51 protein-coding genes and 2 pseudogenes (2 of these 53 cut by a window edge) are annotated in these 56372 nt (G+C 71.5%); 16 read left to right on the top strand and 37 right to left on the bottom strand.

Annotated elements, in window-relative coordinates; genetic code table 11:
• Both fahA and ACFWRT_RS11290 read left to right on the top strand, forming a co-directional pair.
• Positions 1-810, top strand: the 3' portion of a protein-coding gene (gene fahA / locus ACFWRT_RS11295; RefSeq protein ID WP_380953526.1) for a fumarylacetoacetase. The gene continues 420 nt to the left of window position 1, outside the view; only the last 810 of its 1230 coding nucleotides appear in the window; its start codon lies off the left edge, out of view; its stop codon occupies positions 808-810.
• Positions 807-1535: a GOLPH3/VPS74 family protein gene (locus ACFWRT_RS11290; protein WP_380953525.1), complete on the top strand. Its 729-nt coding sequence runs from the start codon at positions 807-809 to the stop codon at positions 1533-1535. Before fahA ends, ACFWRT_RS11290 begins: the two co-directional genes overlap by 4 nt.
• A 75-nt stretch (positions 1536-1610) precedes the next feature.
• Here ACFWRT_RS11290 and ACFWRT_RS11285 read toward each other — a convergent pair whose 3' ends face one another.
• Both ACFWRT_RS11285 and ACFWRT_RS11280 read right to left on the bottom strand, forming a co-directional pair.
• A complete protein-coding gene (locus ACFWRT_RS11285; RefSeq protein ID WP_380953524.1) occupies positions 1611-2315 on the bottom strand; it encodes a response regulator transcription factor in 705 nt (234 codons plus the stop codon).
• Positions 2302-3594, bottom strand: a complete 1293-nt coding sequence (locus ACFWRT_RS11280; RefSeq protein ID WP_380953523.1) for a sensor histidine kinase — start codon at positions 3592-3594, stop codon at positions 2302-2304. The genes ACFWRT_RS11285 and ACFWRT_RS11280 overlap by 14 nt, the downstream gene beginning before the upstream one ends.
• Positions 3595-3938: 344 nt before the next feature.
• Between ACFWRT_RS11280 and ACFWRT_RS11275 the strand changes: the two genes are divergently transcribed.
• Positions 3939-5405: an alpha/beta hydrolase gene (locus ACFWRT_RS11275; protein WP_380953522.1), complete on the top strand. Its 1467-nt coding sequence runs from the start codon at positions 3939-3941 to the stop codon at positions 5403-5405.
• Between the two features lie 85 nt (positions 5406-5490).
• Positions 5491-5712 (top strand): annotated as a pseudogene (locus ACFWRT_RS11270) (Uma2 family endonuclease); the annotation flags it as partial.
• 31 nt (positions 5713-5743) lie between these two features.
• Here ACFWRT_RS11270 and recQ read toward each other — a convergent pair.
• From recQ to ACFWRT_RS11195, 15 genes are all read right to left on the bottom strand, one after another.
• Positions 5744-7795: a DNA helicase RecQ gene (recQ, locus tag ACFWRT_RS11265; RefSeq protein WP_380953569.1), complete on the bottom strand. Its 2052-nt coding sequence runs from the start codon at positions 7793-7795 to the stop codon at positions 5744-5746.
• 193 nt (positions 7796-7988) lie between these two features.
• Positions 7989-9653, bottom strand: a complete 1665-nt coding sequence (gene nuoN, locus ACFWRT_RS11260) for an NADH-quinone oxidoreductase subunit NuoN (RefSeq protein WP_380953521.1) — start codon at positions 9651-9653, stop codon at positions 7989-7991.
• A complete protein-coding gene (locus ACFWRT_RS11255) occupies positions 9650-11221 on the bottom strand; it encodes an NADH-quinone oxidoreductase subunit M (protein WP_380953520.1) in 1572 nt (523 codons plus the stop codon). The genes nuoN and ACFWRT_RS11255 overlap by 4 nt, the downstream gene beginning before the upstream one ends.
• 4 nt (positions 11222-11225) lie before the next feature.
• Entirely contained in the window at positions 11226-13121 is a 1896-nt protein-coding gene (gene nuoL / locus ACFWRT_RS11250) for an NADH-quinone oxidoreductase subunit L (RefSeq protein ID WP_380953519.1), read from the bottom strand.
• A gap of 13 nt (positions 13122-13134) precedes the next feature.
• On the bottom strand, positions 13135-13434 hold the full coding sequence (gene nuoK / locus ACFWRT_RS11245) for an NADH-quinone oxidoreductase subunit NuoK (protein ID WP_018510682.1): 300 nt from the start codon (positions 13432-13434) through the stop codon (positions 13135-13137).
• Entirely contained in the window at positions 13431-14297 is an 867-nt protein-coding gene (locus ACFWRT_RS11240) for an NADH-quinone oxidoreductase subunit J (RefSeq protein ID WP_380953518.1), read from the bottom strand. The genes nuoK and ACFWRT_RS11240 overlap by 4 nt, the downstream gene beginning before the upstream one ends.
• Entirely contained in the window at positions 14294-14974 is a 681-nt protein-coding gene (gene nuoI, locus ACFWRT_RS11235; RefSeq protein ID WP_380953517.1) for an NADH-quinone oxidoreductase subunit NuoI, read from the bottom strand. The genes ACFWRT_RS11240 and nuoI overlap by 4 nt, the downstream gene beginning before the upstream one ends.
• Positions 14967-16367: an NADH-quinone oxidoreductase subunit NuoH gene (gene nuoH, locus ACFWRT_RS11230; RefSeq protein WP_380953516.1), complete on the bottom strand. Its 1401-nt coding sequence runs from the start codon at positions 16365-16367 to the stop codon at positions 14967-14969. The genes nuoI and nuoH overlap by 8 nt, the downstream gene beginning before the upstream one ends.
• Positions 16367-18877, bottom strand: coding sequence for an NADH-quinone oxidoreductase subunit G (locus tag ACFWRT_RS11225; protein WP_380953515.1), 2511 nt, complete (start codon positions 18875-18877; stop codon positions 16367-16369). The genes nuoH and ACFWRT_RS11225 overlap by 1 nt, the downstream gene beginning before the upstream one ends.
• Positions 18874-20256: an NADH-quinone oxidoreductase subunit NuoF gene (gene nuoF / locus ACFWRT_RS11220; protein WP_380953514.1), complete on the bottom strand. Its 1383-nt coding sequence runs from the start codon at positions 20254-20256 to the stop codon at positions 18874-18876. Before nuoF ends, ACFWRT_RS11225 begins: the two co-directional genes overlap by 4 nt.
• Positions 20253-21122, bottom strand: a complete 870-nt coding sequence (gene nuoE, locus ACFWRT_RS11215; RefSeq protein ID WP_380953568.1) for an NADH-quinone oxidoreductase subunit NuoE — start codon at positions 21120-21122, stop codon at positions 20253-20255. The genes nuoF and nuoE overlap by 4 nt, the downstream gene beginning before the upstream one ends.
• A gap of 26 nt (positions 21123-21148) precedes the next feature.
• Positions 21149-22471 carry an NADH-quinone oxidoreductase subunit D gene (locus ACFWRT_RS11210; protein ID WP_380953513.1) on the bottom strand — a complete coding sequence of 441 codons (1323 nt, stop codon included), beginning with the start codon at positions 22469-22471 and terminating at the stop codon, positions 21149-21151.
• The gene (locus ACFWRT_RS11205; protein ID WP_380953512.1) at positions 22471-23196 is read right to left on the bottom strand and encodes an NADH-quinone oxidoreductase subunit C; all 726 of its coding nucleotides are present in this window, start codon (positions 23194-23196) and stop codon (positions 22471-22473) included. The genes ACFWRT_RS11210 and ACFWRT_RS11205 overlap by 1 nt, the downstream gene beginning before the upstream one ends.
• Complete coding sequence (locus ACFWRT_RS11200; RefSeq protein ID WP_018490715.1) at positions 23193-23747, bottom strand: NuoB/complex I 20 kDa subunit family protein; 555 nt, start codon at positions 23745-23747, stop codon at positions 23193-23195. The genes ACFWRT_RS11205 and ACFWRT_RS11200 overlap by 4 nt, the downstream gene beginning before the upstream one ends.
• Before the next feature lie 17 nt (positions 23748-23764).
• Positions 23765-24124 carry an NADH-quinone oxidoreductase subunit A gene (locus ACFWRT_RS11195; protein WP_018490714.1) on the bottom strand — a complete coding sequence of 120 codons (360 nt, stop codon included), beginning with the start codon at positions 24122-24124 and terminating at the stop codon, positions 23765-23767.
• A gap of 772 nt (positions 24125-24896) precedes the next feature.
• Between ACFWRT_RS11195 and ACFWRT_RS11190 the strand changes: the two genes are divergently transcribed.
• Positions 24897-25766, top strand: coding sequence for a C40 family peptidase (locus ACFWRT_RS11190; protein ID WP_380953511.1), 870 nt, complete (start codon positions 24897-24899; stop codon positions 25764-25766).
• Positions 25767-25878: 112 nt separating this feature from the next.
• Here the strand turns inward: ACFWRT_RS11190 and ACFWRT_RS11185 are convergent.
• The 4 genes and pseudogenes from ACFWRT_RS11185 to ACFWRT_RS11170 all read right to left on the bottom strand — a co-directional run.
• Positions 25879-26448: pseudogene (locus tag ACFWRT_RS11185) on the bottom strand (hypothetical protein); the annotation flags it as partial.
• A gap of 11 nt (positions 26449-26459) precedes the next feature.
• Complete coding sequence (locus ACFWRT_RS11180) at positions 26460-27650, bottom strand: Cmx/CmrA family chloramphenicol efflux MFS transporter (protein ID WP_380953510.1); 1191 nt, start codon at positions 27648-27650, stop codon at positions 26460-26462.
• Positions 27651-27995: 345 nt separating this feature from the next.
• Entirely contained in the window at positions 27996-28223 is a 228-nt protein-coding gene (locus ACFWRT_RS11175) for a hypothetical protein (protein WP_356447111.1), read from the bottom strand.
• Between the two features lie 191 nt (positions 28224-28414).
• The gene (locus tag ACFWRT_RS11170) at positions 28415-29200 is read right to left on the bottom strand and encodes a metallophosphoesterase (protein ID WP_380953509.1); all 786 of its coding nucleotides are present in this window, start codon (positions 29198-29200) and stop codon (positions 28415-28417) included.
• A gap of 141 nt (positions 29201-29341) precedes the next feature.
• Between ACFWRT_RS11170 and ACFWRT_RS11165 the strand changes: the two genes are divergently transcribed.
• The gene (locus tag ACFWRT_RS11165; protein WP_380953567.1) at positions 29342-29947 is read left to right on the top strand and encodes a CGNR zinc finger domain-containing protein; all 606 of its coding nucleotides are present in this window, start codon (positions 29342-29344) and stop codon (positions 29945-29947) included.
• Positions 29948-29990: 43 nt separating this feature from the next.
• On the opposite strand, the gene ACFWRT_RS11160 is transcribed toward ACFWRT_RS11165, so the two are convergent.
• Complete coding sequence (locus ACFWRT_RS11160) at positions 29991-30860, bottom strand: GNAT family N-acetyltransferase (protein ID WP_380953508.1); 870 nt, start codon at positions 30858-30860, stop codon at positions 29991-29993.
• Positions 30861-30874: 14 nt separating this feature from the next.
• A complete protein-coding gene (locus tag ACFWRT_RS11155) occupies positions 30875-31600 on the bottom strand; it encodes a helix-turn-helix transcriptional regulator (protein ID WP_380953507.1) in 726 nt (241 codons plus the stop codon).
• Positions 31601-32172: 572 nt separating this feature from the next.
• On the opposite strand from ACFWRT_RS11155, the gene ACFWRT_RS11150 reads away from it, so the two are divergent.
• The 3 genes from ACFWRT_RS11150 (at position 32173) to ACFWRT_RS11140 (ending at position 35513) form a co-directional block, all read left to right on the top strand.
• Positions 32173-32325 (top strand): triculamin-like lasso peptide, encoded by a 153-nt coding sequence (locus ACFWRT_RS11150; protein ID WP_380953506.1) that lies wholly within the window; start codon positions 32173-32175, stop codon positions 32323-32325.
• A gap of 123 nt (positions 32326-32448) precedes the next feature.
• Positions 32449-33618: an asparagine synthase-related protein gene (locus ACFWRT_RS11145; protein WP_380953505.1), complete on the top strand. Its 1170-nt coding sequence runs from the start codon at positions 32449-32451 to the stop codon at positions 33616-33618.
• A gap of 101 nt (positions 33619-33719) precedes the next feature.
• A complete protein-coding gene (locus ACFWRT_RS11140; RefSeq protein ID WP_380953504.1) occupies positions 33720-35513 on the top strand; it encodes an ABC transporter ATP-binding protein in 1794 nt (597 codons plus the stop codon).
• 51 nt (positions 35514-35564) lie between these two features.
• On the opposite strand, the gene ACFWRT_RS11135 is transcribed toward ACFWRT_RS11140, so the two are convergent.
• Positions 35565-36848, bottom strand: coding sequence for a geranylgeranyl reductase family protein (locus ACFWRT_RS11135; RefSeq protein ID WP_380953503.1), 1284 nt, complete (start codon positions 36846-36848; stop codon positions 35565-35567).
• Between the two features lie 97 nt (positions 36849-36945).
• On the opposite strand from ACFWRT_RS11135, the gene ACFWRT_RS11130 reads away from it, so the two are divergent.
• On the top strand, positions 36946-37476 hold the full coding sequence (locus tag ACFWRT_RS11130) for a GNAT family N-acetyltransferase (protein WP_380953502.1): 531 nt from the start codon (positions 36946-36948) through the stop codon (positions 37474-37476).
• Positions 37477-37555: 79 nt separating this feature from the next.
• Here ACFWRT_RS11130 and ACFWRT_RS11125 read toward each other — a convergent pair whose 3' ends face one another.
• From ACFWRT_RS11125 to ACFWRT_RS11105, 5 genes are read right to left on the bottom strand one after another with little or no spacing between them, the layout of a single operon-like run.
• On the bottom strand, positions 37556-38248 hold the full coding sequence (locus ACFWRT_RS11125) for a demethylmenaquinone methyltransferase (RefSeq protein WP_380953501.1): 693 nt from the start codon (positions 38246-38248) through the stop codon (positions 37556-37558).
• A 30-nt stretch (positions 38249-38278) separates the two neighbouring features.
• Positions 38279-39205: a TauD/TfdA dioxygenase family protein gene (locus ACFWRT_RS11120; RefSeq protein WP_380953566.1), complete on the bottom strand. Its 927-nt coding sequence runs from the start codon at positions 39203-39205 to the stop codon at positions 38279-38281.
• A gap of 37 nt (positions 39206-39242) precedes the next feature.
• Positions 39243-40073 (bottom strand): ABC transporter ATP-binding protein, encoded by an 831-nt coding sequence (locus tag ACFWRT_RS11115; RefSeq protein WP_380953500.1) that lies wholly within the window; start codon positions 40071-40073, stop codon positions 39243-39245.
• The gene (locus ACFWRT_RS11110) at positions 40057-41109 is read right to left on the bottom strand and encodes a taurine ABC transporter substrate-binding protein (protein WP_380953499.1); all 1053 of its coding nucleotides are present in this window, start codon (positions 41107-41109) and stop codon (positions 40057-40059) included. The genes ACFWRT_RS11115 and ACFWRT_RS11110 overlap by 17 nt, the downstream gene beginning before the upstream one ends.
• Before the next feature lie 55 nt (positions 41110-41164).
• On the bottom strand, positions 41165-42028 hold the full coding sequence (locus ACFWRT_RS11105) for an ABC transporter permease (RefSeq protein ID WP_381121257.1): 864 nt from the start codon (positions 42026-42028) through the stop codon (positions 41165-41167).
• A gap of 370 nt (positions 42029-42398) precedes the next feature.
• On the opposite strand from ACFWRT_RS11105, the gene ACFWRT_RS11100 reads away from it, so the two are divergent.
• Together ACFWRT_RS11100 and ACFWRT_RS11095 are read left to right on the top strand one after the other, a co-directional pair.
• Entirely contained in the window at positions 42399-42788 is a 390-nt protein-coding gene (locus tag ACFWRT_RS11100; protein ID WP_380950542.1) for a hypothetical protein, read from the top strand.
• Positions 42785-43789 carry a DUF3152 domain-containing protein gene (locus ACFWRT_RS11095; protein WP_380950543.1) on the top strand — a complete coding sequence of 335 codons (1005 nt, stop codon included), beginning with the start codon at positions 42785-42787 and terminating at the stop codon, positions 43787-43789. Before ACFWRT_RS11100 ends, ACFWRT_RS11095 begins: the two co-directional genes overlap by 4 nt.
• A gap of 20 nt (positions 43790-43809) precedes the next feature.
• Here ACFWRT_RS11095 and ACFWRT_RS11090 read toward each other — a convergent pair whose 3' ends face one another.
• From ACFWRT_RS11090 to ACFWRT_RS11075, 4 genes are all read right to left on the bottom strand, one after another.
• A complete protein-coding gene (locus ACFWRT_RS11090) occupies positions 43810-44556 on the bottom strand; it encodes an imidazolonepropionase-like domain-containing protein (protein ID WP_380950544.1) in 747 nt (248 codons plus the stop codon).
• A gap of 8 nt (positions 44557-44564) precedes the next feature.
• Positions 44565-45764, bottom strand: coding sequence for a cyclic dehypoxanthinyl futalosine synthase (gene mqnC, locus ACFWRT_RS11085; protein WP_380950545.1), 1200 nt, complete (start codon positions 45762-45764; stop codon positions 44565-44567).
• Positions 45765-45835: 71 nt separating this feature from the next.
• Positions 45836-47716: a serine/threonine-protein kinase gene (locus ACFWRT_RS11080; RefSeq protein WP_380950546.1), complete on the bottom strand. Its 1881-nt coding sequence runs from the start codon at positions 47714-47716 to the stop codon at positions 45836-45838.
• Between the two features lie 282 nt (positions 47717-47998).
• Positions 47999-48892: a menaquinone biosynthetic enzyme MqnA/MqnD family protein gene (locus ACFWRT_RS11075; RefSeq protein ID WP_380950547.1), complete on the bottom strand. Its 894-nt coding sequence runs from the start codon at positions 48890-48892 to the stop codon at positions 47999-48001.
• 296 nt (positions 48893-49188) lie between these two features.
• Here ACFWRT_RS11075 and ACFWRT_RS11070 point away from each other — a divergent pair, with 296 nt between their 5' ends.
• Both ACFWRT_RS11070 and ACFWRT_RS11065 read left to right on the top strand, forming a co-directional pair.
• The gene (locus ACFWRT_RS11070) at positions 49189-49392 is read left to right on the top strand and encodes a cold-shock protein (protein WP_003967102.1); all 204 of its coding nucleotides are present in this window, start codon (positions 49189-49191) and stop codon (positions 49390-49392) included.
• A gap of 193 nt (positions 49393-49585) precedes the next feature.
• Positions 49586-50425 carry a MerR family transcriptional regulator gene (locus ACFWRT_RS11065; RefSeq protein WP_380950548.1) on the top strand — a complete coding sequence of 280 codons (840 nt, stop codon included), beginning with the start codon at positions 49586-49588 and terminating at the stop codon, positions 50423-50425.
• Positions 50426-50509: 84 nt separating this feature from the next.
• On the opposite strand, the gene ACFWRT_RS11060 is transcribed toward ACFWRT_RS11065, so the two are convergent.
• Positions 50510-51730: an amidohydrolase family protein gene (locus ACFWRT_RS11060; protein WP_380950549.1), complete on the bottom strand. Its 1221-nt coding sequence runs from the start codon at positions 51728-51730 to the stop codon at positions 50510-50512.
• Positions 51731-52033: 303 nt separating this feature from the next.
• On the opposite strand from ACFWRT_RS11060, the gene ACFWRT_RS11055 reads away from it, so the two are divergent.
• Positions 52034-55009 carry an AfsR/SARP family transcriptional regulator gene (locus ACFWRT_RS11055; RefSeq protein ID WP_380950551.1) on the top strand — a complete coding sequence of 992 codons (2976 nt, stop codon included), beginning with the start codon at positions 52034-52036 and terminating at the stop codon, positions 55007-55009.
• 228 nt (positions 55010-55237) lie between these two features.
• Complete coding sequence (locus tag ACFWRT_RS11050; RefSeq protein WP_380950552.1) at positions 55238-55420, top strand: hypothetical protein; 183 nt, start codon at positions 55238-55240, stop codon at positions 55418-55420.
• A 163-nt stretch (positions 55421-55583) separates the two neighbouring features.
• Here ACFWRT_RS11050 and ACFWRT_RS11045 read toward each other — a convergent pair whose 3' ends face one another.
• The 3 genes from ACFWRT_RS11045 to ACFWRT_RS11035 all read right to left on the bottom strand — a co-directional run.
• On the bottom strand, positions 55584-55979 hold the full coding sequence (locus ACFWRT_RS11045; protein ID WP_380950553.1) for a PIN domain-containing protein: 396 nt from the start codon (positions 55977-55979) through the stop codon (positions 55584-55586).
• Complete coding sequence (locus tag ACFWRT_RS11040) at positions 55979-56272, bottom strand: hypothetical protein (RefSeq protein ID WP_380950554.1); 294 nt, start codon at positions 56270-56272, stop codon at positions 55979-55981. The genes ACFWRT_RS11045 and ACFWRT_RS11040 overlap by 1 nt, the downstream gene beginning before the upstream one ends.
• A gap of 76 nt (positions 56273-56348) precedes the next feature.
• A protein-coding gene (locus ACFWRT_RS11035; protein WP_380950712.1) for a FadD3 family acyl-CoA ligase crosses the window boundary here: on the bottom strand, positions 56349-56372 show its final stretch. It continues 1533 nt past the right edge of the window; the window shows 24 of its 1557 coding nt (coding positions 1534-1557); its start codon lies beyond the right edge, outside the window; its stop codon occupies positions 56349-56351.

Genomic DNA, 56372 nt, shown 5'->3' with positions numbered 1-56372 from the left:
GGCGACGCGCTGACGCCCAACTGGAAGCACCTGCCGATCGGTTACCACGGGCGCTCCGGCACCGTCGTGGTCTCCGGCACGGACGTGGTGCGCCCCAGCGGCCAGCGCAAGGCGCCCACCGACCCGGCGCCCGTCTTCGGGCCCTCGGTGAAGCTGGACATCGAGGCCGAGGTCGGCTTCGTCGTCGGCGTCCCCTCCGCCCACGGCACCCCGGTCCCGCTCGCCGACTTCCGCGAGCACGTCTTCGGGCTCTCGCTGCTCAACGACTGGTCGGCGCGCGACCTCCAGGCCTGGGAGTACGTGCCGCTGGGCCCGTTCCTCGGCAAGTCCTTCGCCACCTCCGTATCGGCGTGGGTCACCCCGCTGGAGGCCCTGGACGCGGCCCGCACCGCCCCGCCGACCCGGGACGTGCCCCTGCTGCCCTACCTCGACGACGCGAACGAGGAGGAGCACGGCGGCTTCGACATCCGGATCACCGTCGAGATCAACGGCCGGGTCGTCGCCGAGCCGCCGTTCGCCTCGATGTACTGGACGGCGGCCCAGCAGCTCGCCCACATGACGGTCAACGGCGCGTCGCTGCGGACCGGGGACCTGTACGGCTCCGGCACGGTCAGCGGCCCCGAGACCGCCCAGCGCGGCTCCCTCCTGGAGCTCACCTGGAACGGCCGCGACGCGCTGGAACTCCCCGAGGGCAAGCGGACGTTCCTGGAGGACGGCGACACCGTGACGCTGACGGCCTGGGCCCCCGGCCCGCACGGCACCCGCGTGGGCCTCGGCGATGTGACCGGCAGGATCGTCACGGCACCATGACGACTCCCGCTTCTTCGGTACCTGGCGCTCCTACGCTGACGCTGCCCGAGGAGCTGATCCTGCTCACCCTGGACCCGGGGCGCGGCAAGCCGATGTGCGAGGCCGCGTCTTTGGCGTACGGGGTGGCCGGGGCGGTCCTCGCGGAGCTGGAGCTCCAGGGGCGGATACGGGAGGAGCACGGCCGGGTCCGGGTGGTGAACCCGCTGGACCCGGCCGACCCGCTCCTCGCCGCCCTGCTGCGGACCCTGCCCCAGGCCAAGGGCCGCCGCTCCGGGATGCGCGCCCGGCGCTGGGTGGGCGACTTCGACAAGCACGTACGGGACACCTACCTGGACTCCCTGGTCGAGCGCTCCCTGCTCTCCCGGGAGAACCGCCGCTTCCTCGGCCTGTTCCCGTACCACCGTCACTTCCCGGTACAGCCGGACCTCGTACCGAGCCTCCGCAGGCGGTTCACCCTGGCCGAGACGGCGGGCTACCCGGACCGCCGCGACCGCCTCCTGGCCGCCCTGGTCTCCGCGATCGGCCTCGCCGGCGCACTGACCCGCAACGGCCGCCCCGGCCGCACGGCGATGAAGGTCCTGCGCCGCTCCGAATGGACGGCGATGGCGGTCCATTACAACGTCAAGCAGAACACCTCCGGCGGCGACAGCGGAGGCGGAGGCGACAGCGGCTGGGGCGACGGCGGGAGTAGCTGCGGGGGCGGTTGCGGGGGCGGCGGGGACTAGGGCTTTCCCGTCCGCCTTCCGGATCTCCTGGCTCAGCCGTCCCGATGTCCTGCTCAGTCGTCCCGATGTCCTGGCTCAGCCGTCCGGCTCCGGCCGGGGTCCCGGGTGTTCGGCGTCCCGGACCAGCAGGGCGATCCGCACCCGGTTGTCCACCTCCAGCTTGCTGAACAGGCTGCTCGTGTGGGCCTTGACGGTGGCGACGGTGATGCCCAGCCGCTCGGCGATCTCCCGGTTGCCCAGCCCCTCCGCGATGGCCCGCGCGGTGTCGAGTTCGCGTCGGGTCAGGGCGGACAGCCGCTTCCGGGCGGCTTCCCGGACGGCCGCGCCGACCGCCGGGCCGTCGGCCGCCGTGGCCGCCGCGATGAGCCGCGCCGTGGCTTGCGGCGACAGGGCGGGTTCGCCGCCGGCGACCGTCCGCACCGCGTCGATGATCCGGTCGGGCGGGGTGTGCTTGAGGACGAAACCGAGCGCTCCCGCGCGCAGCGCGTCGAGTACCAGCGCGTCGGAGTCGAAGGCGGTCAGGACGATGACGCGCGGCGGGCGGTCCAGCGCCAGAAGTTCGCGCGTCCAGCTCACGCCGTCCCGCCCGGGCATCCGCACGTCCATGAGCACGACGTCCGGCGTCTTCTCCCGTACGAGGGTGAGGGCCTCCTCCCCGTCGGACGCCTCGCCGACCACACTGAGGTCGCTCTCGCCGTCGAGGACCAGACGGACCGCCATACGGATCAGCTGTTCGTCGTCGACCACGACCACCCGCACCGGCGGCTTACCGGACTCCACGCTCGGTGCCTCCGCTGGGCTCGTCGTCGGGCCGGGGCGACCGGGCGGGGTCGTCCAGCCGCGGTGATCGGGCGGGGTCGTCCGGCCGCGGCGATCGGGCAGGCTCGTCCGGCCGCGGCGACCGGGCGGGCTCGTCCGGCCGCGGCGACCAGGCGGGCTCGTCCGGCCAGGGCAGTCGGGCGGCGAGGGAGAACCCGCCGTCGGGCGCCGGGTGGTGGCCGATCGTCCCGCAGACCGCCCGGACCCGCTCGGCGAGGCCCGGCAGGCCGTACCCGGAGGCCGGCGGCCGGGTCCTCGTACGGGCGGCCGGACCGTTGCGGACGGCGACACCGAGCGCGCCGCCGGGCTCCCCGTCCAGAGTGATCCGGACCGGGGCGCCGGGGGCGTGCTTGGCGGCGTTGGTCAGCGCTTCCCGCACGATGCGGTAGCAGAGGTCGCCCACCGCGTCCGGGGGTTCGCCGGTCGTGTCGACGGTGAGCGTCACGTCCATGCCGGAGGCCCGGGCGTCGTCAACCAGGGCCGGGACCCGGTCGTAGGAGGGGCGGGGCGGCTTCGGGCGGTCCGGCTGCTCGGCCCGGAGCACGCCGAGGACATCGCGTAGATCCTCCAGGGCCCGGTGCGAACCGTCCGCGATCCCCCGTACCAGGACGGCGCGCTCCTCCTCCGCCAGATCGGCCCGGTGGTCCAGCGCCCCGGCCTGCAGGGCGACCAGGGAGATCCGGTGGGCGAGGCTGTCGTGCATCTCGCGGGCGATCCGGTTGCGCTCCAGCACCCGGGCCCGGTCCGCCAGGGCGGCCTGTTCGCGTTCCGCGCTCCGGGCCCGTTCGCGGAGCGACAGGACTTCCGCGCGGCGGGCCCCGACGGCCCATCCCGTGGCGACGGCGAACCCCGCCGTCAGCAGTTGCAGGACGAGTTGGATCCAGGGGGCACCGGGCGGCCGCTCCACCGGGTACAGCCCCGTGGTGAACAGCGGCGCGAAAACGAACGCGGCCACCACCGGCACGATCTCGGCCGGACGCCGCCGGGCCGTCAGGGAGCCGATCGCCAGCAGCGCCGCCCCCGATGCCAGGGCGGAGGCGGCGGACGCGACGGCGACGGCGAGCGCCACGGGGACGGGGAACCGCCGCCGCCAGGCCACCGCGGTCAGGCAGCCGAGGGCGACGAGCGGGTCGCCGGTGACGAACCAGGAGCAGGAGTCCGCCGCGCAGCCACGCGGCAGCAGCGCACCGGTGAGCAGCCAGAGCAGCGCCCCCACAACAGCGGCGGCCCCGAGCCGCACCGCCTGCTGCCCGGGGCCTTGAGAAGGCGCGGGTGCTGGGGAAAGCTCGGGCGTGCGGGATGGCGCGGACGTGCGGGATGGCGCGGGCTCTGGGAAAGGCGTGGGCGTGCGGGGTGGCGCGGGCCCTTGGGGTGGCACGGCGTCCGTCTCCATCGGTTCATTATCTCGACGCGGTGCGGCCGGGTCGTCCGACCTGGGGAGGGGACCGTCTTCGACTCCGGTCGAAGAACCGCGTCCGTCCACCCGTCCCCGGTCCTGGGTGCGACGGCCCGAGCGGACGATGCGCCGACAGCCGCACGGCCGGAAGACTGATGGCTTCTCACGGACGACAAGGAGGACTTCGTATGCGCCGGAAACCCCTGGCCCTGGCTCTTGCCGCCACCGCCGTCGTCGCGACCTGGGTCGCCCCGGCAGCGGGCGCGACACCGGACGCGGCGGCCACCGCACCGGCACCGGCACCGCTGAAGTGGGGGCCCTGTCCGGGGGCGAACCCTCCGAAACAGCTCCAGTGCGGCACGCTGAAGGTGCCGCTGGACTACCGCGATCCCGAGGGCCGCCAGATCGAGATCGCGGTCTCCCGGCTGCCGAGCCAGAAGCCCGCGCAGCGCCGCGGTGTGCTGCTCACCAACCCGGGCGGCCCCGGGGTCTCCGGCCTGGGCTACCCGTTGGGCCTCGCCGGGGCGAAACTGCCCCAGCAGGTGCTGGACGCCTACGACATCATCGGTATGGACCCGCGCGGTGTGGGTCGCAGCACCCCGGTGACCTGCGACCTGACGCCGAGCCAGCTCAAGCGCGGCGCGTACCCCACGTACGCCCACGGCCCGACCGACGTCGTGCGCGAGGCACGGTACGCGCGTGGCCTCGCCCGGCAGTGCGCCGCGTCCGACACCGCGTGGATGCTGCCGCACACCACGACGGCGAACACCGCGCGGGACATGGACCGCATCCGGGCCGCCGTCGGCGAGCCCAAGATCTCCTACCTCGGAGCCTCGTACGGCACCCAGCTCGGTGCCACCTACGCGCACCTGTTCCCCGAGCGCGGCGACCGGATCGTGCTCGACAGCGTCCTCGGCCCGCGCGGCTACGACGTCACCGCGTTCCGGCTGCTGGCACGCGGCATGGAGGACCGGTTCCCCGACTTCGCGGCGTACGCGTCCCAGCACCCCGCGTACGGCCTCGGCACCACCCCCGTCGAGGTGGAGGCCACGTACGCCGCCCTCGCCCGCCGCCTGGACGCCGAGCCGCAGGGGAACATCACTGGAACCCTGTTCCGCGGGCTGACCCTGGAGCTGCTCTACTCCGAAGCGCAGCTTCCGGAGCTGGCGACGATGTGGCAGACCCTGAAGGCGGGGAAGCCCTACCCCTTCGAGCCGACACCGGACCAGGAGAACACCGCGGCCTCCCGCCTCCACGTCCTGTGCGCGGACTCCCGGTGGCCCCGCCACCAGATCGGCTACCAACTGAACGTCCTGGTCGACCGCGCGCGGTATCCGAAGCTCGGCGCTTCGACGGCGAACATCACCCCCTGCGCGTTCTGGCCGTCCGAGCACCGCGAGCCCCCGGTGCGCATCGGCGACCGGGGACCGTCGAACATCCTGCTGGTCCAGAACGAACGCGACCCGGGAACCCCGCTGGCGGGAGCCCTGAAGCTCCGGCAGGCGCTGGGCCAACGGGCCAGGATGGTCACCGCCGACCAGGGCGGCCACGGCGTCTACCCCTTCGGCACCAACACCTGCGCCAACGAGGCTGCCACCAGGTTCCTCACCACGGGCAAGCGCCCGGCGGGCGATCTGCGCTGCGCCGCGGGGTAGCCGACGGGACACCGCCTGGGAACGCCTGGAGCGATGCGACATCGGTCAGCCTCGCGGCAGGCGTTCCCACGGTCGGGTCATCCGGATCCGGTTCCTGGCGGAGGCCTCCGAGCCGCGGTGGGCGGTCCCGCCCGAGGCCGGCTGGACCGCCGATGACCTGGACACACTCCCGAATCTGCCTCCGCACACGGAGCTGATCGACGGGAGCCTCGTTTTCATGAATCCGCAGACCTTGTTCCATTCGTGGGCGATCAGTTTCTTCGGCGAATACGTGCGGGCAGCCGCACCGGCTGCGCTGGAGACGATCAGCCGGTAGGTCCCGCCGCCCTGGCCGCGCCTCACTCGTACTCGGGCGGCTCCTCGTCCCAGCCGAACTCGGGGTCGCCGACCGGCTGGGCTGCGGGGGCCTTCTTACGCGCCGGGGCCGGAGCCGCAGCCGCCGCGCGGGGCGCGGGTGCCGTCGGCGCGGGAGCCTCCGGAGCGGCGGCCGCCGCAGCCGGGGACGTCTCCGCCAGGACCTCCAGGACGCCTTCCCCGTACGTCGCGAGCTTCTTCTCGCCCAGGCCGCTGATGCCGCCCAGCTCCGCGAGCGAGGACGGGTGCAGGGTCGCGATCTCCCGCAGCGTCGCATCGTGGAAGATCACGTACGCCGGGACGCCCTGCTCCTTGGCCGTCGCGCCGCGCCAGGCGCGCAGCGCCTCGAAGACCGGGACGGCGGAGGCGGGGAGGTCGGCCGCGGCCGCCTTGCCCTTGGCGCCCTTGGAGCCGCCGGCCGAGGACGACGAGCGGGTCGTCGGCTTCTTCGGCTCCTTGCGGAGCAGGACCTCCCGCTCGCGGCCGAGCACCGTGGCGCTGTCGTCGGTGAGGACCAGCGTGCCGTACTCCCCCTCGACCGCGAGCAGGCCCTGCGCCAGCAGTTGGCGGACCACGCCGCGCCACTCCGCCTCGGCGAGCTCCTCGCCGATGCCGAAGACGGAGAGCTGGTCGTGGTCGAACTGGATGACCTTGGCGGTCTTGCGGCCGAGCAGGATGTCGATGATCTGGCCCGCGCCGAACTTCTGGTTCCGCTCGCGCTTGAGGCGGACCACCGTGGAGAGCAGCTTCTGCGAGACGACCGTGCCGTCCCAGGTCTCCGGCGGGGTCAGGCAGGTGTCGCAGTTGCCGCAGTTCGCGGCCGTGGGCTCCTGGCCGAAGTAGGTCAGCAGTTGGGACCGGCGGCACTGGACGGTCTCGCAGAGCGCCAGCATCGAGTCCAGGTGGGCGGCGGCCCGGCGGCGGTGGGCCTCGTCGCCCTCGCCGCCCTGGATGAGCTTGCGCTGCTGGACGACGTCCTGGAGCCCGTACGCCATCCAGGCCGTCGACGGCTCCCCGTCCCGGCCCGCGCGGCCGGTCTCCTGGTAGTACCCCTCGACGGACTTCGGGAGGTCCAGGTGGGCGACGAAGCGGACGTCCGGCTTGTCGATGCCCATGCCGAAGGCGATGGTCGCGACGACGACGAGGCCCTCCTCGCGGAGGAAGCGCGCCTGGTGGGTGGCGCGCGTGGAGGCGTCCAGGCCCGCGTGGTACGGGACGGCGTTGATGCCGTTGCGGGTCAGATACTCCGCGATCTTCTCCGTGGAGGCGCGGGAGAGGCAGTAGACGATGCCCGCGTCCCCCTCGTGCTCCTCCTTGAGGAAGGTGAGGAGCTGCTTCTTGGGGTCGGACTTCGGGACGATCCGGTACTGGATGTTGGGCCGGTCGAAGCTGGCGACGAAGTGCTTCGCGTCCGGCATGCCGAGACGGCGGGTGATCTCCTGGTGTGTGGCGTCCGTGGCCGTCGCCGTCAGGGCGATGCGCGGGACGTCGGGCCAGCGCTCGCCGAGCACCGACAGGGCCAGATAGTCCGGGCGGAAGTCGTGGCCCCACTGGGCGACGCAGTGCGCCTCGTCGATCGCGAAGACGGAGATCTCGCCCCGGGCCAGCAGCGAGAGCGTGGAGTCCAGCCGCAGCCGCTCCGGCGCCAGGTAGAGCAGGTCCAGCTCGCCCGCGAGGAACTGGGCCTCCATCGAGCGGCGCTCGTCGAAGTCCTGCGTGGAGTTCATGAAGCCGGCCCGCACACCGAGCGCGCGCAGGGCGTCGACCTGGTCCTGCATGAGGGCGATCAGCGGGGAGACGACGACCCCGGTACCGCGCCTGACCAGGGACGGGATCTGGTAGCAGAGGGACTTTCCGCCACCGGTCGGCATGAGCACGACGGCGTCCCCGCCGGACACCACATGCTCGATGACCGCGCCCTGCTCGCCGCGGAACGCGTCGTATCCGAAGACCCGGTGCAGCGTCCGCTGCGCCTCGGTCTCGGAGCGGTCAGCGGTGTCGGTCCCGTTGCCGGTCACCGTCCCGGTCACATCCATGGTCACGCTTTCCAATGCTCTGTCCCCCGGGGTCCGCGGCCGTCCGGCCCGTGGCCCCTGCCGCCCGCGCCGTCCGCGCCGTCCGGCCCTTGTCCGTCTGCTCTCCGTCCCCGACCACGATAGGCGCCTCCTACGACAACGCCGGACGGTCTGTGGATAAAGACCGTCCGGCACTGTTCGCTGTGCGTTGCGCCTACCGCACGAAGACCCCCGCCTGGCCCGCGAGGTCCAGGAAGAACTGCGGGGCCAGGCCCAGCACCAGCGTGACCGCCACACCGACCGCGATCGTCGTCATGGTCAGCGGGGACGGGACGGCGACCGTGGGGCCGTCCGCCTTCGGCTCGCTGAAGAACATCAGGACGATCACGCGGATGTAGAAGAAGGCGGCGATCGCCGACGAGATCACACCGATCACGACCAGCGCGCCCGCGCCGCTCTCCGCCGCCGCCTTGAAGACGGCGAACTTGCCGGAGAAGCCCGAGGTGAGCGGGATCCCGGCGAAGGCCAGCAGGAACACCGCGAAGACCGCAGCGGTCAGCGGCGAGCGGCGGCCGAGCCCGGCCCACTTCGACAGGTGCGTGGCCTCGCCGCCCGCGTCCCGTACCAGCGTGACGACGGCGAACGCGCCGACCGTCACGAAGGAGTACGCGCCCAGGTAGAAGAGGACCGAGGAGACCCCTTCCGGGCTGGTCGCGATCACACCGGCCAGGATGAAGCCGGCGTGCGCGATCGAGGAGTAGGCCAGCAGCCGCTTGATGTCGGTCTGGGTGATCGCGACGATCGCCCCGCCCAGCATCGTGATGATGGCCACCGCCCACAGCACCGGCCGCAGGTCCCAGGTGAGCCCGGGGAGCACCACGTACAGCAGGCGCAGCAGGGCGCCGAACGCGGCGACCTTGGTGGCGGCGGCCATGAAGCCGGTGACCGGGGTCGGGGCGCCCTGGTAGACGTCCGGGGTCCACATGTGGAACGGGACGGCACCGACCTTGAAGAGCAGGCCGACCAGGATCAGCGCGCCGCCGATGAGCAGCAGCGCGTCGTTGCCCATGGTGCCGGCGAGGGCGGGGTCGATCTCCAGGACCGAGCCGTCGACGACGTTGGCGATGGTGGCGTACGAGAGGGAGCCCGCGTAGCCGTAGAGGAGGGCGATCCCGAAGAGCAGGAACGCCGAGGAGAACGCGCCGAGCAGGAAGTACTTCACGGCCGCCTCCTGCGACATCAGCCGCTTGCGGCGGGCGACGGCGCAGAGGAGGTAGAGCGGGAGCGAGAAGACTTCCAGCGCGATGAAGAGGGTCAGCAGGTCGTTGGCGGCGGGGAAGACGAGCATGCCCGCCACCGAGAACAGGACCAGCGGGAAGACCTCGGTGGTGGCGAAGCCCGCGCGGACGGCGGCCTTCTCGGCGTCGCTGCCGGGGACCGTACCGGCCTGGGCGGCGAAGGAGTCGACCCGGTTGCCGTGGGCGGCGGGGTCGAGCCGGCGTTCGGCGAAGGTGAAGACGGCCACCACGGAGACCAGGAGAATGGTCCCCTGGAGGAACAGAGTGGGGCCGTCGATCGCGATGGCGCCCATGGCCGCGATCTGGGCCTTCGTCGTGGCGTACCCGCCGGCCGCGAGGGACACGACGGCGGCGAACGCGGCGGCCAGCGCCACCACGGTCAGCAGGAGCTGGGCGTGGTAGCGGGCCTTACGCGGGACGAAGGCCTCCACCAGGATGCCCAGGACGGCGCCGATCACGATGATCAGGACGGGCGCGAGCTGGGCGTACTCGATCGTGGGCGCCGTGAAGCGGTCCCCCGGGGCTGCGGATGTCACCCCGCTCGCCGTCGTCCACAGGCTGTGGACAGCTGTTGCGCTCACTTGGCGGCCTCCACCTCGGGCTGGGGGTCCTTCTTCTGTACGTCGGACATGGTGTGCTTGACCGCCGGGTTGACGACCTCGGTGAGCGGCTTCGGGAAGACGCCCAGCAGGAGCAGGAGCGCGATCAGCGGTACGGCGACCACCAGCTCACGCGCCTTGAGGTCGGGCATGGTGCGGACCGACTCGGCGACCGGGCCGGTCATCGTCCGCTGGTAGAGGACGAGGACGTAGATCGCGGCGAGCACGATGCCGGAGGTGGCGATGATCCCGGCCACCGGGTAGGCGCTGAACGTGCCGACGAGGACCAGGAACTCGCTGACGAACGGGGCGAGTCCCGGCAGTGACAGCGTCGCCAGACCGCCGATGAGGAAGGTGCCCGCCAGCACGGGGGCGACCTTCTGCACCCCGCCGTAGTCCGCGATGAGCCGCGAGCCGCGCCGGGTGATGAGGAATCCGGCGACCAGCAGCAGCGCTGCGGTGGAGATGCCGTGGTTGACCATGTAGAGCGTGGCGCCCGACTGGCCCTGGCTGGTCATCGCGAAGATGCCCAGGATGATGAAGCCGAAGTGCGAGATCGAGGCGTAGGCGATGAGCCGCTTGATGTCGCGCTGGCCGACCGCGAGCAGTGCTCCGTAGACGATGGAGACGAGCGCCAGGGCGATGACGACCGGCGTCGCCCACTTGCTGGCCTCCGGGAAGAGCCCGAGGCAGAAGCGGAGCATCGCGAAGGTGCCGACCTTGTCGACGATCGCGGTGATGAGCACGGCCACCGGTGCGGTCGCCTCGCCCATCGCGTTGGGCAGCCAGGTGTGCAGCGGCCAGAGCGGGGCCTTGATCGCGAAGGCGAGGAAGAACCCGAGGAAGAGCCACCGCTCGGTGGAGGTCGCCATCTCCAGGGTGCCGTCGGCGCGGGCCGCCGCGATCTCGGAGAGCGAGAAGCTGCCCGCGACCACGTAGAGCCCGATGACGGCGGCCAGCATGATCAGGCCACCGGCCAGGTTGTAGAGGAGGAACTTGACCGCCGCGTACGAGCGTTGCTTCGAGGCGTTCTCGTCGCTGCCCGCGTGGGCCCGGTCGCCGAAGCCGCCGATGAGGAAGTACATCGGGATGAGCATGGCTTCGAACAGGATGTAGAAGAGGAAGACGTCGGTCGCGAGGAACGACAGGATCACCATGGCCTCGACCATGAGGATCAGCGCGAAGAAGCCCTGGGTGGGGCGCCAGCGCGAGGACTTCGTCTCCAGGGGGTCCGCGTCGTGCCAGCCGGCCACGATGACGAACGGGATGAGCAGCGCGGTGAGCCCGAGGAGGGCCACCCCGATACCGTCCACGCCCAGTTCGTACCGGACGCCGAAGTCGGCGATCCAGGCCTTGGACTCGGTCAGTTGGTAGCGGTCGCCGCCCGGCTCGAAGCGGGCGAAGACGATGCCCGCCAGGACGAGCGTGCCCAGCGAGAAGAACAGCGCGACCCATTTGGCCACGGTGCGCTGTGCGGCGGGGACGGCGGCGGTGACGATGGCTCCGATGGCCGGGAGCGCCGCCGTCGCGGTCAGGAGGGGAAAGGACATGTGATCAGACCGCCCTCATCAGCAGGGTCGCGGCGATGACGACCGCCGCACCGCCGAACATCGAGACCGCGTAGGAGCGGGCGTAGCCGTTCTGCAGCTTGCGCAGCCGGCCGGAGAGCCCGCCGACCGACGCGGCCGTGCCGTTGACGACGCCGTCGACCAGGGAGTGGTCGACGTAGACGAGCGAGCGGGTGAGGTGCTCGCCGCCGCGGACCAGGACCACGTGGTTGAAGTCGTCCTGGAGCAGGTCGCGGCGGGCCGCCCGGGTGAGCAGCGAGCCGCGCGGGGCCACGACGGGCACCGGCTTGCGCCCGTACATCGTCCAGGCGATCGCGACGCCGATGACCAGGGCCACCACGGTGGCTCCGGTGACGGTGGCCACGCTCAGCGGGGAGTGCCCGTGCTCGTAACCGGTGACCGGCTCCAGCCAGTTGACGAAGCGGTCACCGATGGCGAAGAAGCCACCGGCGAAGACCGATCCGACGGCCAGCACGATCATCGGGAGCGTCATGGACTTCGGGGACTCGTGCGGGTGCGGCTCGTGGCCCTCCGCGTCGGGCTGCCAGCGCTTCTCACCGAAGAAGGTCATCAGCATCACGCGCGTCATGTAGAAGGCGGTGATCGCGGCGCCGAGAAGGGCTACGGAGCCGAGGATCCAGCCCTCGGTGCCGCCCTTGGCGAAGGCCGCCTCGATGATCTTGTCCTTGGAGAAGAAGCCGGACAGGCCCGGGAAGCCGATGATGGCGAGGTAGCCGAGGCCGAAGGTGATGAAGGTGACCGGCATGTACTTCCGCAGGCCGCCGTACTTGCGCATGTCGACCTCGTCGTTCATGCCGTGCATCACCGAACCGGCTCCCAGGAAGAGCCCGGCCTTGAAGAAGCCGTGCGTCACCAGGTGCATGATCGCGAAGGCGTACCCGATCGGGCCGAGGCCCGCGGCGAGGATCATGTAGCCGATCTGCGACATCGTGGAGCCCGCGAGCGCCTTCTTGATGTCGTCCTTCGCGCAACCGACGATCGCACCGAAGATCAGCGTGACCGCACCGACGATGGCGACGACCAGTTGGGCGTCCGGAGCGCCGTTGAAGATGGCGCCGGAGCGGACGATCAGATAGACACCGGCGGTGACCATGGTCGCGGCGTGGATGAGGGCGGAGACCGGGGTCGGGCCCTCCATCGCGTCACCGAGCCAGGACTGGAGCGGCACCTGGGCCGACTTGCCGCAGGCGGCCAGCAGCAGCATCAGGCCGATCGCCGTCAGCTTGCCCTCGCTGGTGTCACCGGTCGCCTCCAGCACCGGCCCGAAGGCGAAGGTGCCGAAGGTGGTGAACATCAGCATGATGGCGATCGAAAGACCCACGTCACCGACGCGGTTGACCAGGAACGCCTTCTTCGCCGCGGTGGCCGCGCTGGGCTTGTGCTGCCAGAAGCCGATGAGCAGGTACGACGCCAGACCGACGCCCTCCCACCCGACGTACAGCAGCAGGTAGTTGTCGGCGATGACCAGGATCAGCATCGCCGCGAGGAACAGGTTGAGATAGCCGAAGAAGCGGCGCCTGCGCTCGTCGTGCTCCATGTAGCCGATGGAGTAGATGTGGATCAGGGTGCCCACACCGGTGATGAGCAGGACGAACGTCATCGACAACTGGTCGAGCTGGAAGGCGATGTCGGCCTGGAAGCCCTCCACCGGAATCCAGCTGAACAGGTGCTGGTGCAGGGCCCGGTCCTCGGCGCCCTTCCCCAGCATGTCGGCGAAGAGGACGACGCCGATGACGAACGACGCGGCGGCGAGCACCGTGCCGAGCCAGTGCCCGGTCTTGTCCAGCCGGCGGCCGCCGCAGAGCAGGACCGCCGCTCCGAGCAGGGGCGCCGCGACGAGCAGCGCGATCAGGTTCTCCACGATTCCGGTCCCCTTACAGCTTCATCAGGCTGGCGTCGTCGACCGAGGCCGAGTGGCGGGAGCGGAACAACGACACGATGATCGCGAGCCCGACGACGACTTCCGCGGCGGCGACGACCATCACGAAGAACGCGACGATCTGTCCGTCGAGGTTTCCGTGCATCCGGGAGAACGTGACGAGCGCCAGGTTGCACGCGTTGAGCATCAGCTCGACGCACATGAACAGCACGATCACGTTCCGCCGGATCAGCACCCCGGAGGCACCGATCGCGAACAACAGGGCCGCGAGGTAGAGATAGTTGACCGGGTTCACTTGGCGGCCTCCGAATTCTCCGCCGCGGAGGCGGGGTTCGCCCCGCGTGCCACGGTGTCCGCGTCCTCACGTCCGAGCCGCTCGCCGGAGCGCTGCTCCAGCGCCTTGAGATCGGCGAGGGCCTCCTGGGAGACATCGCGGATCTGGCCCCGGTCGCGCAGCGTCTTCATGACGGTCAGGTCGGACGGGGTGCCGTCGGGCAGCAGACCGGCGATGTCCACCGCGTTGTGCCGGGCGTAGACACCGGGGGCGGGCAGCGGCGGGAGGTGCTTGCCGCGCACGCGCTCCTCGGACATCTCCCGCTGGGTCTTGGCCCGTTCGGTGCGCTCGCGGTGCGTGAGCACCATCGCCCCGACGGTCGCGGTGATCAGCAGGGCGCCGGTGATCTCGAAGGCGAAGACGTACTTGGTGAAGATGAGGTTGGCGAGGCCCTCGACGTTGCCGCCGTGCAGGGCGTTGGCGGCGCCGAGCCCGTTGAAGGAGGACAGCGACGCGTTGCCGATGCCCCCGATCAGCAGGATGCCGAAGCCGAGGCCGCAGCCGACGGCCAGCCAGCGCTGCCCCTTGAGGGTCTCCTTGAGGGAGTCCGCCGCGGTGACGCCGACGAGCATGACGACGAAGAGGAACAGCATCATGATCGCGCCGGTGTAGACGATGATCTGGACGATGCCGAGGAAATAGGCGCCGTTGGCGAGATAGAAGACGGCCAGGACGACCATGGTCCCGGCGAGCGCCAGGGCGCTGTGCACCGACTTCTTCAGCAGGATCGTGGAGAAGGCGCCGATCACGGCGACGGTCCCCAGGATCCAGAACTGGACGGCCTCACCGGTCGAGGTGGTGGCGGACGCGGCGATCGCGTTCATGCGCCCGCCCCCCTGCCCTGCTGGGCGCCGGCGGAGCCCGCGGACTCGTCGGTCTTGACCTCGCCCTTGGAGAGCGCCGGCTGCGGCACCGTACCCGGAGCGGCCTCGGTGACCAGGCCCCGGTAGTAGTCCTGTTCGTCCATGCCCGGGAAGATCGCGTGCGGGCTGTCGACCATGCCTTCCTCCAGCCCCGCGAGCAGCTCCTCCTTGGTGTAGATGAGGCTCTCGCGGGTGGTGTTGGCGAGCTCGAACTCGTTCGTCATCGTCAGCGCGCGGGTGGGGCAGGCCTCGATGCAGAGTCCGCAGAGGATGCAGCGCGCGTAGTTGATCTGGTAGACGCGGCCGTAGCGCTCGCCCGGGGAGTAGCGCTCCTCCTCCGTGTTGTCCGCGCCCTCCACGTAGATGGCGTCCGCCGGACACGCCCAGGCGCACAGCTCGCAGCCGACGCACTTCTCCAGGCCGTCCGGGTGGCGGTTGAGCTGGTGGCGGCCGTGGAAGCGGGGCGCCGTCACCTTCGGCGTCTCGGGATACTGCTCGGTGAGCCGCTTCTTGAACATGGCCTTGAAGGTCACGCCGAAGCCGGCCACGGGGTTCTGGAACTTCTCCGCCGCCGCTCCCGATTCGCCCGAGGACCCAGCGGATCCCGATGAGCCCGTGAGCTCTGGTTTCTCAGACACCGCCGGCCTCCTTTCCGTCACTCGCGTTTCCGTCACTCTGAGTATCGGGCCCACCACTGACAACGAGCTCCCGCTCGCGCCTCGGTACGCGCCTGGGCACCGGCGGCAGGCTCTGTCCGGGCAGCGGTGGCACCGGGAATCCGCCCGCCATCGGGTCGAACGCGGGCTCCGGTCCGGTCTCCGCCTCCTGGGCCCTGACCCTGCGGTCGCGGAACATGTCCACGACCAGGGAGATCAGCAGGATGGCGAGCACCGCCCCGCCGACGTACAGGACGATCCGGGAGAAGTCGTAGCCCTCGTTCCGCAGCGCGCGGACGGTGGCGACGAGCATCAGCCAGCCCACCGAGACCGGGATCAGGACCTTCCAGCCGAGCTTCATCAACTGGTCGTAGCGGACGCGTGGCAGCGTGCCGCGCAGCCAGATGAAGAAGAAGATCAGCGCCTGGAGCTTCAGGAAGAACCAGAGCATCGGCCACCAGCCGTGGTTCGCCCCCTCCCAGAACGCGGAGATCGGGTACGGGGCCCGCCAGCCGCCGAGGAACAGCGTCACCGCGATCATCGACACGGTCACCATGTGGATGTACTCGGCGAGCATGAACATCGCGAACTTGATGGAGCTGTACTCGGTGTTGAAGCCGCCGACCAGGTCGCCCTCGGACTCCGGCATGTCGAACGGGGCCCGGCTGGCCTCGCCGACCATCGTCACCATGTAGATGAGGAAGGACATCGGCAGCAGGATGATGTACCACCGGTCGCCCTGCGCCTCCACGATGGTGGAGGTCGACATCGACCCGGAGTAGAGGAAGACCGAGGCGAACGCGGCGCCCATGGCGATCTCGTAGCTGATCATCTGGGCGCACGAACGGATCCCGCCGAGCAGCGGGTACGTCGAGCCGGAGGACCAGCCGCCGAGCACGAAGCCGTACACGCCGACCGCGCCGACCGCGAGGATGTAGAGCGCGGCGATCGGCAGGTCGGTGAGCTGCATCGTCGTACGGGTGCCGAAGATCGAGACCTCGTTGCCCGCGGGCCCGAAGGGGATGACCGCGACGGCCATGAAGGCGGGGATCGCCGCGAGGATCGGCGCGAGGACGTAGACCGCCTTGTCCGCGCGCTTGACGACGACGTCTTCCTTCAGCATCAGTTTGACGCCGTCGGCGAGCGACTGGAGCAGTCCCCAGGGGCCATGCCGGTTGGGGCCGATACGCAGCTGCATCCAGGCGACGACCTTGCGCTCCCACACGATGGAGAAGAGCACGATCAGCATCAGGAACGCGAAGCAGAAGACCGCCTTGACCAGCACCAGCCACCAGGGGTCGGTGCCGAACATCGAGAGGTCCTCGGCGGCGATGACGGCACCCTGGGGCGCCGTGGTGAGTACGGTGAGGCCCATCACGCTCGTACCTCCGACGGTTCTACGGGAGCGCCCGGCGCGGCGGCCGGGCCGATCCGGACCAGGCCACCGGGGTTGGCGCCGGTGTCGGCGGGGATGCCGCGTCCCACCGAGTTCAGCGGCACCCAGACCACGCGGTCCGGCATGTCGGTGACCTGGAGCGGGAGTTCGGCGGTGCCGGCCGGGCCGGTGACGGCGAGCAGGTCGCCGTCCTTGACGCCGGTCTCCGCCGCCGTGGTGGCGGAGAGCCGGGCGACGGCGGCGTGCCGGGTTCCGGCGAGCGCGGTGTCGCCCTCCTGGAGCCGGCCGAGGTCGAGCAGCATCCGGTGGCCCGCGAGGACCGCCTCGCCGTCGCCGGGCCGGGGCAGCGGCTGCGCCGGCTCGCGCGGGTCGTCCGCGTGGCCGCCCTCCCAGCCGCCGAGCCGGTCCAGCTCGCGGCGGGCGGCGGTCAGGTCCGGCAGCGCGAAGTGCACGTCCATGGCGTCGGCCAGCATGTGCAGCACCCGGGAATCGACCGGCGAGAGCGTACGGGGCATCTGCTCCGGCTTCAGCGCCGCCTGGAACATCCGGACCCGGCCCTCCCAGTTGAGGAAGGTGCCGGACTTCTCCGCGACGGCGGCGACCGGGAAGACCACGTCGGCCCGGGCGGTGACCTCGCTCGGCCGCAGCTCCAGCGAGACCAGGAACCCGACCTCGTCCAGCGCCTTCAGCGCCCGCGCCGGGTCCGGCAGATCCTCCACGCCGACGCCGGCGACGACCAGCGCGGCCAGTTCACCGGTGGCCGCGGCCTCGATGATCTGGCCGGTGTCGCGGCCGTGGCGGGCGGGCAGTTCGGCGACGCGCCAGACGGCGGCCACCTCGTCGCGGGCCCGCGGGTCGGTGGCCGGGCGGCCGCCGGGGAGCAGGGTGGGGAGCGCGCCGGTCTCCACCGCGCCCCGGTCGCCCGCCCGGCGCGGAATCCACACCAGGCGTGCGCCGGTCGCGGCGGCGGTACGAATAGCGGCGGAAAGTGCGCCGGGCACACCCGCGAGCCGCTCCCCGACGATGATCAGGGAGTGCTCACCGCGCAACGCCTCGGCGGCGGCCGCCCCTTCGGCCTCCAGCCCGACCCCGCCCGCGAGCGCGTCCAGCCACTCGGTCTCGGTGCCGGGGGCAGCGGGCAGCAGCGTGCCGCCCGCCTTCACCAGGCCGCGCGTGGCGTGCGAGGCGAGGGCGAAGGTCTTCTGGCCGCTCTTGCGGTGGGCCTTGCGGAGCCGCAGGAAGACGCCGGGGGCCTCCTCCTCGGACTCGAACCCGACGAGCAGGACCGCGGGGGCCTTCTCCAGCGCGGAGTACGTGACCCCCTCGCCGTCCAGGTCCCGGCCGCGCCCGGCGACACGGGCGGCCAGGAAGTCGGCCTCCTCGGCGCTGTGGACCCGGGAGCGGAAGTCGATGTCGTTGGTGTCGAGGGCGACCCGGGCGAACTTGCTGTACGCGTAGGAGTCCTCGACGGTCAGCCGGCCGCCGGTCAGGACGCCCGCGCGCCCCCGGGCGGCGAGGAGACCGGCCGCCGCGGCTTCCAGCGCCTCGGGCCAGCTCGCCGGCTCCAGGACGCCGTCGGCGTCGCGGACCAGCGGGGTGGTGAGGCGGTCGCGCTGCTGGGCGTAGCGGAAGCCGAACCTCCCCTTGTCGCAGATCCACTCCTCGTTGACCTCGGGCTCGTTGGCCGCGAGGCGCCGCATGACCTTGCCGCGCCGGTGGTCGGTGCGCGTCCCGCAGCCACCGGAGCACTGCTCGCACACCGAGGGGGTGGAGACCAGGTCGAAGGGGCGGGAGCGGAAGCGGTACGCCGCCGAGGTCAGCGCGCCGACCGGACAGATCTGGATGGTGTTGCCGGAGAAGTACGACTCGAAGGGGTCGCCCTCGCCGGTACCGACCTGCTGGAGGGCGCCGCGCTCGATCAGCTCGATCATCGGGTCGCCCGCCACCTGGTTGGAGAACCGGGTGCAGCGCGCGCAGAGCACGCACCGCTCACGGTCCAGCAGCACCTGGGTGGAGATCGGGACGGGCTTCTCGAACGTCCGCTTCTTCCCGTCGAAGCGGGAGTCGGCGCCGCCGTGCGACATCGCCTGGTTCTGGAGCGGGCACTCGCCGCCCTTGTCGCAGACCGGGCAGTCCAGCGGGTGGTTGATCAGCAGCAGCTCCATCACGCCCTTCTGCGCCTTCTCGGCGACAGGAGAGGTGATCTGCGACTTGACGACCATGCCGTCGGTGCAGGTGATGGTGCAGGAGGCCATCGGCTTCCGCTGGCCCTCGACCTCGACGATGCACTGGCGGCAGGCGCCGGCCGGGTCGAGGAGCGGGTGGTCGCAGAAGCGCGGGATCTCGATGCCGAGGAGCTCGGCGGCCCGGATGACCAGGGTCCCCTTGGGGACGCTGATCTCGATGCCGTCGATGGTCAGCGTGACCAGGTCCTCGGGCGGGATGGCCGCCTCGCCGCCCCCGGAGGGCGCACTCGTGGTGACTGTCATGCGTTCACCCCCCGGTGAGCGTTCTTGCCGTCGGTGTTCTTGTCGTCGGCCCAGGCCGTGGATTTCGCGGGGTCGAAGGGGCAGCCCTTGCCCGTGATGTGCTGCTCGTACTCCTCGCGGAAGTACTTGAGCGAGGAGAAGATCGGTGAGGCGGCACCGTCGCCGAGCGCGCAGAACGACTTGCCGTTGATGTTGTCGGCGATGTCGTTCAGCTTGTCCAGGTCGGCCATCTGGCCCTTGCCCGCCTCGATGTCACGGAGCAACTGGACCAGCCAGTACGTCCCTTCGCGGCAGGGCGTGCACTTGCCGCAGGACTCGTGGGCGTAGAACTCGGTCCAGCGGGTGACGGCCCGCACCACGCAGGTCGTCTCGTCGAAGCACTGGAGCGCCTTGGTGCCGAGCATGGACCCGGCGGCGCCGACGCCCTCGTAGTCGAGGGGGACGTCGAGGTGCTCGTCGGTGAACATCGGGGTGGAGGAGCCGCCCGGGGTCCAGAACTTGAGGCGGTGCCCGGCCCGCATCCCGCCGCTCATGTCGAGGAGCTGGCGGAGCGTGATGCCGAGCGGGGCCTCGTACTGGCCGGGGCTGGTGACATGGCCGCTGAGCGAGTAGAGCGTGAAGCCCGGGGACTTCTCGGTGCCCATCGACTTGAACCAGTCCTTGCCGCGGTTCAGGATCGCGGGAACCGAGGCGATGGACTCGACGTTGTTCACCACAGTGGGGCAGGCGTACAGACCGGCGACCGCGGGGAAAGGAGGTCGCAGCCGGGGCTGGCCACGCCGTCCTTCGAGAGAGTCGAGCAGCGCGGTTTCCTCACCACAGATGTACGCGCCGGCACCTGCGTGCACCGTGAGTTCCAGATCGAGCCCTGAGCCCAGGACGTTCGTCCCAAGATAACCCGCCTCGTACGCCTCTCGTACGGCCTCGTGCAGTCGTCGCAGCACGGGGACGACCTCACCGCGCAGATAGATGAACGCGTGCGACGAACGGATCGCGTAACAGGCGATCACGATGCCCTCGATGAGGCTATGCGGGTTCGCGAAGAGGAGCGGGATGTCCTTGCAGGTCCCCGGCTCCGATTCGTCGGCGTTGACAACTAGATAGTGCGGTTTGCCATCGCCCTGCGGGATGAACTGCCACTTCATCCCGGTGGGGAAGCCGGCGCCGCCGCGTCCGCGCAGACCGGAGTCCTTGACGTACGCGATGAGGTCGTCGGGCGACATGGCGAGCGCCTTGCGCAGCCCCTCGTACCCCTCGTGGCGGCGGTAGGTCTCCAGGGTCCAGGACTCCGGCTGGTCCCAGAAGGAGGAGAGGACGGGGGCGAGCAGCTTCTCGGGGCTCGTCCCGTTGTGGTCGATCTCGGCGGCCAAGGTCATCACTCCCCCTCCTCGGCTGCGGGCCCGGCCGGGAACTCCGGGTCGGAGGCCGAGGTCTGCTGCGGTGCGTCGTGCGAGCTGAGGCGCTCGGTCGGCGACGGATCGTGGACCTGCGCGTCGTGCGGCTGCGCGTCGTGCGACGGTGCGTCCTCGCGCTGCCCGCCCCCGGGCTGTCCGTCGCGCGGGGCGACGACCCGGGCCTTGGGCAGGGCCTCGCCCTTGGCGAGCTTGAGCCCGATCAGGGAGGCGGGGCCGGCGCCGCCTGTCGCCTCGACGGCGCCGGGGCGCTCGTCGGGGAAGCCGGCCAGGATGCGGGCGGTCTCCTTGTAGGAGCAGAGCGGGGCGCCGCGGGTGGGCTCGACGGTCCGCCCGGCGATCAGGTCGTCGACGAGCTGCGTGGCGCTCTCGGGCGTCTGGTTGTCGAAGAACTCCCAGTTCACCATCACGACGGGTGCGAAGTCGCAGGCGGCGTTGCACTCGATGTGTTCGAGGGTGACCTTGCCGTCGTCGGTCGTCTCGTTGTTGCCGACGCCGAGGTGCTCCTTGAGCGTGTCGAAGATGGCGTCGCCCCCCATGACCGCGCACAGGGTGTTGGTGCAGACCCCTACCTGGTAATCACCACTGGGCTTGCGGCGGTACATGGAGTAGAAGGTGGCGACGGCCGTGACCTCGGCGGTGGTGAGGTCGAGGGTCTCGGCGCAGAAGGCCATCCCCGTACGGGAGACGTACCCCTCCTCGGACTGGACGAGGTGGAGCAGCGGCAGCAGGGCGGAGCGGCTTCCCGGGTAGCGGGCGATCACCTCCTTCGCGTCCGCGTCGAGCCGGGCGCGCACGTCGGCCGGGTAGGCGGGGGCGGGGAGCTGCGGCATCCCCAGACTGACCTCTTGGTTTGCGGTCACCGGTCGACGCCTCCCATCACGGGGTCGATGGACGCGACGGCGACGATCACGTCGGCGACCTGGCCGCCCTCGCACATCGCCGCCATGGCTTGCAGATTGGTGAAGGACGGGTCGCGGAAGTGGACCCGGTAGGGGCGGGTGCCACCGTCGGAGACGACGTGCACGCCGAGTTCGCCCTTGGGGGACTCGACGGCGGTGTACGCCTGCCCGGCGGGGACCCGGAAGCCTTCGGTCACCAGCTTGAAGTGGTGGATCAGGGCTTCCATGGAGGTGCCCATGATGTTCCTGATGTGGTCGAGCGAGTTGCCGAGTCCGTCCGCCCCGAGGGCGAGCTGGGCGGGCCAGGCGATCTTCTTGTCCGCGACCATGACCGGGCCCGGCTCCAGGCGCTCCAGGCACTGCTCGATGATCCGGAGCGACTCGCGCATCTCGTCCATGCGGATCAGGAAGCGCCCGTAGGAGTCACAGGTGTCGGTGGTCGGCACCTCGAAGTCGTAGGTCTCGTAGCCGCAGTAGGGGTCGCTCTTGCGCAGGTCGTGCGGGAGCCCGGCGGAGCGCAGGACCGGGCCGGTGGCGCCGAGCGCCATGCAGCCGGTGAGGTCGAGGTAGCCGACGTCCTTCATGCGGGCCTTGAAGATGGGGTTGCCGGTGGCGAGCTTGTCGTACTCCGGCAGGTTCTTCTTCATGGTCTTGATGAACTCGCGCAGCGCGTCGATCGCGCCCGGGGGCAGGTCCTGGGCGAGGCCGCCGGGGCGGACGAACGCGTGGTTCATCCGGAGGCCGGTGATCAGCTCGAAGAGGTCGAGAACCAGTTCACGATCGCGGAAGCCGTAGATCATGATCGTGGTCGCGCCCAGCTCCATACCGCCGGTGGCGATGCAGACCAGGTGCGAGGAGATCCGGTTGAGCTCCATGAGGAGCACGCGCAGGACCGTGGCCCGGTCGGGGATCTGGTCCTCGATGCCGAGGAGCTTCTCGACGCCCAGGCAGTACGCCGTCTCGTTGAAGAACGGCGTCAGGTAGTCCATGCGCGTGACGAAGGTGGTGCCCTGGGTCCAGTTGCGGAATTCGAGGTTCTTCTCGATCCCGGTGTGGAGGTAGCCGATGCCGCAGCGGGCCTCGGTGACGGTCTCGCCGTCGATCTCCAGGATCAGCCGCAGCACGCCGTGCGTGGACGGGTGCTGGGGACCCATGTTGACGATGATGCGCTCGTCGTCGGACTTGGCGGCGGATTCGACGACCTCGTCCCAGTCGCCGCCGGTGACTGTATATACAGTCCCCTCGGTCGTGGCACGGGGTGTCGCATGGGGAGTGGTCATCAGGAGTACGACCTCCGCTGGTCCGGAGCCGGGATCTGGGCGCCCTTGTACTCGACGGCGATGCCGCCGAGCGGGTAGTCCTTGCGCTGCGGGAAGCCCTGCCAGTCGTCCGGCATCATGATCCGGGTCAGGGCCGGGTGCCCGTCGAAGATGAGGCCGAAGAAGTCGTACGCCTCGCGCTCGTGCCAGTCGTTGGTCGGATAGACCGCGACGAGGGACGGGATGTGCGGGTCGCTGTCCGGGGCGGAGACCTCCAGCCGGATGATCCGGCCGTGGGTGAGGGACCGCAGGTGGTAGACGGCGTGCAGCTCGCGTCCCTTGTCCCCGAGGAAGTGGACGCCGCTGACGCCCGTACAGAGCTCGAAGCGCAGGGCGGGATCGTCGCGCAGGGTGCGGGCGACCTGGACCAGGTGCTCGCGGGCGATGTGGAAGGTGAGCTCGTCGCGGTCGACGACCGTGCGCTCGATGGCGTTCTCGGGGAGGAGGTCCTGCTCCTCCAGAGCCCCTTCGAGCTCGTCGGCCACCTCGTCGAACCACCCCCCGTAGGGCCGGGAGGAGGCCCCCGGCAGGGTGACGGTGCGGATGAGGCCGCCGTAACCGGAGGTGTCGCCGCCGTTGTTGGCGCCGAACATCCCCTTGCGTACGCGGATGACCTCGCCGCCGGTGTCGCGCGGGGCGGGTACGGAGTTGCCGTTCTGCCCCTCGCCGTGGGTGTCGTCGCTCACCGCAGGAGCCCCTTCATCTCGATCAGGGGCAGCGCCTTGAGGGCCGCTTCCTCCGCCTCACGGGCGGCTTCCTCCGCGTTGACCCCGAGCTTGCCGTCCTGGATCTTCTGGTGGAGCTTCAGGATGGCGTCCAGCAGCATCTCGGGACGCGGCGGACATCCCGGCAAATAGATATCGACCGGAACAATGTGGTCAACGCCTTGCACAATGGCGTAATTGTTGAACATTCCGCCCGATGATGCGCAAACGCCCATGGAGATGACCCACTTGGGGTTCGGCATCTGGTCGTAGACCTGGCGCAGGACGGGCGCCATCTTCTGGCTCACCCGTCCCGCGACGATCATCAGGTCCGCCTGGCGCGGCGATCCGCGGAAGACCTCCATCCCGAACCGGGCCAGGTCGTAGCGGCCCGCGCCGGTCGTCATCATCTCGATGGCGCAGCAGGCGAGGCCGAACGTGGCGGGGAAGACGGAGGACTTCCGCACCCAGCCGGCGGCCTGTTCGACCGTGGTCAGCACAAAGCCGCTAGGCAGCTTCTCTTCGAGTCCCATGTGTGCCCCTCAGCCCCTCAGTCCCATTCCAGGCCGCCGCGACGCCAGACATACGCATAGGCGACGAAGACGGTGAGCACGAAGAGCAGCATCTCCACGAGCCCGAAGATCCCCAGGGCGTCGAAGGAGACCGCCCAGGGATAGAGGAAGACGATCTCGATGTCGAAGACGATGAAAAGCATCGCCGTCAGGTAGTACTTGATGGGGAAGCGGCCGCCCCCGGCCGGTGTCGGCGTGGGTTCGATACCGCACTCGTACGCTTCGAGCTTTGCCCGGTTGTAACGCCTGGGGCCGATAAGCGTGGCCATGACCACGGAGAAGATCGCAAACCCTGCCCCCAGGGCGCCGAGCACGAGGATGGGCGCGTAGGCATTCACGCTCCTCGCTCCTTCCAGTCGTCCTTGACCGTTGGACCGCATCGGGCGACCGGCTCGCCACCTCACCAAGATCGTGCACATGTGAGGCAGTTCACAAGCCCGACTGCCCCGCATCCTATGCCCGTCGCCCTGTGATCTGCGACACGGGGTACGCCACCGTCTTTGTGATCTCCACCACCTGACGAAGGATCATGAAGTCGTATGAGCGGTGATCTTCGTACGCGAAGCGGCGAAGTGATCACGAGACGTGACATTCAGCGGTGTTACCGCTGGTCAAAGGCGTGAGGCGCTATCAATGGACAGTCACTACAAGCAAATTGGCGATGGACGGCCACCGGGTGATAAAGGCACCGCCCGTCTCTCGCTCGAATGAGGGGCGGCGCGGACCGAAGGGGGTGCGTGCACGCGTTCACGAACGTCCGGATCGCGCGAACGGCCGCCCCGCAGCCACCGAAGCCGCGAGCGCGGAGCGGACCCCGATCGCGTGCGCGAGGGTTGCCTGCCACCGGAACCCCACGCTGTGACCTGCACCACTCGACCCGCCGCGCGGGAAAACCGGGCTTGGCCATCGGTGTGAACGGATGGTAGGTGGCGGGCAATTCGGGCGTATTGCCGAAAGGCAGTGATCACGGCCCTGATCACCCATGCCCGTTTTGCCCGTTACGGCGTCAATAAAGGCGTACGAAAAGCGGATTCACAGATTCCGAACGTAACTGTGTCGCAACACACGTTTCTTGATGGGACCCCTACACCCCTGATAGCGCTAGTACCTATGTCCCACACCGCTCACATACCCAGCCACCGGAAGCCCCGCCAGCGCGCCTCGAAGTCGGCGCTGCGAGCCGGAGTTGCCGGTGGCGTCCTCAGCACCATCGCGGTCGCGGGTGCCGCCGGTCCGGCCCAGGCCGAACCGGTGACCCAGACGATCGAGATGCCCACCATCACCTCCGGGCTCTCCACCGCCGTCGCCGCCTCCGCACAGGCCACGCAGCAGGTCGCCCTCGACCTGGAGGCGCAGGCCCACGAGGACGCCGCGGCCGAGAGCGCCGCGAAGACGGCCAAGAAGGCCAAGGCCGAGGCCGTCCGCAAGGCCGAGGCCGAGAAGAAGGCCGAAGCCGCCGCCAAGGCCCGCGCGGAGGCGGAGGCCAAGGAGCGTGCCGAGCGCGCCTCCCGTACCGCCGAGCGCACGACGCTCAGCGCCCCCTCCAGCTCCTCCTCGGGCAACTCGTCCTCCGCGCCCGCCTCCTCGTCCGCCCCGTCCGCCCCGTCCTCCTCGTCGAACGCCACGGGCTCCGCCGCGGCCATCGTCGCGTTCGCCAAGGCGCAGGTCGGCGACGCGTACATCGGCGGCGGCACCGGACCGAACGCGTGGGACTGCTCGGGCCTGGTCCAGGCCGCGTACCGCACGGTGGGCATCGACCTCCCGCGCGTCTCGCAGTCCCAGTCGACCGCCGGCACCCAGGTCTCCCTGGACAACCTCCAGCCCGGCGACATCCTCTACTGGGGCGGCGCGGGCAGCGCGTACCACGTCGCGATCTACGTGGGCGGCGGCGAGTTCGTCGGCGCGCAGAACTCCAGCACCGGTACGGTGCAGCGCTCCATGGACTACGACCGGCCGTCCGGCGCGGTCCGCGTTCTCTGATTCACAAGCGGTCCGGAGGCACCGGATCGCGCACGGCTGAGGGCCGCCACTCCCCCGCTCGGGAGTGGCGGCCCTCAGCCGTCGTACGGTCTGCCCCGCCGTGCCGCGGTGATCAGTGCGGCAGCCGGTCCATCAGCCAGGTGCACAGCTCCTCGGTGATGGCCGTGTGCCCGGTGGTCGCGGAGGAACAGAGGAAGTCGTCGAGCTCGCTCTCGTCCGGCGCCAGTTCGTCGACGTTCGCGTACAGGTCCTCGGGCCGGTCGAGGTCGCGGACGGCGACCGCGCTCACGGTCGGGACGAAGCAGACGTCCGGGTGGCGCAGGTCCACCGTCGCGCCGGCCTTCTCCAGCGCGGAGGCGAGAATCCGGTACGAGCCGAGCGTGCCGCCCGGGGCCCCGTCGAGCGCCGGGAACCCGCTCGTCCGGATCGTCTTCTCCGCCTTCGGGAAGAGCCGCTTCAGCTCCGCCACGACGACCTCGTGCCCCTCGGCCTGGGTCAGCAGCTCCGTACCCGGATAGCCCCGGTCTCCGGTGGAGGCCAGCGCGGTCTGGCCGGGCGGCACGTTCGGCCCCTGCCCGTCACCCCGGCCGTTGGCCACGGCGATCAGCCGGGGGATCCAGGGCCAGCCACCGACATCCCGCAGAGCGCCCAGGAACTTCTCGCGCTCCGGGTCCACCCTCACGTACCTGACCCTCAGCACCCCGCCCCCGCACGCTCCCGCGCACCCCCACACACACGCTTCCGCAGCCTCCGCGCTCCCTCGGTGAGCAGCGCCAAAGCCATCAGCGCCACGCTCACCCAGACCGGCGCCCGGTGGCCGAGCCCCGCGTCGAGGGCCAGGCCGCCCGCCCACGGGCCCACCGCCGCCCCCAGGTTGAACGCGGCCGTGGCGGAGGCCCCCGCGAGCGTCGGGGCTCCGGCCGCCTGGCCGAGGAGCCGGGTGATCAGGGCCGTGCCCGTACCGAAGGCGAGCAGGCCGAGCAGCGGGATCAGGACGAGCACGGCGACCGGGCGGCCCGCCGTCAGGGCCAGGGCGCTCCAACCGAGGGCCAGGGCGACCATGCCGTACGTGAGGAAAGCCGTGGGCCGTCGGTCGGCGTACCGGCCCGCCGCCGTGACGCCGAGGAACGCCCCCGCCCCGAAGAGCGTGAGCGCGACGGGCACCCAGGCGGCGCCGAGGCCGGCCGTGCGGGTGAGGAGCGGTTCCAGGTAGGAGAACGCGCAGAAGGTGGCGCCCTGGACCAGGGCCATCGTGAGCAGGGTGGGGCGGAGGCGGGGGCCGGTGAGGACGCGGAGTTCGTCCCGTACGGGTACGGGGGCGGCGCCCCGGTCACCCCGTACGCCGCCCGGAATCGACCGGAGGATCGCGACGAACGCCGGCAGCGAGACCAGGGCGACCGCCCAGAACGCCGCCCGCCACCCCCACCGCTCCCCCAGCACCGCTCCGGCCGGTACGCCGACGACGCAGGCGATCGTCACCCCGCCGACCACCACGGCGGTCGCCCGCCCCTTCAGCCGGTCGGGGACCATCGAGACCGCCGCAGTGAGGGCGACCGCCCAGAAGCCCGCGTTGGCGAGGGCCCCGACGAACCGGGTGGCGAGGAGGACTCCGTAGTTCGGGGTCAGCGCACCCGCGATGTGGACGGCGACGAACACCGCGAGGAAGAACAGCAGGGCGCGCCGCCGGGGCCAGGTGCGGCTGAACAGGGCCATGGCGGGCGCGCCGAGGACCATGCCGACGGCGAAGGCGGAGGTGAGGAGGCCGGCGGCGGCTAGGGAGACGCCGAGGTCGGCGGCGATGGACGAGACGAGCCCGGAGAGCATGAACTCGGAGGTGCCCTGGGCGAAGACCGCGAGCCCGAGGACGTAGACAGCGAATGGCATGGGTGCAGACCCCTTGGACGGAACCGTCGGTGGACAGACGAACCGAGGTGCGGGGGATGCGGGCCGCGCGGGACCACCGCCGGATATCGGCGAGGCGTGGCGGAGAAGTGCCCGGGGCGCTCATGGCCCGGGGCACGAACCCGGCGTACGGCGGTGCGTCAGCGCGTACGCGGGGTGGGAACGGCCCGTCCCCGCGGTGATCCGGCGGGGGTGGTGCCGTGGGGAGAAACGCCGGCGACCCTCGGGGTCATCCGGCGACGCTCAGCGGCAGTTCACCCACCGGCGCACCGGTGGGCGGAGTCTGTCGGACTCGGGGCTGCTCATGGAGGGGAGGCTACCTGCCCGTCAGCGGCGGCGCTGGCGGCGGTTTCCCCGCTCCGGCTCCCGTGCGGAGGTGGTGGGTGCGGGCAGCGCGTCGTACGCGGCGTCCAGCTCCTCGTCGTCCTCGTCCGGGGAGGTCAGGCCCGCGGCGAACTGCGGTTCCAGGAAGAGGCCGTGGTGCTGGGGCAGCACGATGCCCTCGGCGGCCGGTTCCGGGCGTGCGGACTTCCGGGGCAGGGATGCGGTCGTCATGGCTGTCTGTCCTTGGGTCGAGCAGCGCTGTATCGGCTTGTCCCCCGTACCCCGCTGGTCTGCGTTCGATGTGTGCGTGGGGCGGAGAAGAGCGTCGTACGCGCCGCGTGCCGCCGCTCGGGGCGAGGGCGGGCACCAGCCGGTCCGGGACTGCCGATGACCGGGGGTGGCGCGCAAATCATCGCACACGATCATGCGGGGAGCCGGGGATTAAACCCCGGCCCGGGCGGGGCCGGGGCTCGGAGCACCACGCGGAAGTGTGTCGTCAGGCGCCGGTCCTCGCCCAGGACGTGGAACGCGAGGCCCGGGGGCTGGTCGCGGTCGGCCGGCCGGTCCCCCTCCCAGGGCATGCGCAGGGTCCACGTCACGGCGGGTCCGACGATGAGCGGGCGGCCGGCGAAGGTGGAGGCGGCGGCCGTGTGGGCGTGGCCGGTGAGGACGGCGACGACCTGCGGGTGGGCGTCCAGGAGGGCGGCGAGGCGCTCCGGTTCCTCCAGCCGCCCGGCGTCGGGCAGCGGGTGGTGGAGCTCGACGGGCGGCTGGTGGAAGGCGATCAGCGCGGGGACGCCGTCCGGGAGCGCGCCGAGGGTGGTGCCGATCCAGGCGAGGGTCTCCGGGTCGAGGCGGCCCTCGTCGCGGCCGGGGATGGTGGAGTCGCACATCAGGATCGCGGTTCCGGCGATGTGGTGGACCCGGTTGACGGGCGTGGCGGCCGGGGGCTCGCCGAGGAACGCCTTGCGGTAGGCGGGGCGGGCGTCGTGGTTCCCGGGGCAGGCCAGGACGGGGAAGGGCGCGGTCAGGATGCGGGCCGCCTCCTCGTACTCCGCCTCCGTCGCGTGATCGGCGATGTCTCCGGTGACCAGCAGGGCGTCGACCGGACGGGGCAGGGCCCGCAGGTACTCCATGACGCGGGTCGCCCTGCGGGTCGCGCGGTCACCGCCGTCCAGGTGCAGATCGCTGATCTGAGCGAGCAACATGTCGGACCGCCCCCCGTATCTAATGCTAGCTATCCACTTTGCCGTTAGGACTCTAGAGTGGGGAGCGGACAGAGTTCAAGAGGCCGTCGACGACCGGCCGAGGGCGGCGAGGGGGGCGAGGCGGTGACACAGCGGCCTGTCATGGAGCTGGCGAGCACCATCCACCACGACGGGGACGGCGGCGTCGCCGACGACCTGGAGACGGTCGGGGGAACGACGCGGTGGATCCAGCAGCAGACCGGACTGCCGGGCGCCGGGGGTCTCGTAGCCGACGAGGAGCTCCGGGACCGGATCGTCGGCGTACGGCGGGCGGTGCGGGCGCTGTTCGCGCGGGTGGTCAGCCCGGCTCCGCCCAGCCCGGCGGACGCCCACCGCCTGATGCCGGCCGACGAGGCCCTGGACCGCCTCAACGCGGCCGCCGCCCGGGAGCTCGTCGCCCCGCAACTGGAGTGGCCCGCCGAAGGGGCCCCCGCCGCCCGGCTGTTGTCGGCCGAGGACGATCCGCGCGTACGGTTGGTCGCGGCGCTGGCGCGCGATGCCGTGGACTTCCTGAGCGGGCCGGAGCGCGAACAGCTGCGGGCCTGCCACGCGCCGCGCTGCGTCCGGTACTTCATCAGGAGCCACGGCCGCCAGGAGTGGTGCAGGCCGTCCTGCGGCAACCGGGCCCGGGTGGCCCGCCACTACGAGCGTACGCGGGGGACGGCGACGGGCGAGGCGGGCGGCGGGCGGCGGGATGCCGGCGGTTGAACGGCGGTGCCGTCAGCCCCGGAGAGCCGGACAGCTTGAGGCCTCAGTCCCGCCGGGCGTAGGACCACAGGTGATCGACCTCCACGAACCCGGCGGACTCGTACAGCCGGTTGGCCGCCGTGCGGTCACGTTCACCGCCCGGCGGCTCGTCGTCGTCCACGTACAGGACCACCTGTGTGGCGCCGAGTCCGCCGAGCACGTCGAGGGCGGAGCCGAGCAGGGCGCGGCCGGTGCCACGCCCCCGGGCCTCCTCGTCGACCTCGATCCACCACAGGACGCCGATCCCCTGCACCGGGTGGCCGATCACCGCCTCGGCCACGCTCCGCCCGTCGCGTAGGACCTCCAGCCGCTGCGAGGCCCCCCGGTCCGGCGCGGGGCCGACCCGTACGTCCTCGGCGCGGGGCAGACCGGCACGGGGCAGGTCGGCCCGCATGTAGCGCCAGAGGCGCTCACCGGCGTAACCGGCGCGCTCCAACGCCGCATGGGTCACGGGGCGTCGGCCGACCGGCAGGCCTTCGAGGCCCTGGGTGAGGGGGGTGGCGAACGGGAACGCGTCGATCGATTCCGCCGACGACAGGGCCGCCGCGGCATGGGCGAGCAGGGCCTCCGCCACCGCCGGGTCCTCCCGGCAGTGCAGCCACGGGATCAGCCCGGCCCCGTCCTTCGTACGCCGCGCACAGGCGACGGTCCCGACGATCGCACCGCCTGAGCCGACCGCCACGTGGACGTCCGGCACCCTGTACGCCCCCCACCAGGGGGCGTCCGCCTCGGTACACCCCCTCGACGCCTCCGCGAACAGCTCGGAGGTGGCCTGCGGTTGGCCGGGGAGGCGGTCCTCGTCGAGCAGTGCCAGGACTGCCGGGAGGTCGGCGCGGGCGTAGGGGCGGAGTGCGGGGTACGGAGAAGACGACACGGGTCCCACCATCGTCACCGCTCCCCTCCTCTGTCCAGAACGGGCCGTGTACGGCGATGGGAATGCGCCGATCTCCACCTCTGGGGCGGGAACGCCCGGTCGGCCGGATCACCCGCCACCGGCCCCCCATGCGGTGCCACGCCCGTGTCCGACGGCCCGGCGCCCTCGGACAGCAGGTGGATCACCTGCTCGACCCGCTTCCGCAGCCGCGCGGCGTCATGGTGTTCGGCGACGATCGCCCGAAGATCTCTGAGGTCGGCGGCGATCCGGCCCGCCAGCCGGAGGAGATCGCACCGCCGCTGCCGGTCCGGGACCGTCAGTATCTCGCCGAGGAGGGCGAATTCCTGCGCGCCACGTCCGCCGTCCCCGTCCTCCACCTTCCGCTCACCCTCGCCCTTGCTCTCGCTCTTGCTCCTGCTCTCGCCCTCGCTCTTGCTCTCGCTCTCCGGGCCCCTGCCCCCCGGGGAAGATTCTTCCGAGCTTCTTTCCTCCTGCACCCTCATCCAGAGTTCGACCAATACCCCACCGGCACACAGAACCTCGTCGCTGCGATGCGCGAATTCCCGGCTCGGCCACCGTTCAGCCTTCTCGACCTTCGAAACCGTGGACCCGCTGTGCATCACCCACAGACCGAGTTCCGCCTGCGACATACCGCACTGTCTTCTCAGCCGGCGCAGCTCGGCGCCGAACCGGTGCCGAGCCGATACATACGGAGTCAGTTCTCGTAACGGTCGCCCCATGACGACACTCCCCCAACCAAGCACATGGATCAGGTCAGCGTATTCACCTGATTCACAGGACAGGTCCCGATCAAGGTAACCCGGAGGGCAGGAGGCACCCTTGAGACGTGGATCACATCCGTCCCGGACGGGCAATCATCGGCCAGTCCTTCATGTGCACCGAGGGAAGAATTCCAGCGACCCGGTACAGGCCCTCCGAACACGGCCCGAGACCCGTGGCGACGCATTCCCACCCCACCTCCCCCACCGCATTTCCCGCCACCGCGCAACGGTGTCGGCCACCGCCGGGACCGCACACGGTCGGCCTGAAGTCGCCGTTCACATCACCGCCCCGAGCGCGATCCTGTCCGCAAACTGTCCGAATGGCCGTCCCCCGGAAACCATTTCCTCGTGCTAAAAGACGGACGCCTCGCGTATCGTACAGATCTTTCGTCCAATTGCTTCTGTTGCCATCCGCACGGTCGACGGGATCTCATGGATACCGAAGCGAGCGGCAATTCCTCTTGCCGTCTCTCTTCCATCCAAGGGGAGTACACCTCCTCCTCGTTCCCGTCCGACCGAAGGGAAAAGAAATGTCGAAGAAGAGCAAGCCGGGCGACGGCATCCGCGGCAAGGGCGTGCGTGGCCGCTTCATCGCGGAAGTGGAGTCCACCGAGAACACCGGCCCCATCCGCGCCACTCTCGCCAGCCTTTCCGAGACGCTGGACCGCAGCGCCCGCAAGTAGGAAGAGACAGGTGACAGCATGCCGCCCGAGCGAATATCCCGGAGCAGGCTGGCCTTATGGTTGACCTGGCCGGCGATCAGGGGGGAATTCGGTCCCATCCACCCTTTCGAGGGTGGGCCGCCCATGGCCGTGGAGGCCCCGTGGCCCGCCGGTGATCCTCGCGTCCGCGATCTGCGGGCGGATTTCCTCGCTTCGCTCCGGCGTGCTGTCGGTGACAGCGAGGGGGTCGCGGTCGCCACCTCCGGTGGTCTCGACTCCCTCGCCGTCCTGTCCAACACCGTGCTGGAACACGGTGATCAGCGCAGAGTCACGGCGGTCGCGATAGAGATGATCGACGACCGCGGACAGTCCAACATCCCCTATGTCCGCCGACTGCTCGAAGGCCTGGGCCCACGGTGCGAGCTGCGGATCGTCCCCTTCTCCCAGCGGCCGGCCGGCGCTCCGGAGTGGCATCCCGAGGGCCCCCGGCTGGACGCGCTTCCCGAGGCGAACCGGCTCCTGGTCGAAGTCGCCCACGAGGCGGGGGCGACCGTGCTCCTAACCGGCGACGGAGCCGACGAACTCCTGGGCAGCGGACAGTACGTGACCTCGGCCGTGCTACGGAGCCGTGGGCCCCGCGCTCTGCGGGCCTACTGGCGCGACCACCGGGGTGAACACCACGGTACGGCGAAGCTGGAAGCGGTCGGGCTGCTGGCCGGGCTCACCGGCCGACGGCGGCGCGCGATGACCTACCTCGCCTGCTCCTGGCCGGAGTTGTGCCGCAACCCCCCGCACGACTTCCTCGCCGCGCCGTACCGCGACATCGCCGACGGCTGGACGAACGGCTGGATCCGTTCCCTGGTGGAGCTGCACGAGCGGCACCACACCTCCCTGGCCGCCATGGAGGCCTGGAGCGACCTCTACCCGCACCAGCGGCTGCGCACCGCCGGTCTGATGCGCAACGAGGACCCCTTCCTGGACCCGGAGTTCTCCGAGCGCGCGAAACGGCTGCCCCTGCACCGTCGCTACGACCCGAGCCACCCCCACGCGTACTGGCGGATGAAGTCCCAGGTGATCAGGTTGATGCCACCCGGCGCACTGGCCGGACTGCCCACCGCCAAACAGATCTTCGGCCGGGCGATCGTCGACCGGGTCGATCCGGCCGAGCTGGCGGCCAAGACCCTGCTGGACAACGGGATACTCAGCCACAGCGCCCTTCGCGGGGACCTGGACCCGATGGTCGCCACCCGTATCGTCGAGGTCGAGCAGTGGCTGTCCACGGCCGTCGAACGCGGGTACGACCTCGTCGACTGAGCTGCCCGCCCCTCTCGCACACCGAGCGCGCCGAACCGCACAGTGTGTGTCGAACCGCGCAGTGTGTGCCGAACCCATCGCATCAGGACCGTTGCGGAGCCATGGACGAAGAACCGAAAGCCGGCCGCGTCACCTTCCGGCAGTTGTGGAGCTGGACGCGGGGCAGCCGTCGCATGCTGCTCATCGCCCTCCTCTGCGCCCTCGCCGGAGCCGGGCTCGGGCTGGCCCAGCCGCTGATCGTCAACCGGACCATCGAGGCGGCGACGGACGGCCGTTCCGTGGTCGGGCTGCTCTGTCTCCTCGCCGCCCTCTTCTCCGGGCAGGCCCTGCTCCAGGCCTGGTCCACGTACCGCCTGGACCGGGCCGGTGAGGGTATCGTCCGGCGTCTGCGGCAGGCGCTGATCGACCAACTGCTGCGGCTGCGCATGGCGGTGTACGACCGGCAGCGGGTCGGCGACCTCATCTCCCGTACGACGACGGACACCACGCTCCTGCGCGACGTCCTGGCGACGGACGTCGCGAACGCGGTCGTGAACAGCATCGTCGTCGCCGGTGGTGTCACCATGATGGTCTGGCTGGACCCGCTGCTCGCCGCCGTGGTCATGGCGGTCACCCTGGGCTCCGGACTGGTCGTGGCCGTGGTCCTCAAGGGAATCCGCCGGGAGACCGTGGCGGCGCAGGATGCCACCGGGGCACTCGCCGCCGACCTGGAGCGGGTCCTCAGCGCCATCAGAACCGTACGCGTCAACCGTGCGGAGTCGCGGGAGTCCGCCGCCCTCGCGGAGCGCAACGGCACGGTCCACACGCACAACGTGCGGGCCGCCCGCCTCTCCGCCGTCGTGTCACCGGCCATCGACCTCGCCGTGCAGGGTTCGCTGATCGTGGTCATCGTGGTGGGCCTGTCCCGGGTCTCATCGGGGGCCATGACCGTGGGTGAACTGGTGGCGTTCCTGCTGTACGTGAACTACCTGGCCGCGCCGATGTCCGGTCTGTTCGACATCGCTCCGGCGCTCCAGACGGGGCTCGCGGCACTGGAGCGGACCCAGGAAGTACTGGAACTGCCGGTCGAGACCGAGCGCGAGAGCCGTACGGCGACAGCCCCGGCGGCTCCCGTGGTCGCAGCAGCCCCCACGACCCCAGCGGCCTCAGCGACCCCAACAGCCCCAGCGGCCCCAGCGGCCTCCGGCTCGGGACTCGTGCTGCGGGATCTGCGGTTCCGCTACACCGACCGGGAGATCCTGCGGGGCACCTCCTTCCGTGTGCCGCGCAACAGCTGCACGGCGGTGGCGGGGGCGTCGGGGGCGGGCAAGAGCACCTTGTTCAGCCTTCTCGGGCGGTTCTACGAGCCGGACGGCGGCAGCATCACCTTCGACGGGCGTGACGTCCACACCGGGCACTCCATCGCCGAATGGCGGGCCCGCATCGGCCTGGTCGAACAGCACTCACCGCTGATGTACGGCACGCTGCGGGACAACATCACCTACGCGGCGCCGGATGCCGAGGCGGCGTGGCTCCGCCAGGTCGTGGAGATGGCGGGCCTGACGGCTCTGGTGAGCCGGCTGCCGTCCGGTCTGGACACCGAGGTCGGCGAGCACGGTTCGTCGTTGTCCGGCGGCGAACAGCAGCGGGTGGCGATCGCCCGCGCGCTGCTGGCCCGGCCGGAGATCCTCCTGCTGGACGAGCCGGCCTCGCACCTCGACGCCGCCAACGAGCATCTGCTGGCGCGGACGCTGCACCGCGTCTCCGCCGAGTGCACGCTCCTGGTCATCGCCCACCGCCTGTCCACGATCCGGTCCGCGGACCAGGTGGTCGTCCTCGATGCCGGGCAGGTCCGCGCCTCCGGCAGCTACGACGACGTACGCGACCACCTGCCCCTGCACCAGGTGAACGCCTGACCGGGAGGCCGGGCCCTCCCGACGGGCGGGAGGGCGGCTGCCGCCCGGGCCTCAGGCCTTCGGGGCCACCTTCGAGAGCCCGTTGATGATGCGGTCCATCGCGTCGCCGCCCGTCGGGTCGGTCAGGTTGGCCAGCATCTTGAGCGTGAACTTCATCAGCAGCGGGTGGGTCAGGCCGCGCTGGGTGGCGACCTTCATGACCTTCGGGTTGCCGATCAGCTTCACGAAGGCGCGGCCCATCGTGTAGTAGCCGCCGTAGGTCTCCTTGAGCACCTTCGGGTAGTTGTTCAGGGCCAGTTCGCGCTGGGCGGGGGTGGCGCGGGCGTGGGCCTGGACGATGACGTCGGCGGCGATCTGGCCGGACTCCATGGCGTACGCGATGCCTTCGCCGTTGAACGGGTTGACCATGCCGCCCGCGTCGCCGACGAGCAGGAGGCCCTTGGTGTAGTGCGGCTGACGGTTGAAGGCCATCGGGAGGGCGGCACCCCGGATGGGGATCGTCATGTTCTCCGGGGTGAAGCCCCACTCCTCGGGCATCGAGGCGCACCAGGCCTTGAGCACCTCGCGCCAGTCCAGCTCCTTGAAGGCGGAGGAGGAGTTGAGGATGCCGAGGCCCACGTTGGAGGTGCCGTCGCCCATGCCGAAGATCCAGCCGTACCCGGGGAGCAGGCGGTCCTCGGCGCCGCGGCGGTCCCACAGTTCCAGCCAGGACTCCAGGTAGTCGTCGTCGTGGCGGGGCGAGGTGAAGTACGTACGGACGGCGACGCCCATCGGGCGGTCCTCGCGGCGGTGCAGGCCCATCGCGAGGGAGAGCCGGGTGGAGTTGCCGTCGGCGGCGACCACGAGCGGGGCGTGGAAGGTGAGCGGGGTCTTCTCCTCGCCGACCCTCGCCTCGACGCCGGTGATGCGGCCGGTGCGCTCGTCGCGGATCGGGGCGCCGACGTTGCAGCGCTCGTACAGCCGGGCGCCGGCCTTCTGCGCCTGCCGGGCGAGCTGCTCGTCGAAGTCGTCGCGCTTGCGGACCAGTCCGTAGTCCGGGTAGGAGGCGAGATCCGGCCAGTCGAGCTGGAGCCGGACACCGCCGCCGATGATGCGCAGGCCCTTGTTGCGGAGCCAGCCGGCCTCCTCGGAGATGTCGATCCCCATGGAGACGAGCTGTTTCGTGGCGCGCGGCGTGAGGCCGTCGCCGCAGACCTTCTCGCGGGGGAACGCCGTCTTTTCCAGCAGCAGGACGTCGAGTCCGGCCTTGGCGAGGTAGTACGCGGTCGTGGAGCCGGCTGGGCCCGCTCCGACGACGATGACGTCCGCGCTGTGCTCGGAGAGGGGCTCGGTCACGGTCGGATCTCCCGAAGACTCGAATTCGCGTGCCGCGCGGCACATGTCCCGTGCAGTCTATGGGGGCCTGCTGAACAACCCTCCGAAGGGCTCCCTCATGTCGATAGCACCTGTTCCGCCCACCGCCCCGGCCCCCTCGGTACGCCTGCGCGTCCCGACCGACGAGGACGCGCTGTTCTGGCACCGGGTCTTCGACGACCCCGAGGTGATGGAGTTCTTCGGCGGCCGGAGAGCGGACTTCTCCGTGTACGAGGAACTCACCGCCCGCCAGCGCCGCCATGACGCGGAGCTCGGCTACTGCCTGTGGACCGTCACCGACGAGGACGGCACCGTGCTCGGCTTCACCGGGGCGCAGCCGTGGCCGCACACTCACTACGGTCCGGTCGGCGCCATCGAGATCGGCTGGCGGCTGGGGCGCGCCGCCTGGGGTCGCGGGTACGCCACCGCCGCCGCCCGCACCACGCTGGAGCGGCTGCGGGCGGCCGGGGTGCCGGACGTCGTCGCGATGATCGACTCCCGTAACGCCCGGTCCGTCGCGGTGGCGGAACGGCTCGGGATGCGGCTCGCGGAGACCTTCACCACCCCGCGCCCCGGACAGGAGGCGCGCTGCTACCGGCTGGAGCTCTGAGGCCTCGTACGGCGGAGGCCTCGTACGGCGGAGGCCTCGTACGGCGGAGGCCTTGTACGGCTGAGGTCTCGTACGGAGGTCAGGCGCGGGTGGCCCGGTGCAGGGCCACCACGCCGCCGGTGAGGTTGCGCCACGCCACCTTCGACCAGCCCGCCTTCTGAAGGAGTGCGGCGAGGCCGGGCTGGTCGGGCCAGGCGCGGATGGACTCGGCGAGATAGACGTACGCGTCCGGGTTGGAGGAGACGGCCCGGGCGGTGGGCGGCAGCGCGCGCATCAGGTACTCGGTGTAGACCGTGCGGAACGGGGCCCAGGTCGGCTGCGAGAACTCGCAGATCACGACCCGGCCGCCCGGCTTCGTCACCCGGTACAGCTCGCGCAGCGCGGTCTCGGTGTCGTGGATGTTGCGCAGCCCGAAGGAGATCGTGACGGTGTCGAAGACCTCGTCCTTGAACGGCAGCTTCATCCCGTCGCCGGCCGTGAACGGCATCCACGGGTGGCGCCGCTTGCCGACCTCCAGCATGCCGAGCGAGAAGTCGCACGGCACGACGTAGGCACCGGCCTGGGCGAAGGGCTGCGAGGAGGTCGCGGTGCCCGCCGCCAGGTCGAGGATCCTCTGCGCGGGGCGGGCGTCGACCGCTGCCGCGACCGCCTTGCGCCACTGCCGGGCCTGGCCCAGCGAGATCACGTCGTTGGTCAGGTCGTAGTTGGCCGCCACACCGTCGAACATCGAGGCGACTTCGTGCGGCTGCTTGTCCAGGGAGGCTCGGGTCACCTCTCCATTCAAGCAGCCTGCCCGTAAGGATCAGTGGGGGCGGTCCCCCGCGATCGCGACCCGCTCGGCGACCCGGCGGTGCGGGGCGTAGTCGTTGACGGCGTAGTGCTGGGTGGCCCGGTTGTCCCAGAACGCGACATCGCCCGCCCGCCACGCGTACCGGACCTGGAACTCCGGCGCGTGCGCCTGCTGGAACAGCAGCCTCAGCAGCCGGTCGCTCTCCTCCTGCGCGAAACCGACGATCCGGGTCGTGAAGGACGCGTTCACGAAGATCGTCCGGCGGCCGGTGACCGGGTGGCGCCGCACCACCGGGTGCTCGACCGGCGGGAACCGCTCCTGGTGCGGGGCGAGCCGCTCCGGCGGGTAGAAGCGGGAGAAGCCGGGGATGAAGTCGTGCACCGCCCGCGCCCCCTCGATGCGCTCCTTCACCTCCTCGGAGAGGTTGTCGTACGCCGCCGCCATATCCGCCCACATCGTGTCCCCGCCCACCGGCGGGACCTCGCGGAGCTGGAGGACCGCGCCGAGCGCCGGGCGCTCGCGGAAGGTGACGTCGGCGTGCCAGACGTTCTCAAAGGTGGGGACCGTGGCGCGGTCGAGGCGGGCCACCTCCGGGTCGTCGCCGGTCGCGAGCAGCGGGTTGGTCTCCAGCTCGCCCCAGTGCCCGGCGAAGGCGCGCTGCTGGAGCGAGGTGAGGTGCTGCTCCCGGAAGAACAGCACCTTCCACTCCAGCAGCGCCCGGTCCAGCTCGGCGCGCACGGCCCTCTGCAGGGGGCGGGACAGGTCGACGCCGTGGATCTCGGCGCCGATCACCCGGCCGCGCGGGACCAGCTCGAAGAGCTCGTACGGCCGGTCCGTCCAGCCCTCCGGGACCCGGCGCAGGGTGCGCGGGCCCTCGTACAGCCCGTCGGCGGGGACGCGGTGGTCGCGCAGGGCGGGGGCGGTCGTGGTGGTGGTCATGGTGCTCATGGTTCTCCTCCTCCGGAAGGGCGTGACGTCAGCGGGCCGCGTCGCGTACCGCCGTACCGATCTCGGCGCGCAGCGCGGCGTACTCCGGCAGCCCGCGCAGTTCGTCGGGGCCGGTGCCGGTGCGCGGCAGGCCGATGGGGATGTCCAGGGCGATGCGGCCCGGCCGGGCGCTGAGCACGACCGTGCGGGTGCCGAGGAAGACCGCCTCGTCCACGCTGTGGGTGACGAAGACCGACGTGGTCCCCGTCTCGGCGGAGACCGTGCGCAGGTCCTCCTGGAGCCGCTCCCGGGTCAGCGCGTCGAGCGCGGCGAACGGTTCGTCGAGCAGCAGCAGCCGCTTGCCGCCCGCCAGCGCGCGGGCGATGGCCACCCGCTGCTGCTGGCCGCCCGAGATCTGCCAGATGCGGCGGCCGGCGGTGTCCGCGAGGCCGACCCGCTCCAGCAACTCGGCTGTCCGCTCGGCCCGTTCGGCCCGGGGCACGCCCGCGTACGTCAGCGCCAGGCCGATGTTGTCGCCGACCGTGCGCCAGGGGAAGAGCCGGGGCTGCTGGAAGACGATGCCCGCCTGGTCGCCGGGCTCGGGGCGTTCGCCGAACACCTCGACCTGGCCGGAGGAGGCCCGCTCGAAGCCCGCGATGAGGCGCAGCAGCGTGCTCTTGCCGCAGCCGGAGGGGCCGACGAGGACGAGGAACTCCCCGGCCGGGATCTCCAGGGAGACCGGGCCGAGAGCGGTCACCGTCTCCGTACCCCGGCCGCCGTAGGTGTGCTCGACGTCGCGTACGGAGACGACGGAGACGACGGACCCGGTCGTCCGTCGCTCGGGTGCGGGAGCGGTGTCCGGGTCAGGGAGAGACGGCATCGGTGAGCCCCTCCACGTGGATGGACTTCCGCAGCTTGTCCAGGTCGGGCGCGGAGTCGATCTGCTTCTGGTCGACCAGGAACCGCGCCGCGCTGTGCAGGTTGTCCGCGAGACCGCCGACCTTGCCGGGGGTCCCGAGCCACTTGGCGTCGGCCTGCTCGGCCGGCTTGAGGAAGATGCCCTGCTGGAGTTGGGCGCCCGCCTCGGCGGGGCTGATACCGAGCTGCTTGCCGACGGCGGCGGAGGCCGCGTCGGGGTCGTCGTGGATCAGGTCGAGCGCCTGCCCCTGGGCCTTGCGCCAGGCGGGCAGCACGTCGGGGTGGGCCTTGAGGAAGCTGGTGGAGGCGACCCCGAGGTCGAGGGTGGGCTTGCCGGCGGCGGCGAGTTCGCGGCTGGAGACGAGGACCTTGCCGGTCTTCTTCAGCTCCTCCAGGGTGGGCAGCCAGACGTACGTGGCGTCGATGTCGCCGCGCGTCCAGGCGGCCAGGATGTCCTGCGGCTCCAGGTCGAGGAGCTGGACCTTCGAGGCGTCCACCCCGGCCCGGTCGAGGGCGGCGAGCAGGCTGTAGTGCGAGGTGGAGCTGAACGGGGTGGCGACCTTCTTGCCCTCCAGGTCCTTCACGGAGGAGACCTTGGAGCCGTTACGGGCGACCAGCGCCTCGTTCTCCCCGGCCACGTCGAGCACCCAGGTGACCTGGTACGGGATGTTCAGCGGCTCGGAGAGACCCCGGGCGACCGGGCTGGATCCGATCGCCGCGAGGTCCACGGAACCGGCCACGAAGGCGGTGTTGATGCTGGCGCCCGAGTCGAACTTGGTCCACTTGATGTCGTAGCCGGGCAGCGCCTCCTCCAGCCAGCCCTTCTCCTTGACGATCAGATCGCCGCTGGGAAAGGCCTGGTAGGCGATGCGTATCGTCGTGCCGCCGTCCTTGCCCCCGTCGCCGGAACCGCCCTCACCGCAGGCCGTCACTACCAGCAGGGCGCCGAGTGCCGCGGCGATCGAGGAGAGGCGGAGCCAACCGCGTGTTCCGGCCATGTGTGTTTCCTTCGTACGGAGGTGGATGGAGGGCGAGGGGTGGTGGAGGGGCGGTCTACGCGTGGCGTCGCCACGGGGCGAGCCGGTCGGAGAGCACCCGCAGCCCGGCGTCGATGAGGAGGCCGGAGATGCCGATGGCGAAGAGGCCGAGGACGACGGTGTCCGACTGGTTGTAGCGCTGGGCGTCCCGGATCAGGCCGCCGATGCCCGGCAGCCCGTTGACGGTCTCGGCGGCGACCACCGAGGAGTACGCGATGCCGAAGGCGAGGCGGACGCCGACGAGGATCTCGGGCAGCGCGGAGGGCAGCACGACCGACGTCACGACCTGCCCGCGCCGGGCCCCGATCGCCCGGGCCGCCTCGACCAGGGCGGTCGGGGCGGACGCCACGGCGGAGGCGGTGGCCACGGCGACCGGCGGCATCGCGGCGATGGCGAGCAGCCAGAGCTTGGGCGCCTCGTCGATGCCGAACCAGATGATCAGCAGGCTGAAGTAGGCGAGCGGGGGCAGGGTGCGCAGGAAGGCCACGGCGGGCTCCAGCACCACCCGTACCCACGGCAGCGTCCCCATCAGCACACCGACGACGAGCCCCGCGACCACGCCCGCACCGGCCCCGATGAAGATGCGGCGCAGGCTGATGCCGAGGTGCTCGATCAGGGTGTGGCCCTGGTAGCCGCGCACCCCGTCGTGCGTACCGGAGGTCTCCAGCAGCGCCCGCCACACGGCGGCGGGCGAGGGGACCAGCACCGGGGACCAGAGCTGGAGCACGATCACCAGTTGCCAGAGCGCGAGGAGGGCGGCGAGGGCGACCAGGCGGAGCCCGGCGCGGCGCAGGCGCGCACCGCGCTCCGGCCGCCGAACGGCGGATGCCGGGGCCGGGGCGTCGGTGGCCCGTTTCCGTACGGAAGTGGGCGTGGTCATGGAGGGCTCCGGGGACAAGGGCAGGGCAGACCACCGGACTTGGTGACAAGCCGGGAGCGGACGACCGCCGGGAGGCAAGGAGGGTGGGCCCGCCGAAGAGTCGGCCGACGGGTGGGCACACGGGGAGAGCGAGCGCGAAGACGTCAGCGCGTCAACGGGTCAGCGTTCCAACGTGTCAGGGCATCGCTGAGGATGCCGCGGCAGGGCTTCAACAACAGGAAGCGCTGGACACGCGGCAGAGATCGATGTGGAGGCACTCCACCAGAAAACGATCGACTGTCACGGCAGTTGTTCTAGCACAGGCGCTCCGCGCTCCACCAGATTCGTACCGCGGAGTGAGACGTTCCGTCCCGCCGGTCGGGCTCGCGCGGTGACCGCCGTGACGCTGGGCCTCGCCGTGCTGGGATCCTTGGTGCGCCAGACACCCGACGCCGAACCCGCCGCCCCTCCTCCTGGCCCCTCTCTCACCCGCACCACGCCGGAACCCTCCCCCACTCCGGACCCCTCGCCCACCCGGCCCGCGCCGGACCCCTCCCCCGACCCGACGGAGCCCGTAACCGGCATGCCGATACCCGCCTCCCCGCCCACGCCGACCGCACCGACCACGCCGCACCGGTCCACGCCCCCGGCCACGCCCTGGTCCACACCGCCCGCCACCCCGCCCGCCGCGCCACCCGCCGCGCCGACGGCCACGCCCGATCCGGCCCGGTCCGGCGCCGAGCCGTTCGTGCCGTCGCCGCACCCCGGGGAGACACGATGACGGGCCGCCGCGGCCTCGGCACGCTGCCGCGCGACGAACCGGCCCGCGAGACCGAGACGTTCCGGCTGCGCGTCCTGCCGGGAGACCGGACCGGGTCGGGCGGCCCGGGGCGCCTACCGAGGAGCCGGTCCGCGAGCAGGTCGCTCTCCCGCTCCCGTGAGCGGCGAAGACGCCGGAACCGGCGCCGGACGGCGGGGCTGGCCGTGCTCGTCCTGGCGGCCGTGGCCCTGGTTGCGGTGTTCATCGACCGGCCCTGGCAGAGCGCGGGCCCGTCCGTCACCGCCGACGCGGGCCCGGGGACGGGCGCCGACAACGCCGAGACCCCGATCGCGCCACCGTCCCATCCGTCGACCGCATCCCCGAAGCCGAAGCTCAAGCCGAAGCCGAAGCCCACGCCCTCCTCCTCGGCCGAGGACGACCGCCCGGTCCGGCCCTCCGACGTGCCCGCCTCCGGCCCCGGCACGTTCACCGTCGCCCGCGCGGGCGTCACGACGTCCGGCACGGGCGAGCCCTACCGGGTCGAGGTGGAGGACGGCATCGGCGTCGACCCCGACCGGGCCGCCGAGGACATCGCGGCGATCCTGGCCGATCCGCGCGGCTGGAGCCACGGCGGCGAGCGCTCGTTCCGCCAAGTCACGGACAAATCAGCCGGGTTGGTGGTGAAGATAGGCACCGCCGCGACCACGGACCGGCTCTGCGGCGCCTACGGGCTGAAGACCCGGGGCGAGGTCAACTGCCGGGGCGGCGAACAGGTGATGGTCAACCTGAAGCGCTGGCAACTGGGTTCACCGCAGTTCGACGGGCCCGTCGCCGAGTACCGGGCCCTGATCATCAACCACGAGGTCGGCCACTGGCTGGGGCGCGGCCATGAGACCTGCCCGGGGAAGGGACGCCCCGCACCCGCGATGATGCAGCAGATCGACGGGCTGAAGGGGTGCGTCGCCAACGCCTGGCCGTACGACGCCAAGGGGCGCTATCTGGGCGGGCCGAAGGTGCCGTAGGCGGCCTGCTGGGGGCCGCTTCAGCGGGCGCGGTGCACGAGCCGTCCCGCGAGCACCGTCGCCACGCAGTGGACCGCCCCGCCCGCGCGCAGCGCCGCTTCGTCGACCACGTCGAAGACGGCAAGGTCCGCGCGGCCGCCCACGGTCAGCGGGCCGTGGGCGGTGGCGGCCAGGTCGCCGCCGGCCGCGAAGGGATCCAGGTCCGGCGGACCGCCTCCCGGTCGCGCCGGCACCTGGACCGGTCGCCCGGGGACCTGGACCAGCCCGGACCGGGAGAGCGCCGTCCGCAGGGCCGGCTCGTCCGCCCCGAACGGGCCCACCACGTGCGTGGTCCCGTGCCGCAGCATCCGCTGGAGCCCGCGCCGTACGCTGCCCGCCCGCCGGGCCGTGTCCATCGTCGCCGCCAGCCGTTCGAACGCCTCTCCCCACAGGGGCAGTTCGCCCAGCTCGTCGGCCTCGCGCGGGTCCGGGTGGTAGCAGCGGGTGAGCAGCTCGCGGGCCCGGTCCTGGCGGAGTCCGGGCGTGAGGATGCCGGGCCAGCGGCGGACCCGGGCGGCCGGGTGGGCGGCGACGACCTCCTCGTACGGTCCGATGGCAGCGATCCGGTCGCCGTCGACGGCCACCGCGCCGCCTCCGGCCCCCTCCCCAACGGCCGCCACGCCACCACCGGCACCCTCCCCGACCGGCGCCGCGCCACCACCGGCGCCCTCCCCAACAGGCGCCGCGCCGACCGGAAGGACCAGCGGCGCGGCGTGAATCGTCAGCACAGGGGGGGTCAGTTGGCGTTGAGGAGCTTCAGCTCCGGGTGGGCCGTGCCGCCCGCGATCGCGGTGGACGAGATGTGCGAGACGACCCGCTCGTCGACCGGATCGTTCGCCGGGTCTTCGTGCACGACGAGGTGCTCGTACGTGGTGGCGCGCTGCGCCGGGACCCGGTCCGCCTTGCGGATCAGGTCGATGATCTCCAGCCGGTTGGACCGGTGCTTGGCTCCGGCCGAGGAGACCACGTTCTCCTCCAGCATGATCGAGCCGAGGTCGTCGGCGCCGTAGTGCAGCGACAGTTGGCCGACCTCCTTGCCGGTGGTCAGCCAGGAGCCCTGGATATGGGCCACGTTGTCGAGGAAGAGCCGGGCGATGGAGATCATCCGCAGGTACTCGAAGAGCGTGGCCTGCGTGCGGCCCTTCAGCTTGTTGTTCTCCGGCTGGTAGGTGTACGGGATGAAGGCGCGGAAGCCGCCCGTACGGTCCTGGACGTCCCGGATCATCCGCAGGTGCTCGATCCGCTCGGCGTTGGTCTCGCCGGTGCCCATCAGCATGGTGGAGGTGGACTCGACGCCGAGGCCGTGCGCGATCTCCATGATCTCCAGCCACCGCTCGCCGGACTCCTTGAGCGGGGCGATGGCGGTGCGCGGCCGGGCGGGCAGCAGCTCGGCGCCCGCGCCCGCGAAGGAGTCGAGACCGGCGGCGTGGATACGGGCGATGGCCTCCTCGGCGGAGACCTTCGAGATCCGGGCCATGTGCTCGATCTCGGAGGCGCCGAGGGAGTGGATCACCAGTTGCGGGAACGCCTTCTTGATCGCGGAGAAGTGCTCCTCGTAGTACTCCACGCCGAAGTCCGGGTGGTGGCCGCCCTGGAACATGATCTGCGTCCCGCCGAGCTCGACGGTCTCCGCGCAGCGGCGCAGGATGTCCTCGATGTCCCGGGTCCAGCCCTTGGCCTTGTCCTTGGGGGGCGCGTAGAAGGCGCAGAACTTGCAGGCCGTCACACACACGTTGGTGTAGTTGATGTTGCGCTCGATGATGTACGTCGCGATGTGCTCCGTACCGGCGTAACGGCGTCGGCGTACGGCGTCGGCGGCCGCCCCCAGCGCGTGCAGCGGCGCCGAGCGGTAGAGGTCGAGCGCCTCCTCCGGGGTGATCCGACCGCCCTCGGCGGCTCGGTCGAGGACGGGCTGGAGATCGGCCTTCTCGGTCACCGGGCTGTCACCTTTCGGCGGTTTTTTGAGGATCCTCGGACCGATCCAGCGTACGCCAGCCCCTTGCGCCGTCAGCCGCCGGACCGGGTGAGGTCGCCGTACGGGAGGCCCGCGCCGCGCTCCTCGGAGCGGTAGCCGAGCGTTCCGTCGGCGGCGAGGCGGAAGACCAGGTCTGCCTCGGTGGTGGTGCAGAGGCCCGGGGTGCTGGGGCGGTCCGGGTCGGTGCGCTCGCGGACCTTGAGCTCGCGCGCGGTGCCGGAGGTGAGGGTGCCGACGCTGTTGCAGGTGACGGTGATGCCGAGCTGGGAGATCGTGGTTGACATCCGGACCACCTGCGTGCCCTTTCTCCCCTCGGTGAAGACCGCGGTGAGCGTGCCGTGCGGCTGGCCGCTCGTCTTCTCGGTGAGCGGGCCCTCCCAGGTGCCGACGAACGCCTTCGGCACCGCGCCCACCGGGGCCTCGCCCGCGTCGGTGGGGGCCTCCGAGCTGGAGGGGTCCGGCTCCTTCGACGCGGTGGCCGTGGCGGTGGGGGTGGAGGACGGGCGGGCGGCCGCCGAGTCGTTCTCCTTGCGCCGGTCGGCGTCGCCGCCCGGGAAGAGGCCGTCGAGGAGGCCCGAGCCGAGGGCGACGACCACGAACGAGCCCGCCACGGCCAGCGCCACCGTGCAGCTCACCCGGCGGCTCCGGCGCGCGGCGCGGTCGGTGCCGGCGCCCGTGCCCGTGCCAGTGCCGCTGCTGCTGCCCGTCTGCGCGTCGGCGCTGACGGTGATGGAGAACCGGGAATCGTGCGGTCGCTGCCCGGGGAGCCCGAGGCTGGGAGGCGCGCCGGGCGGCGGTGGCGTGTCCGGTCCGTGGACGAGGGGCGGGCCGAAGACGCCCAGGAGGCCGGAGCCGGAGCCCGTACGAGGGTCGGGGCCGGAGCCCGTACGGGAGTCGGGGCCGGAGCCCGTACGGGAATCATGGCCCGGGCCCTCGTGCGCGTCGGCGCCCGCGCCGAACCCCGCCCCCAGCGAGGGGCTGCTGAACGGCACCGGGCCCGAGCCCACCGGCGCGTCCTGCGGTTCCAGGTCCAGCAGCGCCACCGCCGAGCGGCTGACCTCCCCCACCAGCCGGCCCGGCAGCCACCCCGCCGCCACCATCGCCGCCGCCCCGTCCGGAGCCAGCGTGCGGGCGAGGTCGGCCGGGGCGGGCCGCGCGTCCGGGTCCTTGGCCAGGCACCCGGCGACCACCTCGCGCAGCTCGCCCTCCAGGTCGCCCAGTTCGGGCTCCTCGTGCACCACCTTGTAGAGGAGGACGGCGGAGGAGTCGCCGGAGAAGGGGGCGGCGCCGGTCGCCGCGTACGCCAGGACCGCGCCCAGCGAGAAGACGTCCGCCGCACCGGAGATGTCCCGGCCGCGGATCTGCTCGGGCGCCATGTAGCCGGGCGAGCCGACGGAGACGCCGGTGGAGGTGAGCGAGACGGTCGCGCCGAGGGCCCGGGCGATCCCGAAGTCGATGAGGCGGGGGCCGTCCAGGGCGAGCAGCACGTTGGAGGGCTTCACATCGCGGTGGACGATGCCCTGGCCGTGGACGACGTGGAGGGCCTCGGCGAGCCCGGCGCCCAGGGTGCGTACCGCGTGCTCGGGCAGCGGGCCGTGCTCGGTGATCGCCTGGGAGAGCGGCGGCCCGGCGACGTAACCGGTGGCGACCCACGGCACCGGCGCGTCCGGGTCGGCGTCCAGGACCGGCGCGGTCCACTGCGCGCCGATGCGCCGCGCGGACTCCACCTCGCGCCGGAACCGGGCGCGGAACTGCTCGTCCAGGGCGAAGTGCGGGTGGACCACTTTCACCGCGACCGTACGGCCGCCGGCGCTGCGCCCGAGATAGACCCGGCCCATGCCGCCCGCACCGAGCCTGCCGAGCAGCCGGTAGGAACCGATGGTGTGCGGTTCGCCCGCTTCCAGCGGCTGCATATGCGCTCCCCCTGTGAACCCGTGAGCCCGTGAACCTGTGAGCCCGTGAACCTGCGGCCGAGAGTCCTGCGGTCGGTCCGGACTCGGACCGAAGCCTAGGGGGCGCCACCGGCGCGGTCACCGGGAAACGGCCGGACCATTCCCCCTTCTCCGGGCAGGAGGGGATGATTTCGACCCGGGGAAAGGCGCGAATGCGTTGTTCGGCCGCGCCTCACCCCATTCCCTTGCCCCGGAACCGGAACCGGAACCGGAAAGGGGATTCACCCCATTCGACTCGCCGCCTCAGCCGCCGAGCAGTTCCACCCGCACATCCGCCGGGTATCCGGTGTCCGCCCCGGTCCGGCGGGCGAACTCGCGGACGCCGGCCAACTGCTCCGGGCCGAAGCGGAAGTCCAGGGTCGTGAAGTACCGCTCCAGCACCTCCGCGTCGAAGGCCTCCCAGCGGGCCGCCTGCTCCGCGACCTTGGTGACCTCCTCCAGGGAGAGGTCCCGGGAGGCGAGGAACGCCTGGTGCACCTTGGCCGCCGTCTCGGGATGCGCGGCCAGGAAGTCCTTGCGGGCCGCCCAGACGGCGAAGACGAACGGCAACCCCGTCCACTCCTTCCACATCGCCCCCAGGTCGTGGACCTGGAGCCCGAGGCGGGGGGCGTCGTGCAGGTTGGCGCGCAGGGCCGCGTCACCGATGAGCACCGCCGCGTCCGCCTCCTGCATCATCAGCCCGAGGTCGGGCGGGCAGGTGTAGTAGTCGGGCCGGACCCCGTACCGCTCGGAGAGCAAAAGCTGGGCCAGGCGTACGGAGGTGCGCGAGGTGGAGCCGAGGGCGACCCGGGCCCGGTCGAGCTGCTCCAGCGGGAGCTGCGAGACGATCACGCAGGACATGACCGGCCCGTCGCAGCCGACCGCGATGTCCGGGAAGGCCACCAGGTCGTCGGCGTTGCGCAGGTACTCCACGAGGGTGACCGGGCCGATGTCCAGGTCCCCCCTGACCAACTGCTCGCTGAGCCGCTCCGGGGTGTCCTTCGAGAGCTCCAGGTCGAGCAGGGTCCCCGTACGCGCCAGGCCCCAGTAGAGCGGCAGGCAGTTCAGGAACTGGATGTGGCCGACGCGGGGCCGGCTGCGACGGTCGTCGCCCTCACCGGCCGGGGCGTCACTGGCTGAGACGGTTGAATTGTCCACATCGCGAGGCTAGACCCGCCCCCGGCCACCGGCACCACCGGGGCGTCTCCGAGGGGTCGGGACCGGGGGGCTCCGATGCCGCTCGGCAGGCCGCGACAGGCCAGTCAAACGTTCGGGTGAAGTGATCTTTCCCTCTACCGCTCTCCGGAGACCGCGTGCTAGGCTCGCCCGCAAGTTGCAGTTTGGTTTCCCTTGCAGTACAGAGCCTGCGGAGCATGTAACCCGCAGGCTTTTGTAGTTTTCAGACTTGTTTGCAGGTTCTGGAGCAGGGCAACCCTTTGGCCCAAGGAGGGCTTATGGCTACCGGAACCGTCAAGTGGTTCAACGCTGAAAAGGGCTTCGGCTTCATCGCCCAGGACGGCGGCGGCCCGGATGTCTTCGTTCACTACTCCGCGATCAACGCGTCCGGGTTCCGCTCCCTCGAGGAGAACCAGGTCGTGAACTTCGACGTCACTCAGGGACCCAAGGGTCCGCAGGCTGAGAACGTCACCCCGGCCTAGTTGCCCGGGTCGGCCGATCGCGGCCGCACAGAGCAGTACCCAAGGAGCCCCGCTCCCCCGCTTCGGCGGAGGAACGGGGCTCCTGCCTGTTTCGGGGCTCCTGCCTGTTTCCGGCGCTCCTGCCTGTTCTTGGGGCGCGCGAACCGTACGCCTTGACCTTCACCCCGTGTGAAGCCGTGCAGTGGGAGCCATCATGTTCACCATCGGAGACTTCGCCCGGTACGGGCGGGTGTCGCGCCGGATGCTGCGTCACTACGACGCCATCGGGCTGCTGCGCCCGGACCGCACCGACCCCACCACCGGCTACCGCTTCTACGGCGCCGCCCAGCTCGCACGCCTCAACCGGATCATCGCGCTCAAGGACCTCGGCTTCACGCTCCAGCAGGTGCGGGACGTCCTGGACGAGCGGGTGGGCCCGGAGGAGTTGCGCGGGATGCTGCGGCTGCGCCGGGCGGAGCTGGCGGAGGCGGTGGCGGCCGCGACCGTGCGGCTGGCCCAGGTCGAGGCGAGGCTCCGGTCGATCGAGAGCGAGGGGCACATGCCTGCCGACGACGTTGTGATCAAGACCGTTCCGGCGGTCCGGGTGGCCGAGCTGACCGGGATCGCCGCGAGCTACGAGCCGCAGGACATCGGGCCGGTGATCGGTCCGCTGTACGAGGAGCTGTTCCCGCTCCTGGAGGGCGCCGGCATCCGGCCCACCGGCCCCGGGATCGCCCGGTACGAGGACGCCCCGGGCGGCTCCCCCGAGGGCGGCGGCGCGATCGTCGTGCACGCGGGGGTGACGGTGTCGGCCCCGGTGGGCCCGGTCGGCGGGACCGGGGTACGGGTCGTGGAGCTGCCCCCGTTCGAGGCGGCGACGATCGTGCACCGGGGCGCGATGGACGACGTGCTGCCGGCCGCGCAGACCCTCGCCCGCTGGCTGGACGCGAACGGCTACCGCTCCACGGGGTACGCCCGCGAGGTCAACCTGGAGTGCCCGGCGGACCGGAGCCAGTGGGTGACGGAGCTCCAGGAGCCGGTGGCGAAGGCCTGACGCCGGTGTCGGTACGGGGAGGGGCGCCCCTCCCCGTACACACGGGAGGGACGCGGCCCCCTCCCCGTATACCCACGTGCCCTTCTACGCCCCCGCCCAGAGCCCGTCCTCCGTCAGCCCCAGCAGCTCGATCGCGTTGCCGCGCACGATCCGGTCCACGACCTCCGGGGCGAGGTGGCCCATCTGCTCCTCGCCGACCTCGCGGGACCTGGGCCAGGTGGAGTCGGAGTGCGGGTAGTCCGTCTCGTACAGGACGTTGCCGACGCCGATCGCGTCCAGGTTCCTCAGCCCGAAGGCGTCGTCGAAGAAGCAGCCGTAGACGTGGTCCGCGAACAGCTCGGACGGCGGGCGGTGGACCTTGTCGGCGACGCCGCCCCAGGCGCGGTTCTCCTCCCAGACGACGTCGGCGCGTTCCAGGATGTACGGGATCCAGCCGATCTGGCCCTCCGCGTACATGATCTTCAACCCCGGGAAGCGCTCGAACTTGCCGCTCATCAGCCAGTCGACCATCGAGAAGCAGCAGTTGGCGAAGGTGATGGTGGAGCCGACGGCGGGCGGGGCGTCGGCGGAGGTGGACGGCATCTTCGACGAGGAGCCGATGTGCATGGCGATGACGGTCCCGGTCTCGTCGCAGGCCGCGAGGAACGGATCCCAGTAGTCCGTATGTATGGACGGAAGCCCGAGATGGGGAGGTATCTCGGAGAACGCGACCGCGCGCACGCCCCGGGCCGCGTTGCGCCGGACCTCGGCGGCGGCGAGCTCCGCGTCCCAGAGCGGGACGAGGGTGAGCGGGATGAGGCGGCCGTGCGCCTCGGGGCCGCACCACTCCTCCACCATCCAGTCGTTGTACGCGCGCACCCCCAGCAACCCGAGCTCGCGGTCCTTCGCCTCGGTGAACGTCTGGCCGCAGAAGCGCGGGAAGGTGGGGAAGCAGAGCGCGGACTGGACGTGGTTGACGTCCATGTCGGCGAGCCGGTCGGGGACCGAGAAGGAGCCCGGCCGCATCTGCTCGTAGGTGATGATCTCCAGCTTGATCTCGTCCCTGTCGTAGCCGACGGCCGTGTCCAGGCGGGTGAGCGGCCGGTGCAGGTCCTCGTAGACCCACCAGTCGCCGACCGGCCCGTCGTCCCCCTTCGCCCCCATCACGGGCGCGAACTTTCCGCCCATGAAGGTCATTTCCTTCAGCGGTGCGCGGACGATGCGCGGGCCGGAGTCCGCATACCTGGACGGGAGCCGGTCCCGCCAGACATGAGCGGGCTCCACCGTGTGGTCGTCCACCGAGATGATCTTCGGGAAGGTCTCCATGCGTTCCACGGTAGCGCCGATCTGACGAACCGTCAGCTAGCGTGCACGCGGGAGACGGGGGTTCGGTTCCCGAATCGTTGTCGAGGGCTTGTGCAGAGCGTCACCCACTGCTGACGCGCCCGCCCGCGACAAGGCAGACTGTTGAGCGCGATACCAGCGGTAGCGAGCAATCCGGATGTACACCGCACGTCGACGCACGGACGGACAATCGGCTGAGAGCGGGCGGACCTTCGGAAGACGGGCACCACCGGCAGGACCCGCCGACGGGGCCGGGCCGGCAGGCGAGCAGGACAGGGGGCATCAATGCACCGTGATCACGGGCCACGCGTGCGCGTACCGGAGCAGCGCGCTCCGGAGGAACCGGGGGTGGAACCGGGGGCCGCCGACTCCCTCAGGTTCACCGTCCTGGGCCCCGTACGGGCATGGCGCGGCGCCGAGGCGCTGCCTTCCGGCTCCCCCCAGCAGCGCGCGCTGCTCGCCGCCCTGCTCCTGCGCGAGGGCCGGACGGCCACGGCGAGCGAGCTGATCGACGCGTTCTGGGGCGAGGACCCGCCCTCGCAGGCGCTGGCCACGATCCGTACGTACGCCTCCCGGCTCCGCAAGATCCTGGGGCAGGAGACCCTGGTGAGCGAGGCGGGCGGGTACGCGCTCCGGATCGGCCGGGGCGCGCTCGACCTCACCCTGGCGCGGGATCTCGCCACCGAGGCGGAGAAGGCCCGCGCGAGCGGTGACCGCTGCCAGGCCCGCACGCTGATCAACAAGGTGCTGGGGCTGTGGGACGGCGAGGCCCTGGCCTCGGTGCCCGGGCCGTACGCGGAGAACCAGCGCACCCGGCTGGAGGAGTGGCGCCTCCAGCTCACCGAGACCCGGCTGGACCTGGACCTGGAGGTGGGCTGCCATGCGGAGGCCGTCTCCGAGCTGACCGCGCTCACCGCCGCCCACCCGCTGCGCGAACGCCTGCGCGAGCTGCTGATGGTGGCGCTGTACCGCAGCGGCCGGCAGGCGGAGGCGCTGGCGGTGTACGCGGACACCCGCCGGCTCCTCGCCGAGGAGCTGGGCGTCGACCCGCGCCCCGAACTGGCCCAGCTCCAGCAGCGCATCCTGCGGGCCGACGAGGAGCTGGCCCGCCCGGCGGACGAGCCGCCCCCGGCGCCGGCGCCCGTGAAGCCCGCGCAGCTCCCGGCGACCGTGCCCGACTTCACCGGACGCGACTCCTTCGTACGGGACCTGGGCGCCCGACTCGCCACCGCCGAGGGGTCGGTGATGGCGGTCTCCGCGCTGGCCGGGATCGGCGGGGTCGGCAAGACCACGCTGGCCGTCCACGTCGCCCACCAGGCCCGCCCGCACTTCCCCGACGGGCAGCTCTACGTCGACCTCCAGGGCGCGGGGGCACGGACGGCCGAGCCGGAGACGGTCCTCGGCTCGTTCCTGCGGGCGCTCGGCACGGCGGACTCGGCGATTCCGGACACCCTGGACGAGCGGGCCGCGCTCTACCGCTCGACGCTGGACGGCCGCCGGGTCCTGGTCCTCCTGGACAACGCCCACGACGCGGCCCAGATCCGCCCGCTGCTGCCCGGTACGCCGGGGTGCGCGGCCCTGGTGACGAGCCGGGTGCGGATGGTCGACCTGGCCGGGGCCCACCTGGTGGACCTGGACGTGATGGCACCGGACGAGGCGCTCCGGCTCTTCACGAGGATCGTCGGCGCGGAACGGGTCGGCGCGGAACGCGAGGCGGCCCTGGACGTGGTGGCCGCCTGCGGTTTCCTCCCCCTCGCCATCCGCATCGCCGCCTCCCGGCTGGCCGCCCGCCGCACCTGGACGGTCTCCGTCCTCGCCGGCAAGCTGGCGGACGAGCGCCGCCGCCTCGACGAGCTCCAGGCGGGCGACCTCGCGGTGAAGGCCACCTTCGAACTCGGCTACGGCCAGTTGGAGCCGGCCCAGGCCCGCGCCTTCCGCCTCCTGGGCCTCGCGGACGGCCCGGACATCTCCCTCGCCGCCGCGGCCGCTCTGCTCAACCTGGAGCCGCACACGGCGGAGGACCTCCTGGAGGCCCTGGTCGACACCTCCCTCCTGGAGTCGGCCGCGCCGGGCCGCTACCGCTACCACGACCTCGTACGCCTCTACGCGCGTGCGTGCGCCGAGCGCGACGAACAGCCTCCGGGGGAACGGGAGCTGGCGCTGTCGCGGCTGCTGGACTTCTACCTGGCGACGGCGGCGGGGGTGTACGCGCTGGAGCGGCCGGGGGAACGGGTCCTGGACCACTTCACCCGGACCGCGTACCCGGGCTTGACCTTCCCGCTCCGGGAGACCGCTCTCGACTGGCTGTTCACCGAGTCGAGCGGACTGCTCGCCTGCGCCCGCCAGTCGGCCGCCATCGGTATGCCCAAGCGCGCCTCCGACCTCCTCATGGCCGTGGTCGACCTCGGGGAGTCCGGTGCGAACTCGCACCAGTTCGCCACCGCCGCCAAGGCCGTGAGCGACGCCGCCCGCGCCGCCGGCGAGGCGCAGGCCGAGGCCCGGGCCCGCACGATGCTGTCGCACGTGCACAGCGTCTCGGGGCGGTTCGCCGAGGCCGACCAGGAGGCCAGCTCGGCCCTCGCCCTGGGGCAGCGGGCCGAGGACCCGGTCTCGCTGGGCCAGGCCCCCAACCAACGCGGCATCATCGCCCTGTACGAGAACCGGCACGAGGACGCCGAGGCCCATCTCACCCAGGCCATGGCCGCGTTCCGCGCCGACGGGAACAAGCCCGGGGAGGCGGCCGCCCTGTGCAACCTCTCCCGGGTCCACCTGGCCACCGGCCGGACCACCAGCGCGGTGCACCTCGCCCAGCAGGGCGTCGCCATCTACGAGGGCGACGCCACGGACCTGGCGCTGCGGCTGGCCAACGGGAAGTACGCCCTGGGCCTGGCGCTCATCGGCAGCGAGCAGATGCCCCAGGCCCGCGACGCCCTCCTGGAGGCGCTCCAGATCTTCCGGGAGAGCCGGCAGCAGCTCTGGCACGGGATGACCCTCTTCCGGCTGGCGGAGCTCCACCTCGCCGAGCAGGACGGGGCCCAGGCCGCCGCCCACGCGGAGCAGGCCCTGGCCGTGCTCCGCGGCATCGGCGGGGACTGGCGCCGCGCAGGCGTCCTGGCGGTGCTCGGCCGCGGTCTGACGGCCATAGGGCAGCGGGACCGGGCCCACGTCTGCTGGAGCGAGGCGCTGGCGCTCTTCGAGGAGTTGCGCTCGCCGGAGGCGGCCTCGGTGCGCGCCCTGCTGAACCCGGCGGGTGTGAGCTGACGCCACCGGGCGCGCCGTGGGCCACGCCACGGGCCGCGTTCATCATTCGTTTATCGCCGACCGACAGTCTCTGACTCATCGATCCGTCGCGTCGGGGGGCAGACGGATCGGCTTGCGGCCTCACCACTATGGTGAACGGCCCTGGAGGGCCTGCCCGGCAGTCCACGGGGGAACAGCCGGGCAGGCCCCGCCCGATCATCACGTCACCGATTTCAGGAGTTGACTGACATGGCCGCTGACAAGGACAACCTCAAGCCCAACGGGGACGCGCACGCCACGGGCGAGGACATCACCACGCAGGACGCGCACGCCACGTCCAAGCCGGTGACGAAGCTCGGCGACGCCCACGCCACGGGCGGGCCGGCCGGCACGCTCGGCGACGCCCACGCCACGAGCGAGCCCGCCAAGTAGACCTTCTCGACGGGGATACGGGGGGTACGGGGGATACGGGGGAGCGGCCGCGGCGGCGCGGAGGGGGAGCCGTCGCGGCCGTCGTACGCAGAGGGGCCCGAGCCTGGGGATGGGCTCGGGCCCCTTGGGCGTGTGCGGTGCGGGCTGCGGGCTGCGGGGCGGGCTACAGGGCCCGGATCTGGACCCGGGGGGCGCACAGCTTGGTCAGGTCGTCGGCGTCGGAGGTGAAGACGACGGCGGGGCCCCGCTGCCGGTTCGCGATCGCGGCGAGGATCGCGTCCAGGGCGTACTTATGGCCGTGCAGGCCGGTCTCCCGCAGCAGCAGAATCGCCTCCTCCGCGATCCCCTTGGTGACGGGTTCGACGACCACCCCGGACATCGCCCAGTCCCACACCGGGCGCCGGATCTTGCTGTGATGGGCCTCGACCAGGGTCGTCGAGCTGGTCACGACACGGATCCCCGCCCGGTGGGCGTCCTTCAGGCGGCTCTTCATGCCGGCGTCTCCGAGGGCCGCCCGCGAGAGGGCCTCGCAGTCCAGTACGTACGAGATCTCCGGCATCAGGCAGCCGCCGCGTTCCGGCGCTCGGCCCCGGCCGGTGTCCGACCGGCCGCCTGGTCCGCGAACCACTGCTCGATCTCACGCCGCTCGGCCTCGGCGGCGGCAAGGTCCGCGTCGGTGACGGGGCCGTACTCGCCCTCCAGGCGCTCCACCAGCTCTCCCAGCCGGTCATGCTCACGCTGACGCTCTACGGCCCGCGTGACATACGCGCTGAAGGCGCCCGGGCCGACCTCCGCCCGGATCTCCTCCGCCAGCTCCTCCGGCAGGGTGACCGTGTATTTCTTGGTTGCCATACCTACGACCATACCGCCGGTCCGCGATGCCGACCCGACCCGTTCACCCCACCCGGTGAAGCCGAACAGACGTCCGCTACCCCCGCCCCCGCAGCTCCCC

The organism is Streptomyces cyaneofuscatus, from assembly GCF_042718795.1.
Taxonomy (GTDB): domain Bacteria; phylum Actinomycetota; class Actinomycetes; order Streptomycetales; family Streptomycetaceae; genus Streptomyces; species Streptomyces cyaneofuscatus_A.
This window is presented reverse-complemented; position numbering and strand designations above follow the sequence as displayed.

What these genes read in the sequence shown, in the direction of transcription:
- ACFWRT_RS11290 (WP_380953525.1), top strand. Translation starts at nt 807, where the DNA reads ATGACGACTCCCGCTTCTTCGGTACCTGGCGCTCCTACGCTGACGCTG.
- ACFWRT_RS11275 (WP_380953522.1), top strand. Translation starts at nt 3,939, where the DNA reads ATGCGCCGGAAACCCCTGGCCCTGGCTCTTGCCGCCACCGCCGTCGTC.
- recQ (WP_380953569.1), bottom strand. Translation starts at nt 7,795, where the DNA reads ATGGATGTGACCGGGACGGTGACCGGCAACGGGACCGACACCGCTGAC.
- ACFWRT_RS11255 (WP_380953520.1), bottom strand. Translation starts at nt 11,221, where the DNA reads ATGTCCTTTCCCCTCCTGACCGCGACGGCGGCGCTCCCGGCCATCGGA.
- ACFWRT_RS11240 (WP_380953518.1), bottom strand. Translation starts at nt 14,297, where the DNA reads ATGAACGCGATCGCCGCGTCCGCCACCACCTCGACCGGTGAGGCCGTC.
- nuoH (WP_380953516.1), bottom strand. Translation starts at nt 16,367, where the DNA reads ATGGGCCTCACCGTACTCACCACGGCGCCCCAGGGTGCCGTCATCGCC.
- ACFWRT_RS11225 (WP_380953515.1), bottom strand. Translation starts at nt 18,877, where the DNA reads ATGACAGTCACCACGAGTGCGCCCTCCGGGGGCGGCGAGGCGGCCATC.
- nuoE (WP_380953568.1), bottom strand. Translation starts at nt 21,122, where the DNA reads ATGCCGCAGCTCCCCGCCCCCGCCTACCCGGCCGACGTGCGCGCCCGG.
- ACFWRT_RS11210 (WP_380953513.1), bottom strand. Translation starts at nt 22,471, where the DNA reads ATGACCACTCCCCATGCGACACCCCGTGCCACGACCGAGGGGACTGTA.
- ACFWRT_RS11200 (WP_018490715.1), bottom strand. Translation starts at nt 23,747, where the DNA reads ATGGGACTCGAAGAGAAGCTGCCTAGCGGCTTTGTGCTGACCACGGTC.
- ACFWRT_RS11190 (WP_380953511.1), top strand. Translation starts at nt 24,897, where the DNA reads ATGTCCCACACCGCTCACATACCCAGCCACCGGAAGCCCCGCCAGCGC.
- ACFWRT_RS11180 (WP_380953510.1), bottom strand. Translation starts at nt 27,650, where the DNA reads ATGCCATTCGCTGTCTACGTCCTCGGGCTCGCGGTCTTCGCCCAGGGC.
- ACFWRT_RS11175 (WP_356447111.1), bottom strand. Translation starts at nt 28,223, where the DNA reads ATGACGACCGCATCCCTGCCCCGGAAGTCCGCACGCCCGGAACCGGCC.
- ACFWRT_RS11170 (WP_380953509.1), bottom strand. Translation starts at nt 29,200, where the DNA reads ATGTTGCTCGCTCAGATCAGCGATCTGCACCTGGACGGCGGTGACCGC.
- ACFWRT_RS11165 (WP_380953567.1), top strand. Translation starts at nt 29,342, where the DNA reads ATGGAGCTGGCGAGCACCATCCACCACGACGGGGACGGCGGCGTCGCC.
- ACFWRT_RS11155 (WP_380953507.1), bottom strand. Translation starts at nt 31,600, where the DNA reads ATGGGGCGACCGTTACGAGAACTGACTCCGTATGTATCGGCTCGGCAC.
- ACFWRT_RS11150 (WP_380953506.1), top strand. Translation starts at nt 32,173, where the DNA reads ATGTCGAAGAAGAGCAAGCCGGGCGACGGCATCCGCGGCAAGGGCGTG.
- ACFWRT_RS11145 (WP_380953505.1), top strand. Translation starts at nt 32,449, where the DNA reads ATGGCCGTGGAGGCCCCGTGGCCCGCCGGTGATCCTCGCGTCCGCGAT.
- ACFWRT_RS11140 (WP_380953504.1), top strand. Translation starts at nt 33,720, where the DNA reads ATGGACGAAGAACCGAAAGCCGGCCGCGTCACCTTCCGGCAGTTGTGG.
- ACFWRT_RS11130 (WP_380953502.1), top strand. Translation starts at nt 36,946, where the DNA reads ATGTCGATAGCACCTGTTCCGCCCACCGCCCCGGCCCCCTCGGTACGC.
- ACFWRT_RS11120 (WP_380953566.1), bottom strand. Translation starts at nt 39,205, where the DNA reads ATGACCACCACCACGACCGCCCCCGCCCTGCGCGACCACCGCGTCCCC.
- ACFWRT_RS11115 (WP_380953500.1), bottom strand. Translation starts at nt 40,073, where the DNA reads ATGCCGTCTCTCCCTGACCCGGACACCGCTCCCGCACCCGAGCGACGG.
- ACFWRT_RS11110 (WP_380953499.1), bottom strand. Translation starts at nt 41,109, where the DNA reads ATGGCCGGAACACGCGGTTGGCTCCGCCTCTCCTCGATCGCCGCGGCA.
- ACFWRT_RS11105 (WP_381121257.1), bottom strand. Translation starts at nt 42,028, where the DNA reads ATGACCACGCCCACTTCCGTACGGAAACGGGCCACCGACGCCCCGGCC.
- ACFWRT_RS11095 (WP_380950543.1), top strand. Translation starts at nt 42,785, where the DNA reads ATGACGGGCCGCCGCGGCCTCGGCACGCTGCCGCGCGACGAACCGGCC.
- ACFWRT_RS11080 (WP_380950546.1), bottom strand. Translation starts at nt 47,716, where the DNA reads ATGCAGCCGCTGGAAGCGGGCGAACCGCACACCATCGGTTCCTACCGG.
- ACFWRT_RS11070 (WP_003967102.1), top strand. Translation starts at nt 49,189, where the DNA reads ATGGCTACCGGAACCGTCAAGTGGTTCAACGCTGAAAAGGGCTTCGGC.
- ACFWRT_RS11065 (WP_380950548.1), top strand. Translation starts at nt 49,586, where the DNA reads ATGTTCACCATCGGAGACTTCGCCCGGTACGGGCGGGTGTCGCGCCGG.
- ACFWRT_RS11060 (WP_380950549.1), bottom strand. Translation starts at nt 51,730, where the DNA reads ATGGAGACCTTCCCGAAGATCATCTCGGTGGACGACCACACGGTGGAG.
- ACFWRT_RS11055 (WP_380950551.1), top strand. Translation starts at nt 52,034, where the DNA reads ATGCACCGTGATCACGGGCCACGCGTGCGCGTACCGGAGCAGCGCGCT.
- ACFWRT_RS11050 (WP_380950552.1), top strand. Translation starts at nt 55,238, where the DNA reads ATGGCCGCTGACAAGGACAACCTCAAGCCCAACGGGGACGCGCACGCC.
- ACFWRT_RS11045 (WP_380950553.1), bottom strand. Translation starts at nt 55,979, where the DNA reads ATGCCGGAGATCTCGTACGTACTGGACTGCGAGGCCCTCTCGCGGGCG.
- ACFWRT_RS11040 (WP_380950554.1), bottom strand. Translation starts at nt 56,272, where the DNA reads ATGGCAACCAAGAAATACACGGTCACCCTGCCGGAGGAGCTGGCGGAG.